Origin of the sequence: Myxococcus qinghaiensis, from assembly GCF_024198215.1 — a bacterium.
GTDB lineage: Bacteria > Myxococcota > Myxococcia > Myxococcales > Myxococcaceae > Myxococcus > Myxococcus qinghaiensis.
Genome location: NZ_JAKCFA010000017.1, coordinates 1 through 55,703, shown reverse-complemented (window position 1 = coordinate 55,703; position 55,703 = coordinate 1). Strand labels below are relative to the sequence as shown.

Annotated in this window: 53 protein-coding genes, 1 tRNA gene and 1 pseudogene (1 of these 55 running past the window's edge); 20 read left to right on the top strand and 35 right to left on the bottom strand. The window is 69.2% G+C overall.

The annotated features are described in order from the left end of the window. Positions 1-150: the end of a response regulator gene (locus LZ199_RS28705; protein WP_253996965.1), read on the top strand. Its footprint begins 1,974 nt before the window's first position; only the last 150 of its 2,124 coding nucleotides appear in the window; the start codon falls outside the window, past its left edge; the stop codon is at positions 148-150. 41 nt (positions 151-191) lie between these two features. Here the strand turns inward: LZ199_RS28705 and LZ199_RS28700 are convergent, their stop codons facing one another. Together LZ199_RS28700 and LZ199_RS28695 are read right to left on the bottom strand one after the other, a co-directional pair. Next, a complete protein-coding gene (locus LZ199_RS28700) occupies positions 192-1,808 on the bottom strand; it encodes a flavin monoamine oxidase family protein (RefSeq protein ID WP_253996964.1) in 1,617 nt (538 codons plus the stop codon). Between the two features lie 44 nt (positions 1,809-1,852). Beyond that, positions 1,853-3,790, bottom strand: a complete 1,938-nt coding sequence (locus LZ199_RS28695) for a thiamine pyrophosphate-binding protein (RefSeq protein ID WP_253996963.1) — start codon at positions 3,788-3,790, stop codon at positions 1,853-1,855. A 240-nt stretch (positions 3,791-4,030) separates the two neighbouring features. Here LZ199_RS28695 and LZ199_RS28690 point away from each other — a divergent pair, with 240 nt between their 5' ends. Together LZ199_RS28690 and LZ199_RS28685 are read left to right on the top strand one after the other, a co-directional pair. Next, complete coding sequence (locus LZ199_RS28690) at positions 4,031-5,305, top strand: tetratricopeptide repeat protein (RefSeq protein WP_253996962.1); 1,275 nt, start codon at positions 4,031-4,033, stop codon at positions 5,303-5,305. A 159-nt stretch (positions 5,306-5,464) separates the two neighbouring features. Then, a complete protein-coding gene (locus LZ199_RS28685; RefSeq protein ID WP_253996961.1) occupies positions 5,465-5,746 on the top strand; it encodes a hypothetical protein in 282 nt (93 codons plus the stop codon). A gap of 17 nt (positions 5,747-5,763) precedes the next feature. Here the strand turns inward: LZ199_RS28685 and LZ199_RS28680 are convergent, their stop codons facing one another. Further along, positions 5,764-6,378 carry a DUF4230 domain-containing protein gene (locus LZ199_RS28680; protein WP_253996960.1) on the bottom strand — a complete coding sequence of 205 codons (615 nt, stop codon included), beginning with the start codon at positions 6,376-6,378 and terminating at the stop codon, positions 5,764-5,766. An 84-nt stretch (positions 6,379-6,462) separates the two neighbouring features. Here LZ199_RS28680 and LZ199_RS28675 point away from each other — a divergent pair, with 84 nt between their 5' ends. Continuing rightward, positions 6,463-7,065 carry a 2OG-Fe(II) oxygenase gene (locus tag LZ199_RS28675; protein ID WP_253996959.1) on the top strand — a complete coding sequence of 201 codons (603 nt, stop codon included), beginning with the start codon at positions 6,463-6,465 and terminating at the stop codon, positions 7,063-7,065. A gap of 9 nt (positions 7,066-7,074) precedes the next feature. On the opposite strand, the gene LZ199_RS28670 is transcribed toward LZ199_RS28675, so the two are convergent. Further along, positions 7,075-7,632: a helix-turn-helix domain-containing protein gene (locus LZ199_RS28670; protein ID WP_163871007.1), complete on the bottom strand. Its 558-nt coding sequence runs from the start codon at positions 7,630-7,632 to the stop codon at positions 7,075-7,077. Between the two features lie 92 nt (positions 7,633-7,724). On the opposite strand from LZ199_RS28670, the gene LZ199_RS28665 reads away from it, so the two are divergent. Then, complete coding sequence (locus LZ199_RS28665; protein WP_253996958.1) at positions 7,725-8,453, top strand: SDR family NAD(P)-dependent oxidoreductase; 729 nt, start codon at positions 7,725-7,727, stop codon at positions 8,451-8,453. Next, positions 8,450-9,475 carry an S-adenosylmethionine:tRNA ribosyltransferase-isomerase gene (locus LZ199_RS28660; RefSeq protein ID WP_253996957.1) on the top strand — a complete coding sequence of 342 codons (1,026 nt, stop codon included), beginning with the start codon at positions 8,450-8,452 and terminating at the stop codon, positions 9,473-9,475. The genes LZ199_RS28665 and LZ199_RS28660 overlap by 4 nt, the downstream gene beginning before the upstream one ends. 4 nt (positions 9,476-9,479) lie before the next feature. Here the strand turns inward: LZ199_RS28660 and LZ199_RS28655 are convergent, their stop codons facing one another. From LZ199_RS28655 to LZ199_RS28640, 4 genes are all read right to left on the bottom strand, one after another. Beyond that, positions 9,480-10,700, bottom strand: a complete 1,221-nt coding sequence (locus LZ199_RS28655) for a zinc-dependent alcohol dehydrogenase (RefSeq protein ID WP_253996956.1) — start codon at positions 10,698-10,700, stop codon at positions 9,480-9,482. 160 nt (positions 10,701-10,860) lie between these two features. Then, entirely contained in the window at positions 10,861-12,387 is a 1,527-nt protein-coding gene (locus LZ199_RS28650) for a Ppx/GppA phosphatase family protein (protein ID WP_253996955.1), read from the bottom strand. A 113-nt stretch (positions 12,388-12,500) separates the two neighbouring features. Continuing rightward, positions 12,501-13,640 carry a phospholipase D-like domain-containing protein gene (locus LZ199_RS28645; protein ID WP_253996954.1) on the bottom strand — a complete coding sequence of 380 codons (1,140 nt, stop codon included), beginning with the start codon at positions 13,638-13,640 and terminating at the stop codon, positions 12,501-12,503. Between the two features lie 81 nt (positions 13,641-13,721). Further along, entirely contained in the window at positions 13,722-13,931 is a 210-nt protein-coding gene (locus tag LZ199_RS28640) for a hypothetical protein (protein WP_253996953.1), read from the bottom strand. A gap of 186 nt (positions 13,932-14,117) precedes the next feature. Here LZ199_RS28640 and LZ199_RS28635 point away from each other — a divergent pair, with 186 nt between their 5' ends. Together LZ199_RS28635 and LZ199_RS28630 are read left to right on the top strand one after the other, a co-directional pair. Next, positions 14,118-15,128, top strand: coding sequence for a serine/threonine-protein kinase (locus tag LZ199_RS28635; protein WP_253996952.1), 1,011 nt, complete (start codon positions 14,118-14,120; stop codon positions 15,126-15,128). Between the two features lie 18 nt (positions 15,129-15,146). Then, positions 15,147-15,341, top strand: a complete 195-nt coding sequence (locus LZ199_RS28630) for a hypothetical protein (protein ID WP_253996951.1) — start codon at positions 15,147-15,149, stop codon at positions 15,339-15,341. Between the two features lie 52 nt (positions 15,342-15,393). Here the strand turns inward: LZ199_RS28630 and queF are convergent, their stop codons facing one another. Continuing rightward, positions 15,394-15,750, bottom strand: a complete 357-nt coding sequence (gene queF, locus LZ199_RS28625) for a preQ(1) synthase (RefSeq protein WP_141646096.1) — start codon at positions 15,748-15,750, stop codon at positions 15,394-15,396. Positions 15,751-15,947: 197 nt separating this feature from the next. Here queF and LZ199_RS28620 point away from each other — a divergent pair, with 197 nt between their 5' ends. After that, complete coding sequence (locus LZ199_RS28620; RefSeq protein WP_253996950.1) at positions 15,948-17,858, top strand: hybrid sensor histidine kinase/response regulator; 1,911 nt, start codon at positions 15,948-15,950, stop codon at positions 17,856-17,858. 75 nt (positions 17,859-17,933) lie between these two features. On the opposite strand, the gene LZ199_RS28615 is transcribed toward LZ199_RS28620, so the two are convergent. The 3 genes from LZ199_RS28615 to LZ199_RS28605 are packed head-to-tail and all read right to left on the bottom strand — an operon-like array spanning position 17,934 to position 21,915. Then, entirely contained in the window at positions 17,934-18,683 is a 750-nt protein-coding gene (locus tag LZ199_RS28615; RefSeq protein ID WP_253996949.1) for a carbohydrate deacetylase, read from the bottom strand. A gap of 18 nt (positions 18,684-18,701) precedes the next feature. Next, positions 18,702-19,718: an extracellular catalytic domain type 1 short-chain-length polyhydroxyalkanoate depolymerase gene (locus tag LZ199_RS28610; protein ID WP_253996948.1), complete on the bottom strand. Its 1,017-nt coding sequence runs from the start codon at positions 19,716-19,718 to the stop codon at positions 18,702-18,704. 10 nt (positions 19,719-19,728) lie between these two features. After that, positions 19,729-21,915, bottom strand: a complete 2,187-nt coding sequence (locus LZ199_RS28605; protein ID WP_253997120.1) for a protein kinase domain-containing protein — start codon at positions 21,913-21,915, stop codon at positions 19,729-19,731. A 240-nt stretch (positions 21,916-22,155) separates the two neighbouring features. Here LZ199_RS28605 and LZ199_RS28600 point away from each other — a divergent pair, with 240 nt between their 5' ends. Genes LZ199_RS28600 through LZ199_RS28590 form a run of 3 tightly spaced genes read left to right on the top strand, consistent with a single transcriptional unit; the run spans position 22,156 to position 24,594 of the window. Beyond that, positions 22,156-22,617 (top strand): hypothetical protein, encoded by a 462-nt coding sequence (locus LZ199_RS28600; RefSeq protein ID WP_253996947.1) that lies wholly within the window; start codon positions 22,156-22,158, stop codon positions 22,615-22,617. A gap of 54 nt (positions 22,618-22,671) precedes the next feature. Next, complete coding sequence (locus LZ199_RS28595) at positions 22,672-23,955, top strand: amidohydrolase family protein (RefSeq protein ID WP_253997119.1); 1,284 nt, start codon at positions 22,672-22,674, stop codon at positions 23,953-23,955. A gap of 42 nt (positions 23,956-23,997) precedes the next feature. Then, entirely contained in the window at positions 23,998-24,594 is a 597-nt protein-coding gene (locus tag LZ199_RS28590) for a peroxiredoxin (RefSeq protein ID WP_253996946.1), read from the top strand. On the opposite strand, the gene LZ199_RS28585 is transcribed toward LZ199_RS28590, so the two are convergent. From LZ199_RS28585 to LZ199_RS28560, 6 genes are all read right to left on the bottom strand, one after another. Continuing rightward, positions 24,595-25,119, bottom strand: a complete 525-nt coding sequence (locus LZ199_RS28585) for a GNAT family N-acetyltransferase (protein WP_253996945.1) — start codon at positions 25,117-25,119, stop codon at positions 24,595-24,597. A gap of 94 nt (positions 25,120-25,213) precedes the next feature. After that, positions 25,214-27,322 (bottom strand): chloride channel protein, encoded by a 2,109-nt coding sequence (locus LZ199_RS28580; protein ID WP_253996944.1) that lies wholly within the window; start codon positions 27,320-27,322, stop codon positions 25,214-25,216. A 142-nt stretch (positions 27,323-27,464) separates the two neighbouring features. Beyond that, positions 27,465-28,277: a DUF1109 domain-containing protein gene (locus LZ199_RS28575; RefSeq protein WP_253996943.1), complete on the bottom strand. Its 813-nt coding sequence runs from the start codon at positions 28,275-28,277 to the stop codon at positions 27,465-27,467. Further along, positions 28,274-28,861: an RNA polymerase sigma factor gene (locus LZ199_RS28570; protein WP_253996942.1), complete on the bottom strand. Its 588-nt coding sequence runs from the start codon at positions 28,859-28,861 to the stop codon at positions 28,274-28,276. Before LZ199_RS28570 ends, LZ199_RS28575 begins: the two co-directional genes overlap by 4 nt. 110 nt (positions 28,862-28,971) lie before the next feature. Continuing rightward, entirely contained in the window at positions 28,972-30,000 is a 1,029-nt protein-coding gene (locus LZ199_RS28565) for an acyl-CoA desaturase (protein ID WP_253996941.1), read from the bottom strand. A gap of 84 nt (positions 30,001-30,084) precedes the next feature. Then, the gene (locus tag LZ199_RS28560) at positions 30,085-31,524 is read right to left on the bottom strand and encodes a site-2 protease family protein (protein WP_253996940.1); all 1,440 of its coding nucleotides are present in this window, start codon (positions 31,522-31,524) and stop codon (positions 30,085-30,087) included. A 95-nt stretch (positions 31,525-31,619) separates the two neighbouring features. Here LZ199_RS28560 and dusB point away from each other — a divergent pair, with 95 nt between their 5' ends. After that, the gene (dusB, locus tag LZ199_RS28555) at positions 31,620-32,636 is read left to right on the top strand and encodes a tRNA dihydrouridine synthase DusB (RefSeq protein WP_256569505.1); all 1,017 of its coding nucleotides are present in this window, start codon (positions 31,620-31,622) and stop codon (positions 32,634-32,636) included. A gap of 30 nt (positions 32,637-32,666) precedes the next feature. Here the strand turns inward: dusB and LZ199_RS28550 are convergent, their stop codons facing one another. Further along, complete coding sequence (locus LZ199_RS28550; protein ID WP_253996938.1) at positions 32,667-33,965, bottom strand: glycoside hydrolase family 1 protein; 1,299 nt, start codon at positions 33,963-33,965, stop codon at positions 32,667-32,669. Between the two features lie 363 nt (positions 33,966-34,328). Here LZ199_RS28550 and LZ199_RS28545 point away from each other — a divergent pair, with 363 nt between their 5' ends. From LZ199_RS28545 to pyk, 4 genes are all read left to right on the top strand, one after another. Beyond that, on the top strand, positions 34,329-34,538 hold the full coding sequence (locus tag LZ199_RS28545; protein ID WP_253996937.1) for a hypothetical protein: 210 nt from the start codon (positions 34,329-34,331) through the stop codon (positions 34,536-34,538). 99 nt (positions 34,539-34,637) lie between these two features. Next, entirely contained in the window at positions 34,638-36,095 is a 1,458-nt protein-coding gene (locus tag LZ199_RS28540; RefSeq protein ID WP_253996936.1) for an NFACT RNA binding domain-containing protein, read from the top strand. Between the two features lie 153 nt (positions 36,096-36,248). After that, positions 36,249-37,106, top strand: coding sequence for a hypothetical protein (locus LZ199_RS28535; RefSeq protein WP_323389904.1), 858 nt, complete (start codon positions 36,249-36,251; stop codon positions 37,104-37,106). 101 nt (positions 37,107-37,207) lie between these two features. Then, positions 37,208-38,638: a pyruvate kinase gene (gene pyk, locus LZ199_RS28530; protein WP_253996934.1), complete on the top strand. Its 1,431-nt coding sequence runs from the start codon at positions 37,208-37,210 to the stop codon at positions 38,636-38,638. 95 nt (positions 38,639-38,733) lie between these two features. Here pyk and LZ199_RS28525 read toward each other — a convergent pair whose 3' ends face one another. After that, on the bottom strand, positions 38,734-40,257 hold the full coding sequence (locus tag LZ199_RS28525; protein WP_253996933.1) for a GAF and HD-GYP domain-containing protein: 1,524 nt from the start codon (positions 40,255-40,257) through the stop codon (positions 38,734-38,736). 170 nt (positions 40,258-40,427) lie between these two features. On the opposite strand from LZ199_RS28525, the gene rpe reads away from it, so the two are divergent. After that, positions 40,428-41,084, top strand: coding sequence for a ribulose-phosphate 3-epimerase (gene rpe / locus LZ199_RS28520; RefSeq protein ID WP_253996932.1), 657 nt, complete (start codon positions 40,428-40,430; stop codon positions 41,082-41,084). 1 nt (position 41,085) lies between these two features. On the opposite strand, the gene LZ199_RS28515 is transcribed toward rpe, so the two are convergent. Beyond that, a complete protein-coding gene (locus LZ199_RS28515) occupies positions 41,086-41,466 on the bottom strand; it encodes a response regulator (RefSeq protein ID WP_253996931.1) in 381 nt (126 codons plus the stop codon). Between the two features lie 267 nt (positions 41,467-41,733). On the opposite strand from LZ199_RS28515, the gene LZ199_RS28510 reads away from it, so the two are divergent. Beyond that, positions 41,734-41,810 (top strand) — tRNA-Pro (locus LZ199_RS28510). Between the two features lie 464 nt (positions 41,811-42,274). Here LZ199_RS28510 and LZ199_RS28505 read toward each other — a convergent pair. Beyond that, positions 42,275-42,724 carry a hypothetical protein gene (locus tag LZ199_RS28505; protein ID WP_253996930.1) on the bottom strand — a complete coding sequence of 150 codons (450 nt, stop codon included), beginning with the start codon at positions 42,722-42,724 and terminating at the stop codon, positions 42,275-42,277. Positions 42,725-43,108: 384 nt separating this feature from the next. On the opposite strand from LZ199_RS28505, the gene LZ199_RS28500 reads away from it, so the two are divergent. Then, positions 43,109-43,381: a transposase gene (locus LZ199_RS28500; protein WP_456094066.1), complete on the top strand. Its 273-nt coding sequence runs from the start codon at positions 43,109-43,111 to the stop codon at positions 43,379-43,381. Between the two features lie 200 nt (positions 43,382-43,581). Here the strand turns inward: LZ199_RS28500 and LZ199_RS28495 are convergent, their stop codons facing one another. The 13 genes and pseudogenes from LZ199_RS28495 to LZ199_RS28435 all read right to left on the bottom strand — a co-directional run bounded on the left by LZ199_RS28495 (position 43,582) and on the right by LZ199_RS28435 (position 55,501). Beyond that, positions 43,582-44,880: a zinc metalloprotease gene (locus LZ199_RS28495; protein WP_253996929.1), complete on the bottom strand. Its 1,299-nt coding sequence runs from the start codon at positions 44,878-44,880 to the stop codon at positions 43,582-43,584. 8 nt (positions 44,881-44,888) lie between these two features. Continuing rightward, the gene (locus LZ199_RS28490; RefSeq protein ID WP_253996928.1) at positions 44,889-46,118 is read right to left on the bottom strand and encodes a glycosyltransferase; all 1,230 of its coding nucleotides are present in this window, start codon (positions 46,116-46,118) and stop codon (positions 44,889-44,891) included. Next, positions 46,115-48,010, bottom strand: a complete 1,896-nt coding sequence (locus LZ199_RS28485; RefSeq protein WP_253996927.1) for a class 1 isoprenoid biosynthesis enzyme — start codon at positions 48,008-48,010, stop codon at positions 46,115-46,117. The genes LZ199_RS28490 and LZ199_RS28485 overlap by 4 nt, the downstream gene beginning before the upstream one ends. A 1-nt stretch (position 48,011) precedes the next feature. Then, positions 48,012-48,185 (bottom strand): hypothetical protein, encoded by a 174-nt coding sequence (locus LZ199_RS28480; protein WP_253996926.1) that lies wholly within the window; start codon positions 48,183-48,185, stop codon positions 48,012-48,014. A gap of 172 nt (positions 48,186-48,357) precedes the next feature. Next, positions 48,358-48,627, bottom strand: coding sequence for a hypothetical protein (locus LZ199_RS28475; RefSeq protein ID WP_253996925.1), 270 nt, complete (start codon positions 48,625-48,627; stop codon positions 48,358-48,360). A 116-nt stretch (positions 48,628-48,743) separates the two neighbouring features. Then, positions 48,744-49,049: a hypothetical protein gene (locus LZ199_RS28470; protein WP_253996924.1), complete on the bottom strand. Its 306-nt coding sequence runs from the start codon at positions 49,047-49,049 to the stop codon at positions 48,744-48,746. Positions 49,050-49,106: 57 nt separating this feature from the next. After that, on the bottom strand, positions 49,107-50,552 hold the full coding sequence (locus LZ199_RS28465) for a radical SAM/SPASM domain-containing protein (RefSeq protein ID WP_253996923.1): 1,446 nt from the start codon (positions 50,550-50,552) through the stop codon (positions 49,107-49,109). Between the two features lie 331 nt (positions 50,553-50,883). Next, the gene (locus LZ199_RS28460; RefSeq protein ID WP_253996922.1) at positions 50,884-51,240 is read right to left on the bottom strand and encodes a glycoside hydrolase; all 357 of its coding nucleotides are present in this window, start codon (positions 51,238-51,240) and stop codon (positions 50,884-50,886) included. A gap of 226 nt (positions 51,241-51,466) precedes the next feature. Next, entirely contained in the window at positions 51,467-51,850 is a 384-nt protein-coding gene (locus LZ199_RS28455) for a hypothetical protein (protein WP_253996921.1), read from the bottom strand. Between the two features lie 116 nt (positions 51,851-51,966). Continuing rightward, on the bottom strand, positions 51,967-52,761 hold the full coding sequence (locus LZ199_RS28450) for a hypothetical protein (RefSeq protein ID WP_253996920.1): 795 nt from the start codon (positions 52,759-52,761) through the stop codon (positions 51,967-51,969). Between the two features lie 51 nt (positions 52,762-52,812). Continuing rightward, entirely contained in the window at positions 52,813-53,124 is a 312-nt protein-coding gene (locus tag LZ199_RS28445; protein WP_253996919.1) for a hypothetical protein, read from the bottom strand. 133 nt (positions 53,125-53,257) lie between these two features. Next, a pseudogene (locus LZ199_RS28440) lies at positions 53,258-54,148 on the bottom strand (IS30 family transposase); the annotation flags it as partial. Positions 54,149-54,305: 157 nt separating this feature from the next. After that, positions 54,306-55,501 (bottom strand): IS3 family transposase gene (locus tag LZ199_RS28435; RefSeq protein ID WP_253997118.1). Its coding sequence is split into 2 segments (ribosomal slippage): positions 54,306-55,219 and positions 55,219-55,501, totalling 1,197 coding nucleotides; the frame shifts between segments, so codons are not numbered across the junction. Positions 55,502-55,703: the final 202 nt, after the last annotated feature.

Here is a 55,703-nt window from a genome sequence, read left to right as displayed (position 1 = left end):
GCGGTGTTCCGCAAGCCCATCGACGTGGGCGCGCTGGATGACTTCCTCGCGCAGACGGAGGGCGGCTCGGGCGGCGAGGCCGCGCAAGCCGCCGGAGAGACGCCCGAGCCCGAGACCAGCGACAGTCCCGACACGTCGCCACGACACTGAAGGCCCCCGGGGCGCGGGCCCCGGAGCGCCAGGCTCAAGCGTCAGCGACCCGGCTTCAGGCCCGCGGTGACGAGCGGGGGGACGCCCATGCGGGTGAGCATCATGTCGGCCGTCTGGAGGGCGCCTTCCACCCAGCCCTGCGCGTCGGAGTACGCCTCGCCGCAGATGTAGACGGGGACGTTGGCCTGCGGCTGGACGATGCGCTCCTGCACCTCCCAGCTCTTCACGCCGATGTTCCAGCTGTTCCAGCCGCCGCCGTATGGGTCATCGCCCCAGTCCCGGAAGCTCGCCTCCAGCGCGGGCGGCACGTACATGAGGCCGTGCACCAGGCCGAGCTGCCGCTGCACCTCCGCCACCATGGCCTCGGGGGCCTCGTTGGCCAGCCACTCCGGGTCCATCTCCTTGCCCTGGCCGGCCTTCTCCCGCTCGCCGACGAAGCGCTTGGGCCGGGGCACGTTGCGCGCCTCCTTGCGCCAGCCCAGGCCGCGCTTGGGGCGGAAGCTGTCCCAGAAGCCCGCGTTGAGTCCGTCGTCGTAGCTGGCCATCAGCATCGCGGGCCCGCTCTTGGCCGGCGCGCCGTCGTGGGTGGGCCAGTAGTACGTCTGCCGCACCGGCAGGTCCGTGACGGTGCGCCCCTCCTCCACGCCCGCGGGTCTCCACCACGGGTCGCTGTAGGTGGTGAACAGCTTGAACAGGGGCTGCGGCGTGACGCTGCCCACCAGCCGCACCACCTCTTCGTCCTGGAGGAAGGGGCTGCCCGGGGTGATGAGCTCCAGGGCCCGGCGTGGCATCGCGAGGATGAGCGCCTTTGCCTGCACCGGCGCGCCGTCCTGGAAGTGCAGCTCCGCCAGGCCGTTCTTCCAGTCGAAGCCGGTGAGCTGGCTGTTGAGGTGGAGGGTGCCTCCTGCCTCCTGGAAGCGCTCCGCCAGGACGAGCGGCACCTGCTGGAAGCCGTTCCTGAAGCCGTAATAGGCGGAGTCGACGCCGAAGTCGGACAGGTACCAGGGGATGGCGTCCGCGGCGTTCCAGTTGTTGAGCGTGGACTCGTAGCCGCCGCCGTCGAGCGCGAGCTGGTAGCCCTCGCCGGAGATGACCCGGGCCAGCACCTGCCAGAAGCCCTGCTCGTGGAGCGGCTTGCCGGCGAAGCTCGCCGCGCGCGTCATCTCCCGGCGCTCGTACTCCGTGAGGTGCTTCGCGGTGATGCCCGGCACCAACTGCTCAATCGCATTGAGGACGATGCTGCCCGCCGTCTGGCCGTGCTCCAGGAAGTTGAGCCGGTAGGGCACCTTGTCCGGGTGCTCGGCGAAGTCCGCGAGCCGCAGGTGCACGCCGCGCAGGAAGGCGATGTTGGCGGGCTTGTCGACGGGGAAGGCGAACGTCTCGATTTGCTGCGCGGGAGGCGCGCCCTCGTTGAGCCGCTTCAGGAGCTCGCTGATGCGCGGCTGCACCTCCGGGAGGATGCGCATGCCGCCCAGCTCGGCCTTCATGTTGGGGATGCCCGGCGGGGACACGGAGAGCAGCCGCCCTCCGATTCTCCCGCTCGCCTCGAACACGGCGACGTTCCCCGCGCCGCTTCCGTGGGTCAGCAGCCTCCACCCCGAGTACACGCCGGACACACCCGCTCCGACGATGGCCACATCGAGAACCGTCTCCGCCATGTGCTGCCTCCACTTCACGTCCGGGTGATTGGGGCTGCTTCACTTCAGAAGACGACCTGCGCGCCTCTCGGCAGGGGGCTGTCGCCGTCGTCGACACGCTGGGGGTGCTGCTGGTGGAACCAGAAGTCCAAAGGTGGAGGGGCAACGGGGGCCGCCGTTGCCTGGAGACCCTTGCCGGCCGCCCCAGCAGGCGGTGGCGGCGTCACCTGAGCCGTGCGGATGTCCAGCACGTACGACTCATGGCGGGTCAGGACGTGCTCCACCGCGATTTTCAGCGCGGCCTTCACCTGGTCCGGACGGTGAATCACCTGGCCGTTCGGAACGCCGAAGGACTTCGCCACGTCCACGAAGCTGAACTCGGGGTTTCGCAGGGTGAGGTACTCGGGCGTCATCGTCACCGGCTTCCAGCCGAAGCCCGGTGCATCGCCGTAGGCCGTCACCACCTGCTGAAGCCCCGCTTGAAGCGTGTGGTACTCCCGGTTGTTCATGATGAGGTAGAGGATGGGCAGCTTGCGGTGCGCCGCCGTCCACCAGACCTGGGGATAGAAGAGGCAGGAGCCGTCCCCCACCGCATTGATGACCAGCTCCGGTTCGACTCCCTGCGTGCCCGGCCCCGCCAGCTTGATGCCGAGCGAGGCGGGCATGGACCACCCCAGCGAGCCGCCCTGGGTGCAGTAGTAGCTGGTGGGCGCTTCGCCCTCGCCCAGCGGAAGCATCATCTGGAACGAGGCGGCGTCGGACACCGCCTCGTGCACGTAGACGAAGCGCTTCTGGAGGTTCTTCGTCACCAGCAGCTCGCGCAGGCTGTCCGCCACCAGCACGCCCCAGATGTGCTCCGCCTGCTGGGCCTGGGCGGCGTACTGGCGCCACGCGGCCATCCGCGCCTCGGAGGCGGCCTGGAGCTGCTGGTTGCGCGCGTCCGCGCCCGGGGGCGGGTTCTGGGCGAGCAGCGCGTTCAGCCCGGGCAGCGTGGCCTTGATGTCGCCCAGGATGGCGGACTCCGCGAAGGCGTTCTTGCCCAAATCCCACGTGTTGTTGGCCAGGGCTATCTGCCGCACGGACGTGGGGATGAGGGGCCCGTCGGAGTACTTGTAGACGGCGAGCTGGGCCTGGGCGCCGAAGCCACAGAGGAACGCCACGTCATGGGGCAGCAGGCGCTGCTGTGTCTGTTGTTGGTCCCCGGGCAGCTCACCCTGCCAGTGGTAGTCATTGTTGGGGAAGTTGGCCAGGCTGCTGAAGCCCTCCAGGTAGACGGGGGCGCCCAGGCGCAGCGCCAGCTCCTGCACCTCCTTCCACGCGTCGGCGTAGCCCACGGCGTCGCCGGCGATGATGACGGGGTTCTTCGCGCCCGCGAGCAGCTGGGCCGCGTGGGCCACGGCGTCCGAATCCCCCGTGAAGCGCTGGGGGATGCGGGTGACGCCCCGGACGCGCTCGTCGGGGCCAATCTTCCGGATGGTGAAGTCCCAGGGCAGGGAGATGAAGACGGGGCCCATGGGGGGCGCCATCGCCTCCTTGAAGGCGCGCTGGAGGACCAGGGGAATCTCCTCCCAGGCGCGCAGCTCGTGGGACCACTTGGTGAACTGTTTGGCAATCTGCACGACGTCCGAGGCGAGCAGGGGCTCCTGCGTGACGAGCTCGTTCTGCTGCTGGCCGCACAGCACCACGAGCGGGACGTGGGACTTCCACGCGTTGGAGAGATTGCCGATGCAATGGCCGATGCCGGGGGTGACGTGGACCTCCACCACGCCGGGGCGGCCCGTCATCCGGGCGTAGCCCATGGCCGCGCCCAGGGCGATGTTCTCGTGCAGGCACTCGATGTAGCGGACCTTGCCCTTGTTCTCGGCGGTCTCCGTCCCGTCGATGATGGGAATCTCGTTCGTCCCCGGGACGCCGAAGATGTAGCCAATCTCCAGCATGCGCAGGATGTCGAAGAGATAGTCCCGGGTCCAACGCTGGGGCTGCGAGGCGGGCACGTCCGGCATGGGGGTCCCTCGATTTTCGAGAGGCATTGAGGAGGTTGTCTGGGAAGGAGGCGCATCCTGCCTGCCGGGTTTTGTGCAGGCCATCCACCTCCGGGGTATGTGAGTGTTGTCTATTGCTGTGTTTGTGTATGGGGTTCTCCCGGCGCGTCCGGGTGGGTTGGAATGCTTGTCTGGCAATGGAACGTGGGGCCGGTGCGGGGTGGATTCGTGAAATGGGGCGGGGCGTCTAGAGTCGCGGGGGTGAACGGCTTGCTGGAAGTGGAGCGCATCCGCCGCAAGGTGGAGGCGGGTGAGGTCCTGAGTGACACGGAGCTGGCGGTGCTCCGCGCCCAGGTGCAGGGCAGTGAGGGGCCGACGACGCGGCTGGCGGTGGCGCATGCGCTCATCAACGCGGGGGCGGACCGCGAGGCGCTGCCGTTGCTGGAGGCGCTGCGGCGCGACTTCCCTCGGGACGTGCCGGTGATGCTGGGGCTCGCCCGGGCGCTGCTCGGGCTGGAGCGCCACGGGGACGCGGAGGCGCTGCTGCGGCAGGCGCGCGCGCAGGAGCCCGGGGACCCGGAGGTCCTCAAGGTGCTCGCGGTGCTGGCGCTGCGCCGGGGCGAGGTGGAGAGGGCGCAGGTGTACGTCAAGGATGCGCTCGCCAGAGACCCGTTCGACGCGGAGACGCGGCTGTTGAAGGAGGAGCTGGAGGCGGCGGAGCTTCCGCCCCAGGCCGCGCCGGAGGAGCAGGTGCTCCGGCCGGAGTTCACCGCCGCGCTGGCGGGCGCGCTGGGACGGGCGCGAGTGGCCTTCCGGCGACAGGGGAAGGACCTGCTGGTGAAGCTGGCCTCGGGCGGGGTGGGGCGCGTGGACCTGGGCTCGCTCTATGCGGCCTATCGCGAGGCCCCTGGCTCAGCGGGGCTGTCGGCCTACGTGGAGGCCCTGGCCGCGCGCCTGGGTGGGTTGGACTCGGGGCTGGGCGCGGAGGGGGCATCGCTGGAGGCCCGGCTTCGGCCGGTGCTGCGTCCGGCGGACTTCGCGGCGAAGGCGGTGGGGGCGCTGCACCGGCCGGGGCCGGCGCGACTGGAGGTCTTCTACGTGCTGGAGGATGCGGAGTTCGTGCGCTACCTGCCCGAGTCCGCCCTGCGTTCCTCCGGATTGACGGAGGCGCAGGTGGACGCGGCGGCGTGGCGGAACCTGGAGGCGCATCCCGCGCCCGTGCGGCCCGTGGTCATCGACCAGGGCGAGGTCCGGCTCGCGGAGACCTTCTCGGGCCTGTGGGCGGTGGCCGGGGGAGATGGGCTCGACGGCGCGCGGCTGCTCACCGCGTCCCAGCGGCGACTGCTGGCGGAGCAGGCGGGAGACGAGCCCCTCTACGGCTCCCTGGTGCGACGTGAGCTGGCGCTCGTGGCCCGGGTGTCCGACGCAGCGGCCTGGGAAGTGCTGGCGGACCTGGAGCCGACTTCGGAGGGAATCGAAGGCCTGTACTTCCTGTCGGACGAAGGGCTTACCCGAGACCCGGCCGCCGAGGACTGATTCATGTCGAGTTGGAGGTGGCCATGACCGAGGCAACAGTCCTGTCATACGAGGAATGGGCGCTCGGACCCCTCGCCAGGGCGATACGGTCATCCTGCTCCATCATGGTGCGCCACCGGAGTGAATGCTCCAGCGGTGGGAAACGTAGGAGGCTTACCCGTGTCATCAGCCGAGTGGTCCGCCGCGGTCAAGGAGATGAGGCGGCTTTTTGACCGTGACCCCACGGACAAGAAGAGCCTCAAGGCGTGGGTGGACGCGTCCATCGCGCTGTGCCTGCGACTTCGCTCTGTTCCAGAGAGCGCCAATGTGGAGGAAATCGTCTGGCACTTCCTCTTCGACGCGGACATCCGGGTGAAGGCCCCTGACTACGCTCAGGCCCAGCGCGAGGCGTTCGAGAGCTGGCTCCAGGACGCTGAACGCGCCTTGCTCTCAGAGCAGTGAACGTCCGCGAGAGCGCCTCACCCCGCCGTGCCGGTGGGAAGCCGGTCCACGAACACCACCTCGCGATATCCCAGCGTGAGCAGCAGCGCGCGCAGGGACCGCTCCGCGGAGTCCCGGGCACGCTGCTGGAGCCGTGCATCGGCGCGCACGTCCTTCTCGAAGGCGAGTCGCGCCTTCTCCAACAGCTGCGCCGTCTGCGTGCTGTCCAGGTTGGAGTCGATGACCTCCGTCTCCCCGGGCCGCAGCGCCACGCGCACGTCCAGGGGCGGCAGCACGACGTGGACCTTCGTGCCAGCGACGTGGAGGCTCGACGGGCCCAGGCGCTGGAAGTCGAACCCCAGGTGCGCATCCGCGAAGACGATGGCGCGGCCGTGCGGATTCTGGAGCGTGTACGCCGCCCAGTTCACCACGTCCTTCCACAGTGCATCCGTGGCTCGCGGCTCGGGAGAGAAGGACACCTTCTTGTAGAGGGCGACCTCCAACGTCTCCAGCCGCGCCACCTCGCGCATCTGCTGCACCACGGACGCGGTGTCGGGCAGGGCGGGAGAGGTGGGCCGCAAGAGCAAGCCCGCGCCCAGGGCTCCGGCGGCGATACCCAGGAGGACCGTCAGGATTCGCGAGAGGTGCGCCATGGGCCCAGTGTATCCCCTTCCTCGCGGAGCGCGTCTGGGGCACGGTGCGCGCGTGTGGGCGGCACGTTGCTGGAAGGAGCACGTGTGGAGCTGACCGATGTGGAAGTGACGGAGCTGGGCGCGCGCGGTTATTTCACGCGCCCTGTCTTCCTCGGAGATGTGGCTGCCCTCGCCGCGCGGGCTGATGCGCTGGCGAGGGCTGAATCCGGAGTGCTTCATGCCGCGGGCATCCGCCGGGGCGCCGAGCGGGTCCTGGACTCCCGCGTGCGAGGCGACCTCATCGGCTGGATAGAGCCGGAGCCCGGGACAGGGCTCGGCGTCCTGTGGGAACACTTCTCCCAGCTGGGACGCGCGCTCTCGTCGGCCGCCTATCTCGGCCTGGGACGCTTCGACCTCCAGCTCGCCTGCTACCCCGGCGGAGGAGCTCGCTACGCGCGTCACTTCGACGCCTTCCCAGGTCAATCCAACCGCCGCGCCACCGCCATCTGGTACGCCAACCCGGGCTGGGTGCCCGAACACGGAGGCGTGCTGCGGCTGTATCCGGAGGACTCCGCGCCCGTGGACGTAGCCCCCGTGCTCGACACGCTCGTCGTCTTCCTGAGCGAGCGAATCGAGCACGAGGTGCTGCCCGCCCACGCCTCGCGCCTGGCCCTCACCGCCTGGTACTACGGCCGCGACGCGGGCTGAGCCGTCACCTCACAGCGGGGGCGCGAGCAGGACGACGGAGTAGCCCACCGCCGTGCGCGTCCCCGGGTTCTCGTACGAGTGCTTCTGGTCCCCCCGGAAGACGACGACGTCTCCGGGCTTGAGGACGAAGCGCTCACCGCTGGCGACCAGCGCCATCTCCCCGGACTCGCAGGCCAGGTACTCGCGAGTGCCGGGGGTGTGGGGCACGCCGGTGATGCGCACGCCGGAGGGCAGCTCCACGCGGTCGAACTCCATGCCCGGAAGCGGGTCAGGCAGCAGCTTGCGCAACTGCCCCGCCCCTCGGATGCGCGTCGTCAGGCTGTCGCGCGGGTAGTGCCGCGCACTGGCACGAGGCCGCGCCACCAGCTCCTCCAGCGACACCTGGAGCGCCGCCGCCACGCGGTGCAGCACCGACAACGTGGGGTTCGCGGTGCCCGACTCCAGATTCGCCCACGTCGCCCGGGGCACCCCCGCGAGCTTGGAGAGCTGGGCCTGCGTGGCGCCCCGCGTCTCCCGCAGGGTCCGGATGTTGCGCGCCAGTCTGCTCGGCAGGTCCTCTTCGTCGATGGCCATGGGTTGGCAATCTGCCAAAGGATTGGCCGCGACGCCATTCCATCAACGCGCCCGACGTATCCCTTCCAGCAAGGAGGACTTTCCACATGAAGCTGACCGGAAAAGCGGTCCTGGTGACGGGAGCGAGTCGGGGCCTGGGCCGCGCGCTCATGGCGCACTTCGCGCGAAGAGGTGCCCGGGTGGTGGGCGTGGCCCGCCATGCCCCGGAGATGGAGGCCGCCGCCGAGGCCCTGCGCACGGAAGGGCTGGAGGCGCACGGCGTGGCCTATGACGTGGGGGACAAGGAGTCCATCTACCGGCTGGTGGGCGTGGCCACGTCGCTGGTGGGCCCGCTGGACGTGCTGGTGCACAACGCCAGCATCCTGGGGCCCACGCCGCTGCCCTTGCTGCTCGACACCGCGTGCGAGGACCTCCAGCACGTGTTGGAGGTCAATCTGGTGGGGCCCTTCCGGCTCACCAAGGCGGTGGTGGGCAACATGGTGGTGCGAGGCGGCGGGCTGGTGCTGAACATCAGCTCGGACGCGGCCCTCTCCGCGTATCCGCGCTGGGGCTCCTACAGCGTGTCCAAGGGCGCGCTGGAGCACCTGGGCCGCCTCTGGGCCGCGGAGCTGGAGGGCACGGGCGTGCGCTTCCTGAATATCGACCCGGGGGAGATGGACACGCGCATGCACTCGGACGCCATGCCGGAGGCGGACCGCTCCACGCTCGAGCGGCCCGAGGACGTGGCGGCCCGCATCGTCGCGATGGTGGAGCGTCGCTCGGAGACGCTGCCGTCGGGTTCCCGCCTGGAAGCGGCGAGTCTGGAGGCCGCATGAAGCCCGCGCGCTGGCCGGTGGACCACCCCGAGGAGGGGCGGCTCCTGCACATCGAACCCCACGCACGTCGCTTCTCCGATGCCCGCGTGGCGGACCTTCCGTCACTCCTGCGGGATGGAGACCTGCTGGTGGTGAACGACGCCGCCACGTTCCCCGCCTCGCTCCTGGGGCGCACGGCGGCGGGAGAGCGAATCGAGCTGCGACTGCTGGCGCGCGAGCAGGACGGCACCTGGACCGCCGTCCTCTTCGGCGCGGGAGACTGGCGCAAGCGCACCGAGGACCGGCCGCTCCCGCCCGTGCTGCCGGTGGGCTCGCGCTTCACCGTCGTCGGCTTGCCCGTCCAAGTCGTGGAGGTGCTGCCGCCCTCGCCCCGCCTCGTGCGCGTGGCCTTCGACGAGGACGGCGCCGCGCTCTGGTCCGCGCTGTACCAGGGCGGCCGGCCCGTGCAGTACGCACACACCGTGGCCCCGCTGTCGCTGTGGCACGTGCAGACGGGGTATGGCGCGCGGCCCTGGGCCACCGAGGCGCCGTCGGCGGGGCTGCCCCTCACCTGGAACCTGCTGCTGGCGCTGCGCCGTCGGGGCGTGAAGCTGGCATCGCTCACCCACGCGGCGGGGCTGTCCTCCACGGGAGACGCGGTGCTGGACGCGGCGCTGCCGAGGCCCGAGCGCTCGGACATCCCCGCCTCCACGGTGGCTCAGGTGGAGGCCACTCGCGCGGCGGGAGGCCGGATTGTCGCAGTGGGCACCACGGTGGTGCGCGCGCTGGAGGGGCGGGCGGAGATGAATGGCGGGCGACTGGTGGCGGGCGAGGCGGTGACGGACCTGCTCCTGGGGCCCGGCTTCGTGCCTCGCGTGGTGCACGGGTTGCTCACGGGCATGCACGAGCCTGGAAGCAGCCACCACGCGCTGCTCCAGGCCTTCGCGCCGTCACCCCTCTTGAAGGAGGCGACCGCGCACGCGGAGGAGCGCGGCTACCTGGGGCACGAGTTCGGAGACTCGTGCCTGGTGCTGGACGCGTGAGGGCTCACTGGAGCTGGTTGGGCTCCAGCTCCACCTTCACCCAGCCCGGCTTGCGCAAATCGAAGTTGCGGTAGGCGTCCAGCGCGCCGCTCATGGGCTCCACGTGCGAGAGGATGGCGGTGGGGTCCACCTCGCCCGTGCGCACCAGCTCCAGCAGCCGGGGGATGTACTTGCGGTGGTTGCAGTTGCCCATCTTCAGCGTGAGGTTCTTGTTCATCGCCATGCCGATGGGGAACGTGCGCACCTGCTGCGGGTAGACGCCGATGATGGACAGCGTGCCCGCCTTGGCCAGGGCCTCCACCGCCCACGTCAGCACCTGCGTGGGCGCGTCGCCGGGCACCCAGTTGTCGCCGTCCGGGTTCGTCTTCGGCGCGGTCTCCTTCGTCTCTCGCTTGAGCTCCGCCTTCTGCGCGGTGGCCTGCTTCGCCGCGGGGCCCGCGTGCGCGTGCACGGCGTCCACGCCCACCGCGTCGATGGCCCGGTCCACGCCGATGCCGTTGGTGAGGCGCTGAATCGTCTTCACCGGGTCTTCCTGGTCGAAGTTGATGATTTCAGCGCCCTGGGTGCGCGCCAGCTCCAGCCGGTCCTCGTGGCAGTCGATGGCGAAGACGCGGCCGGCGCCGAGCAGCTTCGCGCTGACGATGGCGAACAGGCCCACCGGCCCGCAGCCGAACACCGCCACGGTGTCCCCGGGTTTGATTTCCGCCAGCTCCGCGCCGAAGTAGCCGGTGGGGAAGATGTCGGAGATGAGGATGGCCTGCTCGTCCGTCACGCCGTCCGGAATCTTCACCAGGCCCGCGTGGGCGAAGGGAACGCGCACCTTCTCCGCCTGCATGCCGTGGAAGGGCCCCGTCTGCGCCGGCCCGCCGAAGAAGGCCGTGCCCGCGGAAGGCCCGTTGGGGTTCGCGTCGTTGCACTGCGAATGGTAGCCGTCGCGGCAGTAGACACAGTTGCCGCAGGCGATGGTGGAGGGGATGACCACGCGGTCGCCCACGTTGAAGTTGCGCACGTCATCGCCGAGCGCCTCGATGTAGCCCACGCCCTCGTGCCCCAGAATCGTGCCCGGCTTCATCCCCGGCATCGTCCCGCGAATCATGTGGAGGTCCGTGCCACAGATGGCGCTCGCCGACAGCTTGACGATGGCGTCCGTCGGCTTCTCGATGCGCGGCTCCTCCACGTCGTCGAGCCGGATGTCCCCAATCCCATGGAATACGACGGCCTTCATCTCGCGCTCCTCTCACCCCCGAGGGGGCCCTGACGTTCAAAGTCGAGCAGGGCCCGTCTGGTGACGACGGACCCGTGCGACTTGGAGCGTGGGCATCCGCGCGAAGGCGGGCAGGGCGCGCGCGGCCCCTCTTCCGCCCAGCAGCCGGGGCGCCGTGCGGCTAGCGGCCCGTGGCGTGGTGGACGTGGAAGGAGAGCTTCTTGCCGAAGACTCGGCGGAAGAGCGCCACCTCGTGCTCCGCGTTCCACAATTCCAGGTCCACCGGCTGGCGCGCGTGCAGGTGCAGGGCGACACCGTCGCGGCCGTTGGTGGCCTTGAAGTCCTTGATGGGCTGGTGGTGGCTGTGGTCCAGCGAGTTGGCCACGCGCAGCAGGGTGGCGAGCTTGCGCACGGTGCGGGCCTCGGTGGGAGTCAGCCCCGCCATGCCCGAGTGGGCCAGCTCCGGCGGACTGCGCCGGTGGTAGCGGGCGACTCGCGCCACCAGTTCGCGCTCACGGTCCGCGAGGCCGGGGAGGTCCGCGTGCCGGATGAGGTAGTACGTGTGCTTGTGGTGGCGCTCGTAGTTCACCGCGTGGCCGATGTCGTGGAGCAGCGCGGCGACCTCCAGATAGGGGCGCACCGACAGCGGGAGCTGGTGCAGGGCGGCCAGGTCGTCGAAGAGCGTCAGCGCCATGCGGGACACCTGGCGCGCGTGCTTCTCGTCGAAGAAGAAGCGCTGCCCCATGACGATGGCGGCGTCCGCCAGGCTGTGGTCGTCGTCCTGGTGGTGGGCGTCCTGCCGGTAGAGCAGGTCCACGAGGATGCCGTCGCGCAGGCCCCGGTTGACGACGCTGACGGAGTCGATTCCCAGGTACTTCGCCACGCCCTCCAGGATGACGGCGCCGGAGACGATGATGTCGGCCCGCTTGGGGTCGAAGCGCTTGCGCCGCCGGTCCGCGGGCATCTGCGCCAGCGTCTCCACCGTCTGGGTGAGCTGGCGCACGGTGGCGTTGCCGCTGCTCTCGCTGGAGGCGAAGGACACCACGGCGTTGATGGTGCCCGACGAGCCGAGCGCCACCCGGGGCAACAGGGGCAGCTTCTCCGGCAGCGTCTTGCCCAACACCTCCTGGACGAAGCTGCGCATGATGCGCAGCTGCTTCGTCGTCACGGTGCGCGAGGCCTCGAAGACCTCGGTGAGGCGCACCGAGCCCAGCCCCAGGCTCCACAGGTTGTCGGGCTTCTCGCCCACGGCGGTGGCCACCTCGGTGCTGCCTCCGCCAATGTCGATGAGCAGCGAGCGCGTGCCCGGGGGCTTGCGGTGCAGCACGCCCAGGCAGATGAGGCGCGCCTCCTCCTTGCCGCTGACGACCTCGAGATTGAGGCCGGCCTCCTCGCGCACGCGTCGGACGATGTCCGGGCTGTTGCGGGCCTCGCGCAGGGCGCTGGTGGCCACCGCGCGCACCTGGGCCTTGTGCCGACGGCAGAGCGCGGAGTAGCGCCGCAGCGTGGACAGGAGCCGCTCGGCGGTGGCCTCCGGCATGGTGCCCGTGGCGAAGACCCCCTCACCCGGGCGGATGGGGTCTCTCTCCTGATGGAGCGTCTCGAGCGCCCCGTCGGCGTCCGGCCGGGCGAGCTCCAGTCGCACGGCGTTGGTCCCCACATCGATGGCTGCGAGTACGGGCGGGAGGGCGGGGCGGCGAATGGGCATGGTTGGACGTGCGACAGTGTAGAGCGCCCTGGTGGCCCGCGCAGCACGTCATGAGGGGGCTGCGGCCGGGCAGGGGCTTTTTCAGGCCCTCGCGTGACGCGAGCGTGACGCGCTCACCGCTTGCGCCGCCGGCCGATGAAGCTGGCGAAGCGCTCCGCGAAGCGCGCCACGGCCAGTCCCACGACGTCCAGCAGCCACCGCTGGAGGCCGGAGCGGCCGCACTGCTCGGGCAGCACGTGCCGCGACAGGGCCACGTGCTTGTCCAGCCACAGGGCCGCCTGCGCCGCCACGCCGGGCTCCTCCGCCTCCACCAGCGTCTCCAGATTCACGAGCGACAGCGGGTCCAGGTTGAAGCTGCCCACCAGCAGCGTCCTGCCATCCACCACCGCCGCCTTGGCGTGCAGCGTGGAGGCGGTCCACTCGTGGATGTTCACCCCGGCGCGCAGGAAGGTGGCGTACAGCCGCATCGTCGCCGCCCGGGCGAAGATGACGTCGCTGCGTCCAGCGAGCAGCAGCGACACCTTCACGCCCCGGCGCGCCGCGCGCGTCAGCGCCTTCACGAAGTGCGTGTCCGGGAGGAAGTACGCGTGCGCGAGGATGACCTCGTGCTTCGCCCCGTCGATGGCGGACAGGTAGCGCTTGCGCAGCCGGTGCCCGCCGCCGATGCCGGACAGGAACAGCCTCACCGCGCCCGCCGACAGCGCCGCCGCGCCCGCCGTCAGCTTCGCGCCCAACTGCCGGCAGATGTCGCCCCGCAGCTCCACCGCCAGGTCCGCCCAGCCGGGCACGTCGCCCCGGGCCGCGTAGGCATCGCCGATGTTGATGCCGCCCAGGAACGCCACCGTGTCGTCGACGAGGAGAATCTTGCGGTGGTTGCGCCACGAGCGGCCCAGGCACAGCGACGTGAGCGGGTTGTACACGCGCACCTTCGCGCCCGCGGCCAGCAGCGTCTGGGTGAGGTGCTTGCTGGCGCCGATGCTCCCCCAGCCGTCCACCACCACCTTCACCACCACGCCCCGCTTCGCCGCCGCCACCAGCGCGTCCAGGAAGAGCGCGCCCACGCCCTCGCGCTCGAAGGTGTAGACCTCCAGGTGGATGCGGTGCCGGGCGAAGGAGATGGCCTCCAGCATCCGGGGAAACGCCTCCGTCCCGCCATCCAGCAGCGTGCAGTGCTCGCTCGCGTGCTCCCGGCCCGGTGACGGCGGGGACTGCGGGAGCGCGGGCTGCGGGACGAGGGAGGCTTCGGTGCGCATGAGCGCACCCACCCTACAACTCTCCCGGGCGGAGCGGGACACGCCCCAGGTGAGTGCGGGCCCGGCTCACGTCCCAGGACTTCACCCGTCGTGCTTGCGAGCGCCCTTGCCCTTGCCCTTGTGACGGCATTCGTCGCCATCCCAGTACTGGCTCGGGTGACAATCCTTGCTGTTGCGCTTGGACTTCTTCGACTTGGGTGGATGCGAGCCGTGGCCGTGGACGTCGCGGTGGACGATGCACCCTCCGAGCAAGCAGAGGGCGAGGAGCGGGACGAAGAGACGGAAGTTCATGAGTGAGGGGGGCCGGAATCGGGGGGAGCCCAGGGTCCAGACCCGCCGGTACCGGGGATGGCCACGTGAGACATCGACGGTGCGCGTCCAGTTCTGTACCCTTCGCCCGTGCCTGCCGCTGAGAAAGCAGTCCGTCATCGCAAGATTGGCGCGTATCGAGTGCTCGGAGAGCTGGGCCGAGGTGGGATGGCCGTCGTGTATCGCGGCCTCCACGAGATGATTCAGCGCGAGGTCGCCATCAAGGAATTGCTGCCGGAGGGCAAGCGGGACAGGGAGACCTTGTCCCGGTTCCGCCGGGAGTCGCTCGCGCTGGCCGCCTTCCGCCACCAGAACATCGTCACGCTCTACGACCTGGTGGAGAAGAACGACAGCATGTTCATGGTGATGGAGCTGGTGGACGGCCCCACCCTCCACACGCTCATCAAGGAGGGGCCGCTGCCGCCGGACGTCACGGGCGTCATCGCCGCGCGCATCGCCAGCGCGCTGGACCACGCGCACTTCCGCCACATCATCCACCGTGACTTGAAGCCCGCCAACGTCATGCTCACCAAGTCCGGTGACGTGAAGCTGATGGACTTCGGCATCGCCAAGGACGTCGGGCTGGAGGCGCTCACGCAGGCGGGCATGGCGGTGGGCACGCCCTCGTACATGTCCCCGGAGCAGGTGACGGGCGCGCCGCTGGATGGCCGCACCGACATCTTCTCCCTCGGCGTGCTGCTCTACGAGGCCCTCTCCGGCGCCCGGCCCTTCCACGGCAAGACGGCGGGCGAGGTCTTCGCGAAGATTCGCGACGGCAAGTACACGCCGCTCAGCAAGGTGGCCCCCAACGTGCCCTCGCCCCTGGTGCGCATCATCCAGCGCGCCATGGAGGTGAAGCCCGAGGACCGCTTCCCGGACGCCGCCGCCATGCGCCGCGAACTGGACGTCTTCCTGGCCCAGGAAGTCCAGGTGTCGCATGCGGGCTTGCTGGTCGCCTTCCTGCGCCACCGCCAGAAGCTGACGGAGACGGAGGCGCAGCAGCTCCTACGGCCCCAGGAACTGGACGCGGCGGTGGAGGTCTTCGACACCTCGCGCTCGCGCTCCGGCGGTGGCCTCAAGTGGGCGCTCGTCGCGCTCGCCCTCGCGTCGCTGGCGGGGACGGGCCTCTACTTCACCCAGGCGCAGTGGGCGCCGCTCGTGCAACAGCTCACCCGCTGAGGCGGGAGGAGGCAGTCCATGGGACGCATGGTCACTTTCATCTTGGGCATCGTCGTGCTGGTCGTGGCGGCCCGGTACGTCCTCAACCGCCCGGCCAAGACGGACCCGGAGGCCGCCGCCGCCCGCAGGCTGCAGAACGTGCACAAGGCCGCCGACCGCATCGAGACGGACCTGAACAAGAACGCCGACGCCATCTTCAACAAGGCGGAGTGAGGCGCGAGCGCCCTCGAGACGGCGCTCGCGGCTTCCGGCTGTTGCTACACGGCTACTTCTTCTCGTGCGTGACGGTGACGATGGTGCCGATTCCGCCGCGCACGAACCAGTCACCCACCAGCGTCAGCTTGCGCGGCTGGATGGCCTTGATGATGTCGTCGGCGATGGTGTTGGTGACCTTCTCGTGGAAGGCCCCCTCGTTCCGGTAGGCCCACATGTAGAGCTTCAGGCTCTTCAGCTCGATGCAGAGCTGGTCCGGGACGTACGTAATCTTGAACCGGGCGAAGTCCGGCTGCCCGGTGAGCGGGCACAGACACGTGAACTCCGGGCAGTCGAACGCGATTTCGTAGTCGCGCTCAGGGGCCGGGTTGGGGAAGGTCTGGAGTTCCTTGGTCGGCTGCGAAGGCATGGCGGTGTCGTCTACCACACCATCGCTACGTGTCATCCACGACGTGGCGCCAAGCCTGCCTGGTTGCCCCTGGAGGGTTTTGTCACCCCCTCAACGCGGCGGTCGTCCACCAGCGGGGAATGCGGGGGGCAGGCGGGTTGCGCACTCGGGGCGGGGTTCATAATCCCGAGAAGGCCCCCCGCCACCTTCGCGAGCACATGACGCTTCCCCCTGACGTCGAAGAAGCCTTCTCGTGCCTCCCCCAGGCCCTGGTGCGCGTAGGACCCGACCTGTGCGTCCAGTGGTGTGAGGAAGGGTTCGCCCGCAAGACGGGCATGACGCTGCCGCTGGGCACCAGCCTGCTGGAGGCATTGGAGCGCGGGCGGAGCCTGGACGCGGTGGAGCTGGCCGTGCGCGAGGGCCGTCCACACACCGGCCACGTCATCACCCGCGAGCTGCACCAGGTGCGCGTGCAGGTGAAGCCGGGACGGGAGGAGGAGTCTCCCGGCTCCTGGCTGGTGGTGGAGCCCTCCGGCGTGGATGACGACGGCGCCTTCTCCATGGCGGTGCGCGAGATTGCCCGGGCCGTGGGCGAGACGCTGGAGGTGGACAGCGTGTGCGCCGCGGCGGTGGTGGCGCTGGTGCGCTGCGCGCAGGTGCGGCGCGCGGAGGTGTACCTCTGCGAGGAGGACGGCACGGAGCTGCGCCGCTCGGCGGTGTCGGACCTGGCCGGGAGCGAGTCTCCCGAGGACTCGTTCGACCCGGAGGAGGACCCGTTCCGGCAGGCGCTGGCCTTGCGGCAGGCGCAGCTCGGCATCCAACGGGGGTATGGGGATTCGATGGGCTCCATCTTCGCCGCGGTGCCGCTGTGCGCGCCGCGCCGGACGGTGGGGCTGCTGCTCCTCTACAAGGAACAGGGCACGTCCTTCTCCGCCCGGGAGCTGGAGCTGTGGACGGCGGCGGCCAATCAGCTCGCGGTGGCGGTGGAGAACGCGCGCCTCCTGCGCGAGGCGAAGGCGGCGCTCCAGGTGCGCGAGGAGTTCATGTCCATCGCGAGCCACGAGCTGAAGACGCCGCTCACCCCGCTGAAGCTGGGCCTGTTCACCATGGAGCGCCGGCTCACGGCGGGGCAACCGCTGGAGCTGGCCACGGTGCTGAAGTCCAAGCGGCAGGTGGACCGGCTGGCGGGGCTGGTGGATGACCTGCTGGACGCCTCGCGGCTGGATGCCGGGAAGCTGGCGCTGGATTTGTCGCCGCTGGAGGTGGGGCAGCTGGTGGCGGAGGTGGTGGACCACTTCCGCGCGGCCTTCGACAGGCCCTTCGCGGTGGACGTGCCGCGCGAGCGCGTGTGGGTGCGGGGAGACAGGGACCGGCTGGAGCAGGTGCTCGTGAACCTGCTGGAGAACGCGCACAAGTACAGCCCGCCGGGCGAGCCCATCACCGTGTGCGTGGAGCGGCTCGCGGGCGAGGCGCGCATCCACGTCCAGGACCATGGGATTGGAATCCCGGGCGCGGACCAGTCCCAGGTGTTCCAGCGCTTCTACAAGGCGCGCAACGTGTCGCACCGCAACTTCGGGGGACTGGGGCTGGGGCTGTTCATCAGCCACTCCATCGCGAGGCTGCACGGGGGCGCGCTGTCGCTGGCGAGCGCGGAGGGCCAGGGCAGCACCTTCACGGTGAGCCTGCCGCGCATGCCGTCGCACGAGGTGAAGCGGCTGCCCCGGCGGGTGCTGCTGCTCGACGAGGACTCCGCGCAGGAGGCCCTGGCGGAGCGCGTGTTGTGCGCCGAGGGGTTCGAGGTGTTCACCACGCGCAACGGAGCAGAGGCGCTGCGCCAGGCCACGCACCTGCCGGTGGACCTCATCGTGCTGTCCACCTCCGTCACGCATGGCAAGGCGGGGATGTTCCTGGAGACCTTCGCCACGCTGCCGCGCGCGCGGCCGGTGCCCATCCTCCTGGCCGGGGATGCGCGGCCGTGGTGGGCCCAGGAGGAGACGTCCCTGTGCACGCGGCCGTACGTCGCCGATGAGCTGGTGGCGCGCGTGCGCAACGTGCTCATGCAGGAGCGGCGGCGGCCCTCTGGAGTGGCGTCCGCGGTGGGTGACCTGCCCGCGGCCCCTCGACTCTGAGGGGCATGCGCGGAGCCCGGCTCGTCAGGGGCCACCCCCCTCGCAAGGCGGGGACCCCTGACGTGAGCCTGGGGATCAGCTCGCTTGCGTCAGGACCCGGTAGTCCACGGGGGTGATTCCCAGGCGCGACAGCGTCTCGCGGGCCTTCGGGTTCTGGAAGGTGGCCAGCTCCACCTCGCGCTGGGCGCCGTAGCTGCTCTTCACCGTCTCGGGGCGATAGCCCGGGTGGCACATCAGCTCGACGATGCCCTCGGAGGGCAGCGACACCAGCTCCGCCTCCAGCCGCTCCAGCGTCCAGTACGCGTCCGAGCCCGTGTCGCCCAGGAAGTGCGTGTTGGTGGGGATGCCCTGCGTCTTGAGCGCGTGGCGCATGATGGAGTCGATGGAGCGCACCGGCAGCTTGTGCTCCCGGGCGACGCGGGACAGGCCCTCCAGCACCAGGGGCTGCAGGTGCAGATGCATGTGCACGTCCACGTGCGTGGGCGCCCGCCCCGTCAGCGCGGTGAAGCGCTCCAGCTGCGCGCGCGTCTCCGCCTCCACCACCTCGGCGGTCATGCTCGAGGCGCGCGACTCCAGGAAGTTCCCGTTGGCGCCGAGCATCTCGCGCGGGAAGTCGCTCGACACCGGCGTGCCCCGGGCCAGGTTCAGGTGCAGCCCCAGCGACAGGCCCTGGGCCTCGTGGGCGGAGGCCTCGGCGAACGGGGTGTTCACCATGAGGGTGGCGGACGACACGATGCCGTCTCGCATGGACTGGAGGATGCCGCGGGTGACGGCGGGGTCATACCCCAGGTCGTCGGCGTTGATGATGAGGGCGCGTGTACTCACGAAGAACTCTCCTGCGCATCAGGGACGAGGCCGGGTTTGGAAGAAGCGCCAGGCCTCGAGCGTGGCGTTCAGGTCCTGCGTGGGGTTGCCCGCGCTGACCGGACTGCCAGGCCAGGTGTGTCCGCCGCCCTGCACGGTGCAGAGCGACGCGGTGGCGTTCTCGGGAGAACAGCCGGTGAAGGCGCTACAGGTACTGTCCCCCTGGCGGTACGTCTCCACCACCGGGCCGCCGCAACCATTGCGCTCGGCCTGGCTCCGGACGGAGTCCTCGGCGGAAGGGTAGGCGCGGCCGAAGGGGATGTTGTTGCCTCCCGCGTAGAGGATGACGGTGTCCGCGGTGCCATGGATGTGCAGCACCGGCACCGGACGGGACGGGTTGCACCCGCTCTGCGGCGACATGCCGGAGACGGGCGCCACGGCGGCGAAGCGTCCCGCGCGCTCACAGGCGAGCCGGTAGGAGAAGAAGCCGCCGTTGGAGAAGCCGGTGGCGAAGGTGCGGCGCGGGTCCACGCACACGCGGGTGTCCAGGTCCGTCAGCAGCGCGTCCACGAAGCCCACGTCGTCGCTGTTGGAGACCTGGGCCGACCCACAGCACGCCCCCGCGTTCCAGCCCCGGGTGTTGTCCCGGGGGTTGCTGGTCGTGCCACCGTTGAGCTCCTGGGCGCTCAGCCCGCGCGGGTAGACGACGAGGAAGCCCTCGGTGTCCGCGAGCGTCGACAGGCCCGTCTGGACTTCAAGCTGCTCGGGGTTCGAGCCGAAACCGTGGAACGCGAGCACCGTGGGCATGGGCTTCGTGGCGTCGTAGCCGGGAGGCACGTGGACGCGGTAGGTCCGCGCCCGCCCATCGTGCGTCACTGTCCATTCATGGGTGCCCGGGCCCTCGGACAGTCCGGTGCAGGACGTGCGCTCCGGCACGGAGGGCTCATCAGGGCCACCGGTGTCACCGGGGACTTCCGGGCGTGAGGCCGTCGAGGACGAACAGCCGAGTGCCCCCAGGACGAGGGCGAGGAGCACGAGATGGGGGCCGCGAGACATGGACGGGAAGCTAATTCCCCGTCTTGCACTCCGCCGCGAGGACGTTCGCCCGTTCGGGGAATCGTTCCTCCAGCGTACGCTTCACCTCGGCGACGGCCGTCGCATTGCCACCATGGGCATGGAGCTGGCATCGCGCGGCCAGGGCCCGAGGGTCCTCCGGGGCCAGCTTGTCCGCCTCCCGGTACGCGCGCTCGGCGCCCGTGCTGTCGCCCTGACGGAAGAGGACGGCCCCCAGGTAGTAGTGCGCCACGGCCAGCCGGGCATCCTTGCGCACCGCGCGCTTGAGCAGCGTGGCGGCCTCGTCCACGCGCTCCTGCCGGAAGCGCACGAAGCCCAGCTCCGCCAGGCTGGCCGCGTCGTCGTGCTCGCGCGTCCAGGCCGACAGCACCGTGGCGGCCTCGTCCAGCCGGCCGCTCTGCGACAGCATCCGCCCGTAGCGAGGCGCCACCCGCGCGGTGCCCGGCTTCTGGGCGTAGGCCTTCGCCAGCGCCGCCACCGCGCCGGACAGGTCTCCCTGGCGCTCGCGCAGGTCCGCCAGCATCAGCGAGGGGCGCAGGTCCTTCGGCGCCAGCGCGAGGGCCTCGTCCAGCGCGCGCTCCGCCCGCTTGCCCCGGTTCAGCTCCGTGGCCGCCTGGGCCGCGAGCAGGTGCGCCTCCACGTCCTTCGGAAAGCGCGCGACGTACGCCTCCGCCAGCTCCAGCGCCTGGGGGTGGGCGCGAGCCGTCAACAGCGTCGTCCCCGCCTGGGCCAGTTCCTCGGCGGTGGCGCGAGGGTCCGCGCCCAGGCCGGACAGCAGCGACACCTTCGCGGCGGGCGTGTCGGCGGCCTGGGCCTTCGCCAGTCGCTCCGTGGGCGACGACTCCGTGCGCGTCAGGTACCACGTCCCTCCGGCACCGAGCGCCGCGAGCCCGAGCACCCCTGCCAGGGCGAGGCCCCACCGTGAGCGACGTCGAGGACCGCCCTGGGTGATGCCGGAGTCGTTGCGCGTGGGAGGCGACGAGTCCGCCGGATTGCGCGTGGGCGGCGTCGAGTCCATCGCGGCGTCAGGTCGCGACGGCGGCGAGATGCCCGGAGAGCTGGCGCGGAAGCCCGCGACGGTGGCGGCCTCGGTGGAGCCCGGGAACGCGGGCGGGGGCGGGCGCACGGAGTCCGGAGGCTCGCCGTGGAGGGTGGCGCCCACGTCGGGCAGGAAGACCTGGGGCCACGCGCCCGGCATCGTCATGGCGTCGTGGGGCGCGGCGTTGGGGTCGAAGGCGCGCGGAATCGGCGGCGTGCCGCCGTGGGACGGGTCGGCCATCCGCGCGCGGCGCAGGGCCTGGCGCTTCGGGTCCCGGTCCGGTGGGAAGAGGGTGTCCACGTACGCGGCCACCTGCTCCCCGGTGGCGACCTCGGCCTGGCCGCCAATGGCCTCGATGGCGTCGATGAAGGACTCGAGGCTGTCGAAGCGCGCGGCCGGGTCTCTCTGGAGCGCGGTGAGGCACACCAGCTCCAGCGCGGCGGGGACGGACGGGTCGAACGCGGTGGGGGGACGCGCGCGCCCCTCCGCGATTCGGCCCAGCACCTCCTCGGCCGTCATGCCGGTGAAGGGCCTGCGGCCACAGAGCTGCTCGTACAACATGACGCCCGCGGCGAAGAGGTCCGCGCGGTGGTCCACGGGCTTGCCGGCGATCATCTCCGGCGACATGTAGAAGAACTTGCCCTTGAGGACGCCGGGCTCCGTGCCCGACCCGAGCGCGTCCGCCTTGGCGATGCCGAAGTCGATGACCTTCACCGCGCCATTCACGCCCACGTGGATGTTGTCGGGGGTGAAGTCGCGGTGGACGATGCGCAGCGGACGGCCCGCCTCGTCGACGGCGCGGTGGGCCGCGTCCAGGCCCCGGCACGCCTCCACCAGCACGCGCAGGGTGATGCCCAAGGGCACGCGCTGGCCCCGCTCGGCGGCCTCCTGCCGCAGCTCCGCGAAGGAGCGGCCCTCGAGCAGTTCCATCGCGATGAAGGGCTCGGTGCCCTCCATGCCCAGCTCCAGGATGGCGACGACGTTGGGGTGGCGCACCTGCGCGGTGATTCGCGCCTCGTTGAGGAACATCTGCACCACGCGCCGGTCCGAGGCCAGGTGCGGCATCAGCCGCTTCACCGCCACCGCGGGCCCGCGCGCGCCGTCATCCTCGAAGCGGCGCCCCAGGTACACCTCGGCCATGCCGCCCGTCGCGATGCGCGCGGACAGCCGATAGCGACCGACCCAATAGGTGTTCGGACCCGACTCCAAGATGGCGCCAGTCTATGTGGAGAGCCTCCCCGCGTCCCCCCTCAGAAGTTCGAGGGTGGACGCCTGCCCGTCTCCGTCCCGGCCCCGGCCGCCCGGCGCTTGCGCCCCCCTGCCGCGCGGGCCCAGGCTGGTCGTGGATTTCCACGTGCCTGAGAAAGGTCGGAGGCCCGCATGACGCAAGGCGCGCCGCTGCTGTGGCTCACGCACGCGGCGGCCACCCTCTACCTGGTGGGCGTCATCGCCGTCGTCCAGGGCGTGCACTACCCGCTGTTCGCCCGGGTGGGCGTGGAGGGCTTCGCCGCCTATGCCGCCGAGCACGGCCGCCGCATCACCCGCGTCGTCGCGGTGCCCATGCTGGTGGAGCTGGGGTGCGCGGTGGCGCTGGTGCTGACGCCGCTGCCTCCAGGGGTGCCCGCATGGATGGCGTGGGCGGGCCTCGCGGCGGTGGTGGGGGTGTGGTTGTCCACCTTCTTCTGGCAGGTGCCTCGGCATGAGGTGCTCCGAGGTGGGTATGACCTCGAGGCGCTCCGTGGCCTGCTGGCGACCAACCTGGTGCGCGGGGTGCTATGGGCCTTACGCGGGGTGTGGGCGCTCTATCTGCTGGCTCGCGCGATGGGTCCGGTGGAGTGCTAACCTCCCGGCGCGCTGACCCGCCACGCGCTTCGTTCTTCGTTCTTCGGAGGGATGTTGGGCACCGTCCTCAAGGGTGGTTACGTCGTCGAGCTGGAGCCCGCGGTGGTGGAACGCGTGGATTTGCGCGTCGAAGGGGAGCGAATCGTCGCGCGGGGGCCGGACCTGACGCCCCAGTCCGACGACGAGGTGGTGGCCCTCTCCGGCAAGCTCGTCTTCCCGGGCCTGGTCAGCGCGCACCACCGGCTGCACGCCGTCCTGGGTCGGGGCATGCCGAACACCGCGATGGAGACCTACCAGGACATCCTGGAGAAGGTGCTCTGGCCCTACGAGGACGCGCTGGATTTGGACGCGGTCCAGGTGGCGGGCTGCGCGGGCGGCCTGGAGGCGCTCCAGTGCGGCACGACGACGGTGTGCAACCTGCACTCGTCGCCCAAGGCGGTGTCGGGCTCGCTGGTGCGGCTGGCGCGCGGGCTCCATGAGGTGGGCGTGCGCGGCGTGCTCGCCTACGCGGTGTCGGACCGCGGCGGGGCGGTGGGGCGCGAGGAGGGGCTGGAGGAGACGGTGGGCTTCGCGCAGAAGGCGAAGGGGAGGTTCCGGGGCCAGGTGGGCGCGGCCCCCTGCTTCACGCTGGGGCCGGACGCGCTCCAGGGCCTCGCCGAGGCGCTCAAGGCGGCGAACACCGGCCTGCACATCCCGCTCGCGGAGGACCCGCTGGATGAGCGGCTGTCCAACGAGCGGCACGGCGCCTCGCAGGTGCCCCGGCTGTTGGACGCGGGGCTGTTGTCGCCTCGCAGCCAGCTGGCGCACGTGGGGCACCTGGCGTGGGCGGACCTGGCGCAGGTGATTGCGACGGGGGCGTGGATTGTCCACACGCCGCGCGCCAACCAGGGGCTGGAGGTGGGTTATGCGCCGGCGCTGAAGTTCGGCGCGCGCGCGACGCTGGGGGCGGACGGTGTGTCGGCGGACCTGTTCGCGGAGGCGCAGGCGGCGTACCTGCGCTCGCGCGAGGCGGGGCAGCCCATCGACGTGCTGCGCTACCTGGCCAACGGACACCGGCTGGTGTCGCAGCACTTCGGCGTGCCGGTGGGGCCGATGCGGGAGGGCGCGCTGGCGGACCTGCTGGTGCTCGACTACCTGCCGGCGACGCCGCTGACGGCGGAGAACCTGGCGTGGCACGTGGTGTTCGGCCTGGGCAGCCGGCACGTGGAGGCGGTGATGGTGGACGGGGTGTGGCGCATGTGGGCGCGCCGGCCGCTGTCCGTGAACCCCTCCGTGGTGGCCGAGCAGGCGCGCGAGGCCGCCGCCGCCGTGTGGGCGCGCATGGCCGAGGCGAAGTAGCGACGCCTGCGTCGCTTGCCTGGGAGGAGCGGGCCCGCTCAAATGGCCGGCATGCTCCTCGCTCCCGTGCTGCTCGCAGGCCTGCTGGTTGGCGCCGTTCCCAACGTGGGCGACACCGCCCCGGACTTCACCGTGAAGGACACCGACGGCAAGGTCTACATCCTGTCGGAGCTGGTGAAGCAGGGGCCCGTCATCGTCGCCTTCTTCCCCAAGGCCTTCACGGGCGGGTGCACCAAGGAGCTCAAGGCGTACACGGCCCGGCACTCGGATATCGAAAAGCTGCAGGGGCGCGTCCTGGCCTTCAGCACGGACGACGCGGCGACGCTCAAGCGCTTCAAGGACGAGCTGAAGGCGCCGTTCCCCTTCATCCCGGACCCCGAGGGCAAGGTCGTCGAGGCGTACGACGTGAAGATGCCGCTGGTGACGGTGTCCAAGCGCTACACCTTCGTCGTCGGCGAGGGGCGCAAGGTCCTCAAGGTGGACTCGGGCGGTGACGCCATCGACCCGTCGGGCGCCATCACCTCGTGCTCCCAGGGCAAGCCCGCCGCGGCTCCTGAACCCGGCGCGACGCCAGCTCCCGCCGCAGCGCCGGCGCCCGCCGCGAAACAGCCCGCTCCCGAGGCGAAGCCGAAGCCGTAGCTAGCGGTCCCTGGGCGGTTTGAGGCGCAGCGGCGGCAGTCCCCGGTTGTCGAAGAGCTGGGCCGGGGAGTCCTCCACGTAGCTGTCCTCGAACTGGCCGCCGGTGTACTCGCGGATGACCTTCCTCCAGAAGGAGGTCGCCGCGTGGTTGGCGGGGAGCTGGGACACCTCCCACAGCCCCCGGAAGCGGTCGAACACGGCCATGGCCGCGCGCCGGCCCAGGCCGTAGCCCCGCTCGCCTCGCAGGATGAAGAACTCGCTCATCCGGAAGTCGCGCCCGGGCGTCATGTACGGGAAGGGCGCCTGCGCCACGAAGGCGAAGCCCACCGTGCGGCCCTCCCAGCGCAGCAGCAACGGGTGGACCTCGTTGGAGTCCGCCAGCCACGTGGGCAGGAAGTTCGGCACCCACTGGCCCTGCGCGTCCAGGCGGTACTCCACGCCGAACTCGCTCAAGTCATGCAGGTAGAGCGGGTACAGGTTTCGCAGCAGCGGGTGCTCGGCTGGACTCGCACGGAGTAGCTCCACGGACGCCTCCGGGCGCCCAGCATGTCCCATCCTTCACGCCACGAACAGGACGAGCCTTCCTCGTAAAAGGGGGTTGGCCCGGACCCCAGGGGCGTCAGTGGGAGGTCTCCGTGGCGCTGACGGGGGTGTCGCCGCTCGCGTGTGCCCGGGCGTGCTGGGCGAAGAGGAAGCGCCTCACCGCGGCGCGAGTCAGCAGGCCCCGGGTGGCGATTCCCTCGGGCGCGGCGACGGGCAGGGCGTCCACGTCCTCCTGGTCCATGAGGAGCAGCGCGTGGGCCAGGTCGGTGTCGGGAGCCAGGGCGGGCAGCTTGCGCGCCAGGTCGCTCGCCACCAGCAGCGGGTACATGGCCTCGTCGCGCCACACCTCGCGCAGCTGCTCCACCTGGACGATGCCGTAGACCTCGCCGTGGTTGTCCAGCACCGGCAGCGCGCCCGTCTCGGAGGTGAGCAGCAGGTCCGCCAGGGGGCGCATGGGCAGGCCCGCGGGCACGGGCGCCATGTGCTCCATCAGCTCCTTCACGGGCGTGTGCTCCAGCAGGTCCGCGTCGCTGGGCGCCTTGGGCGCGTTGCGCTCGATGAGGTAGTGGCACAGCGCGGAGGCGATGGTGCACGTCACCATCAGCGGGAGGATGATGTCGTGGTTCCCGCTCAGCTCGTACATCATCATCATCCCGGTGAGCGGACCCCGGTTGAGCGCCGCCACCGCGCCGCCCATGCCCACCAGCGCGTACGCCCCGCTGGGGCCGGTGCTGGCCGGGAAGAAGTAGTGCACCAGCGTGCCGAACGCGCCGCCCGCCATGGCGCCGATGACGGCCGCGGGGAAGAACGTCCCGCCGGAGCCTCCCGAGCCGATGGTGATGGCCGTCGCCACCAGCTTCAGCACGCAGGCGGTGACGAGGAAGAGGAAGGACAGCTTTCCCACCGCCGCCAGGTTGATGAAGTCGTGTCCGCTGCCCCACACCGTGGGGCTGACGAAGGCCATGGTGCCCGCGCACAGCCCGCCCACGCCCGCGCGGAACGGCAGCGACTTGCGGCCCAGCCACGGCGACAGCGTGCCGCCCATGCGCCCCTGGAAGAAGTGCTCCACGCCGTGCAGCATCCGCACGAAGGTGAAGGCCAACAGGCCGCAGCCGATGCCCAGCACCGCGTAGGCCAGGACTTCCGAGCCGCTCACCAGCTCGTACGGCACGCTGCGCAGGATGGGCGCCTCGCCCAGCACGCCCTGGCTCACCAGGGTGCCCGCCACGCTGGCCAGGATGATGGGCGAGAAGACGCGCAGCTCGAACTCGCGGAGGATGATTTCCATCGCGAACACGGCGCCGGCGATGGGGGCGTTGAAGGACGCGGAGATGCCCGCGCCCGCGCCGCACGCCAGGAGGATGGACAGCTCCTTGCGGCTGAAGCCCAGCACCCGGCCCACGCTGGAGGCGAACGCCGCGCCGCCATAGACGATGGGGCCCTCGCGGCCCGCCGACCCACCGCTGCCGATGGTGATGGCGGACGCCACCAGCTTCAAGAGGCCCCGGTCCGCGGGCACCACGTTGGCGCCGCTCTTCACCGCGCGCACCACTTCCGGCACGCCGTGGCCATGCGTCTCCGGCCTGTCCCGCAGCAGCCGTCCCACCGCCACGCCGCCCAGCGTCGGCGCCAGCAGCATCAGCCACCAGGGCAGCTGGGGAATCGCCTCCGCCAGGAAGTGGGGGTGGCCGAAGACGCTGTTGAGCGCGGCCAGCGCCACCAGGGGGTAGTAGAGCGACAGCGCGCCCAGCGTCAGCAGCGCCAGGAGGCGCAGCCGTCGCTTCACCTCGTCCCGAGGGCCCCCGGGCTCGATGACCCGCGCCAGCATCAGCGCGCCCAACGCCAGCGGCGCCCCGACGATGGCGTACTCCAGATGCCACCGCGCCGAGCCGAACGCGTCCATCAACGTCAGCAGCTGGCTGCGGCGCAGCGTGTGCGCCAGCTCCGCCGCGCCGAACGTCAGGCCGCTGAAGAGGCCAATCAGGTTGGAGAAGATGCCCGCGACAAGTCCGCTGTAGAGCCCCACCACCGCGCCCGCCACCGGCAGCACCGACGGGCCGGGCAGTCGCAGGCGGTTGGAGGCTTGAAGCGCCGCGTGGGTGAAGCGGCTCAGCAGTTCTCGGGCTCGCACGAGCCACGCCGAGCGCTGGGTCACCACTCCAGGCGGAGGTTCATCGACATTCATTGGTCCTCCCACTAACCCATCCCGAACGTGGAAGCTGCAACGTTCTGGAGTGGCTTGTCGGGCCGGTGGCACTCCTCTCGGAGGCACGGCGCGAGAGGGCGAGGAGGAGGGAGCGAGGAGGAGGGCGGAGGGGCGCCTGTCCTCAGGGCGCGTGGCTGCTCGTGGGCATGCGCGAGCGCAGCAGCACGGCGATTCCCCCGAGCCCCAGCCAGGGAACGACATGGCCCCAGAGCAGGTGTGACGCCGTCCCGTCGGGACAGTGCAGGTGGAGGACGAGCAGGCTGGCCGCGCCCGCGGACAGTCCGGCGGCCAGGGCGCGCACGGGGTGGAAGGCGGAGCGGCTCAAGAGCACCAGCGTGACGGCGAGGGGCACCACCGTCACCGCCAGCTCGGTGCCCATGCAGCCGACGAGGCCCGCGAGGAAGGCCCGGCCCTGCTGGCCGGAGCCCGTGAGCACCACGGTGAGCCCCAGCGCTCCCGAGGTGGCGAGGACCGCCACCCAGGGCACGACGCGGCGGTGGGGTGACAGCGCGATATAGGTGCCGGCGCCCAGCAGCGCGAGGATGAGGATTGCCACGCCCACGACAATGCTGGAGTGGGCCGCGTTGCCCACCCAGAAGTCGCGGCTCAACAGCATGAGCCCCACGCCCACCGTCGCCGCGTGGACGCCCACCAGCAGCACCAGCCCATGCCACCAGGGGCGCGCCTTCGGCTGCTTCGCCAGGGTCTCCAGCGCGAAGCGCCGCGCGTCGAACTGCCCGGGAAGGGTGTCCTCGTCGTCCTCGTCGTCAGAGGAGGCGGACGCCGGCGCCGTGGGAGCGGGGCTCGGTCCGCTGATGAATTCGAAGCCTCCCGTCACCACCTGGCACTCCTGGCAGTTGGCCACGTGCGCGGCCAGGTCCGGGGGCAGGGCCTCGCCCAGGCGGTCCATCACCCGTGAACACTCGGGGGTCATTCCAGGGTCTCCGTTCGAAGCGTGGCGAGCAGCTCGCGCAAGCGCGTATAGCCGCGATGGGCCCGGACCTTCACCGCGCTCTCGGTGAGGCCCAGGGTGTCGGCGATTTCGGCGAACCCCATGCCCTCGAAGCGGTGCAGGAGGATGGGGATGCGCTGGCCCTCGGGCAGCGCGTCGAGCGCCTGGCGCACGGCGCGCTCCAGCCCCACGTCGCGGGGGCCAGGGCCCTCGTCGGCGACGCCCGTGGGCAGCTCTCCCTCGGGGGTCAGCTCCTCGGGGCGGCGGCCCCGGCGCTGGAAGTCCCGCGCCGCGTTGGTGGCGATGGCGTACAGCCAGGGCTTGAAGCGGGAGCCCGCCAGGAAGCGCCCGCGCGAGCGGACCAGGGACATGAAGGTGAGCTGCACCAGGTCCTCGGCCGTGGACGCGCTGCCCGTCAGCCGGGTGAGGTAGCCGCGCACCTGGCGGGAGTGGCGCTGGAAGAGCGCGTCGAACGCCAGAGCCTGCCCCTCACAGAACCGCGCCATCAGCACCTCGTCGGACTCGGGGGCGACGGAGGCGCGCCCCGAGTCGTCTCCGGTACGCACGGGCGCGGAGGCGGGTTTCATCGGCGGAGGCGAAGTCACTCGCGAGCCACTCTAGCCGGTTGGCCGGGACTCGGGTGGGTGCGCCTCCGCCTCGCCCTGACTTGCGACGGCTACTGCTTGAGCATCGGCTGCGGTGTGGGTGCCGAGGAGGGCAGGTGGTCCGCGGCGACGGCCAGCGCCTCGCGAACCTTGCCCTCGGCGGCCGCCTTCGCGGCGACCAATTGCGCGCGCGTGCCTCCCGCGCCGAAGAAGCGGGCGGGCACGGCCAGCGCGGCGCGGTCCTCCGCCGAGTACTTCTTGTACGCGTACCTCACCGAGTCGGAGGGCAGCCGCAGCCCCTCCACCACCTTGAACCAGGAGAGCACCTTCAGCGAGTAGAAGCTGAAGTCCACCTCCCACCAGAACCAGCCCTGGTTGGCGGTGTTCTGGTGGTAGTGGTGGTTGTTGTGCCAGCCCTCGCCCAGGGTGATGAGCGCCAGCAGCCAGTTGTTCCGGCTGGTGTCCGTCGTCTTGTAGCGGCGCTTTCCGAAGATGTGGCTCAGGGAGTTGATGGTGAACGTCCCGTGCCACAGGAGGGTGGTGCTCACGAAGAAGCCCCACACCAGCATGGAGAAGCCGCCGATGAAGTAGAGCGCCACCGCCAGCAGGACGGGCGGCACCAGGTGGAAGCGGTTGAGCCACACCAGCTCCGGGAAGCGCGCGAAGTCCTTGATGCCCTCCATGCGCGTGGCCCCGTACTTGTCACACAGAATCCAGCCCACGTGGCTGAACCAGAAGCCCTTCTGCACCGGCGAGTGGATGTCGTCCGCCTGGTCCGATGTCCGGTGGTGGTGGCGATGGTTGGCCGCCCACCACAGCACGCCCTTCTGCGTGGACAGGGTGCCCACCAGCGCGAGGATGAACTGGAAGACACGGCCCGTCTTGAAGGCCCGGTGGGAGAAGTAGCGGTGGAAGCCCACCGTGATTCCCCACATGCGCAGGATGTACAGCCCCACACAGACCGCCACGTCCACTGGCTTCGCCCCGACAGAGAGGACGAAGAGGCACATGATGTGGACGGCGAAGAAGGGGATGGACGACAGCCAGTTCAGGCGCTCGTTGTCCGAGGGCAGGGCGGGAGCAGGAGAGGAAGTCTGCAAGGGAGCCTCTTGAGCTGGAGCAGGAGCGCACCCGAAAGTGCGCAGCCTCGCCCCGCATCAACACCCCCTCCTGTCATCGCTCTGTCAGGAGGCGGCGGATTGCCGCAGCTCCGTCAACCACTCCTCGAAAGCGGGGTGGCCATGCAGCGGCGCCAGGTCCGCGTCCGAGGCGGCATAGGCCCCGTCCTTGAACCCCAGCTCACTCGCCTTGCGCAGCAGGCGCACCGCGTCGGGCACGTTGCGCGCCTTGGCATGAGCGCACGCCGCGTCATAGGCGATGCTGGCGCTCGGCACGTACTCGAGCGCGGCCTCGCCCATGGCGGCGGCCTCTGAATAGACGCCCCGGATGAAGAGCACCCGCTCCGCGCAGCTGAAGGCCGCGGCGGGCTCCACGCCGGGCAGCTTCAGGGCCTCCGGCGCGCGGCCCAGGCGGATCAACGTGCCGGCGTACTCGTGCATCACCGTGCGGTCCGAGGACGCCTGCCAGGCCTGCTTCCACCAATCCAGCGCGCGCGCGTCATCGCCCACGAGGGAGAAGGACGCGGCCACCGCGTGGGGCTCCACCTTCTGTCCCTGCACCTGGGAGAAGTGGTCCAGCGCCTGACGGCCCTGGCCTTCCTTCAGCGCCACCCAGCCGAGCAGGTGGTGGGCGTGGCTGGCCAGCTCGGCGGTGAGGCCATCGCCGCCCTCCAGCACCGAGCCCGCCAGGCGCCGCGCGTCGTCCATCCGCCCCGCGTCCAGGGAGGTTTTCGCCTCGCGCAGCTTCGCCGCCAGCGGGTGGTCCATCGAGCCGGCGCTGATGCCGGAGGCGCCGCCGCCGGAGCTCATCAGCTCCGCCAGGGAACGGAACGCCTGGAAGCCGTACATGGCGAAGAAGATGGCGGGGAACAGCCACCCGATGTTCACGCTGTAGACGACCACGGCCACGCACACCAACAGCGCCAGGCCCTGGGAGGCGAGCATCCCCCGCCTGGGACCGAGCACCCGGGTGGCCAGCGTGGAGACCAGGCGCCCGCCGTCCAGCGGCATCACCGGCAGCAGGTTGAAGATGGCCCAGATGAAGTTGGCCCCGGCGAAGGTGCGCAGGAAGAAGTCCAGCGCGGGGGAGTGCCCGTTGAAGACGAGGTAGCCCACCAGGCTCACCACGCCGAGCAGCAACCCGAAGAGGGGGCCCGCCGCGGTGATGACCAAATCCCGCTTCCAGGGAAGGGGGCCGGGCATGTCGGTGGGCAGGGTGTGCCCGCCCAGCCAGACGAGGGCGATGCTGGGGTGGTAGCCGAAGAGGCGGCTGGCCAGCGCGTGGCCCAGCTCGTGGACCAGCACGGACACGAAGACGATGAGCATCCACGACAGGACGAACACCACCATGGCGCTGGCCTGGCCCAGGGCGGGCGCCTCGGACACCTGGCGGAAGGGCCAGCCGTCCTGCGCGGCGCGGACCGAGCTGTAGGCAAGCACGGCGGAGACCAGCAGGTGGCTGGGGTGGACGTCGACGGGAATGCTCCCGAGTCGAAAGCGGAACATGGGCACGGACCTTAACCGTTGAGGCGCGGATGCGCAGTGCGTAGCGCACATCCCGCAACCGCTTCCTCTTCATTTCGGTAGGTTCTCCGCGCCCCATGCTGCGACTCGGTCCTTATTCCCTCCCGAATCCTTTTGTCCTCGCCCCCATGGCCGGGGTGTCGGAGATGCCCTTCCGGGTGCTCGCCTTCCGCATGGGCGCCGCCCTGTGCCCCACCGAGCTCGTCAGCTCCCAGGGGTTGATGCGGGCCAACCAGCGCACCCTCATGTACCTGCGCTTCGACGCGGAGGTGGAGAGGCCCTACTCGCTCCAGCTCTATGGAGGAGACCCGGAGGCCATGGGCCTCGCGGCCGCGGTCGGCAAGTCCCATGGCGCCCAGCTCCTGGACATCAACATGGGCTGCCCCGTGAAGAAGGTGACGAAGAACGGGGCGGGCAGCGCTCTCTTGAGCGACCCGGAGCGCGCCGCCGCCATCGTCCGGGCGATGCGCGAGGCCTCGGGCCTGCCCGTCACCTGCAAGATTCGCTCGGGCTGGGACGCCAAGAGCCGCAACTACCTCCAGATGGCCGCAGCCCTCCAGGAGGCGGGCTGCGCGGGGCTCGCCATCCACCCGCGCACCCGGGAGCAGGGCTACTCGGGGCAGGCGGACTGGAGCGTCATCACCGACTTGAAGCGCCACTTCCCGGAGCTGCCCCTGTTCGGCAACGGGGACGTGCGCACCCCCGAGGACGCGCGGCGGATGCTGGAGACCACCGGCTGCGACTACGTGATGATTGGCCGCGCGGCCCTGGGCAACCCGTGGATTTTTCGCGAGCTGGCCGGCGGGGACGCGCCTTTCCCCGAGGAGCGGTGCGCCCTGGTGCTGGAGCACTTCCACGCGCACCTGGCCTTCGTGGGGGAGCCGCTCAACGCGGTGCGCTCCTTCCGCCGGCACCTGGGCTGGTACGCCCACGGCCTCGCGGGCGCCTCCGCCTTCCGTGCGCGCGCCAACACCCTGGATGCCCCGGAGGCGGTGGCGGACGCGGTGCGCGCCTTCTTCTCCGCCGCGGACGCGGACCGCTCCGGTGCCTCCTCGGAGGAGCAGGACGTCGACTACCGCGCCGCGCTCGGCTGAGCCACCGAGCCTGACGCGGCGCGGAAGTTCTTACAGGGACGAGGCGCCCGGCGGCACGAGCACGCGGCCGGTGGCGACCGCGCGGAAGTAGTCGCAGGCGGGCGTCGAGCGGCGCTCCAGCGTGTCGAAGTCGACGTGGTAGAGGCCGAAGCGCGGCCCCCAGCCCTCCAGCCACTCGAAGTTGTCGAGCAGGCTCCAATAGAGGTACCCGCGCACGTCCACGCCCTGGGCCCGGGCGGCCAGCACCTGCGAGAGGTGGGAGTGCAGGTAGTGGGGCCTCCGGGCGCCCGCGCGGTCATCGATGCCGTTCTCCGTAATCCACACCGGCTTGCCGTAGCGCTTCACGTCGCGCAGCGTCTGGAGGAAGCCCTCGGGCCAGTCCTCCCAGCCGATGTCGGTGAGGCCCCGGCCCCGGGTGTCGCGGTACTTGAACTCGATGAAGGGCGGGCGCGGCACGAAGCGCAGGTGCGCGCGGCTGTAGTAGTTCACCCCGATGAACTCCACCGAGTCCCGGGCCTCGGGGATGTCGGCGCGGGTGGTGGCCACCCCAGGCATGTTGACCCGGAGCTTCCCGGTGGAGAGCGCCTCGTGGAAGGCGTGGTTGTAGGCGGGTGAGGCCAGCCGCACGAGCGCGCGGTCCAGCGGGTTCCACCAGCGGTCCGGCGCGAAGGCCAGCATGTTCTGGGAGATGCCCAGCTCCACCCGGCCCAGGTGCTCCAGGAGCTCCCGCCGCGCCGCCGCGTGGGCGCGGACCATGTTCTCCAGCGCCCTCATGGTGAGCGCCCCGTCCGCGATTCCCGGGGGGATGGCGCCCTGGAGGTAGCCGCCCAAGAGCAGCACCATCGGCTCGTTGAAGGAGATGACGAGCGCGTCCAGGCCCTCCAGCAGAGAGGCGCACCGGCGGGAATAACGGCGGAAGACCTCCACGCTGTCGGCCGAGTGCCACGGCGTCTCCCGGTGGAACCACGTCGGGTGGGTGAAGTGGTGGAGCGTCACCACCGGCCGCAGGCCCTGGGCCTTCATCTTCAGGAGCCGCTCCCGGTACGCCTCCAGCGCGGCCTCGTCGAAGCGCCCTCGCACAGGCTCGATTCGCGCCCACTCGAGGGAGATTCGGAAGGCGGTGGCGCCCACGGCGCGGGCCAGCGCGTAGTCCTCCTCGTAGCGGTGCCAGTGGTCCACGGCCCGCCCGCAGCGGGCGTGGGGCTCCTTCAATTTTCCGGCGCGCTCCCACTCGGCCCAGTCGTTCTCGATGCCGCCCTCCACCTGGTACGCGGAGGTCGCGACGCCGAAGGTGAAGTCCGCGGGGAAGGTCATCTCGGAGGTCCTCATCGTGGCCGCGCACCGTAGACGCGGCCCTCCCTCGCGAAAAGTTCGGAGTGCCGCGAAGGCCAGTGCGCGGCACCCGACAGTGCGCCTCCGAGGCGCGAGGCGCGAAGGGCTCCGTCGCGTCCGGAGCCTAGAATTCGGCCTCGCGCGCGTTTTCGCGCATCGCTTCGGAAGTGTCCGCGAAGCGCCTTTCGCGACCTCCGGCGCCGCCCGATGCCGAAAAATCGGCCTCGCCGCGCGATGCAATACATCACCATGCGTTGACACACTGGTGTGTCGCCCGTACCATTCACTTCAAGCACTCACTCCATCAAAAGAAGAGTGCAGGCCCTCGGTTCACTGGGGCCAATTACATGGAGGGTTCTGATGGCCGCTAAGAAGAAGACCGCCGCGAAGAGCGCGAAGAAGAAGACCGCCGCGAAGAAGACGACCACCCGCAAGACGGCTGGCAAGACCGCGAAGAAGGCGGCGGCGAAGAAGACGACCGCTCGTAAGGCCACCAAGAAGGCCCCTGCCCGCAAGCGCGCGAGCAGCAAGGCGAAGACGGTGGCGGCCCCGGCGACCCCGGAGTCCTGAGCAGCACGTCGTCATTCGCGGACGGTATTTGACGTCCGGTGAACGGCTCGGCGAAACACGCCGGGCCGTTTTTCTTTTGTCCGGACAGGAGTTTGGCCCATGTCACTGCGTCCTTCGGAGCTGGAGCAGGTGGTGGCGGAGGTGGGTGCGAAGCTGACGGGAGCGGTGGCCCAGAAGGCCTGGTGCCCGCTGCCGAGGCTGGCCTACCTGGAGCTGCGAGTCCCCGGGCGCTCCTTCCTCTTGTGCCTGTGCGCCGAGGGAGACCTCTCCCGGGTGGCCGTCGCCGAGACGCGCTTCCCCACTCCCGGAGAGCCCGCGCCCTTTCAACGGTGGCTGCGGCACGAGCTGACCGGCGCGAAGCTGGTGGCGGCGCGCTTTCGCGACGCGGAGCGGGTGGTGGAGCTGGACTTCGAGCGCGAGGAGGTGCGCCGTCGTCTGGTGATGGAGCTGGGCTCTCCGGGTGGACTGCTCCTCTTGAGTGAGCAGGGCCGGGTGCTGATGCTGTCCGGCGAGGGCTTCGGTCCCCGGCGCAACCTCTACCCGGGCGCGGCGTGGACGCCTCCGGAGCCGCTGCCCCCGGACGCACTGGCCAAGGCGCGCCTCGCGCCCTCGCGACTGGTGCCCGCCGAGGGGGACACGCTCCCTTACTCCCACGCGGCGGAGGGGCTGCTCGGCGCCAAGGACCAGGCGAGCCGCGCGGAGTCCATCCGCCGCCGACTCGCGCAGCCGTACCGCGCCCGCCTCAAGCGCTCCTCGCGCACCTTGGAGAAGGTGAGGGCGGAGGCCGCGCGCGGGCCGGACGCGGAGAAGCACCGTCGGACGGGGGAGCTGCTCGCGCAGAACCTCTTCCGCCTCAAGCGGGGCGCCACCGAGGTCACCCTCACCGAGTACACCGAGTCAGGCGCCGAGGAGGTCCAGGTGAAGCTGGACCCGAAGCGCACGCCCAAGGAGGAGGCGGACTGGAACTTCCACCAGTACCGCCGGCTCTTGAGGGGCGTGGAGCAGGCGCGTCACCGCGAGGCGGAGCTGGCGCGCGAGGTCGCCCACGCGCAGCTGTCGCTGGAGCAGGTGGAGCGGATGGACGAGGCGATGCTGCTCGCGCAGGCGCAGGTGCTCCATGTGCCGGTGGGAGGCGAGGCCACGCCGGAGGGCAAGCCCTTCAAGGAGTACGTGGGCCACGCGGGCGCTCGCATCTGGGTGGGGCGGGGCTCGGAGGACAACGACACGCTCACCTTCAAGGTGGCCCGGCCCTGGTACCTGTGGTTCCACGCGCGCGGCGTGCCGGGCAGTCACGTGGTGCTTCCCCTAGAGAAGGGACAGGAGCCCACGCAGGAGGTGCTCTTGGACGCGGCGCACCTGGCGCTGCACCACTCCGGGGCGAAGGGCGAGCCGCGCGGCGAGGTGAGCTACGTGCAGGTGAAGTTCGTGCGCAAGGTGAAGGGAGGGGCGCAGGGGCAGGTGACGTACACGCGCGAGAAGACCTTCGTGGTGCGCATGGAGGCGGAGCGGCTGGAGCGACTGCTCAAGTCCCGTCATACCGAGGTGCCCGCTCCGTGACGAATTCTTCCCGTGGAGTGTGAACCCCCGCGCGAAGGGGTGGGGCGCGGTTGACGGGCTGACGGAGAGCAGGCGGGCAAAGGCCGGCGGCCTTGAGTCCGGGAGGTTGCCGGGTACGATGCGCCCCGAGTGACCTCCGAGTTTTTCCGTCAGATGTCCCTGTTTCCACGCGGCCTCTCCGCGGCCAGTCGGGCCACGGCGGCGGTCGCGGAGCCTCGTGCCCTGGAAGCGGAGGTTGTTCCGCGACTCGAGCCCGTGCCGCGCCCGCCTCCGCCCCGGCATCGGGTGCCCGAGGAAGCGCCTCGCATGCTCACCGTCCCCTCTCCCCGCGAGGAGATGTGGACCCGCGCGGAGTCGTTGGCCTGGAGGCTGAGCGCGGAATTGGGGATGCCGGTGAAGCTGGCGGTGACGGACAACCGCTCCACCATGGTGTCCTTCCGTCGAGGGGGCAACGCGCTGCAGCTGCGGCTGCACCACATGTTCCTGGACGCGCCCGAGTCCATCGTCCGCGCGGTGGCGGACTACGCGGGCCGAGGCCACCGCACGGCGGGCGTGCTGCTGGACGAGTACATCCGGGGACAGCAGCCGCGAATCCGCCAGGTGCGGCGCGAATCGGACGCGGACCTGAACCCGTTGGGGCGCTGTTTCGACCTGACGGCGCTTTACAACAGCGTCAACGCCACTTTTTTCGAGAACGTCATCCAGGCGCGAATCGGCTGGGGGCGGATGCCTCCGAGGCGCCGGCGCAAGTCCATCCGCCTGGGCGTGTACGACCACCAGACGCGGGAGATTCGCATCCATCCCGCGCTGGACAGGCCCGAGGTGCCGGCCTTCTTCGTGGAGTTCATCGTCTACCACGAGATGCTGCATCAGCTCTTCCCGAGCACGGGGCGAGGCGGCCGTCGCGTCCACCACCCGAGGGCCTTCCGGGAGCGTGAGCGCACGTACCCGCACTACGCGGCGGCGCTGCGGTGGGAGCGAGAGAACCTGGGTGTGCTGTTGCGCGGTTGATGGCTCCGTTGCTCGCTGGCTCATTTACCGTTTTACCGAGCGAAGCGACGCGTGGTGCGTGCTTGACGCGTTCGTGAGGGCCACCCATCCTCCCGAGCCATATGCGACGAGCGAAGATTGTCTGCACCCTCGGGCCCGCGAGTCAGAGCCAGGAGATGTTGGAGGCGCTGCTGGAGAACGGCATGGACGTCGCGAGATTGAACTTCTCGCACGGCAGCCATGAGAATCACGCGGAGAACATCGCCAAGCTGCGCGCGGCCTCGCTGAAGGTGCGCAAGGCGGTGGGCATCCTGGGTGACTTGCAGGGCCCGAAGATTCGCACGGGCCGCTTCACCAAGGGCAGCACGGAGCTGAAGGAAGGCGGCACGTTCCACATCACCACGGACGAGACGGTGCCGGGCACGGACGAAATCGTGTCCACCACGTACCCGTTCCTGGCGGCGGACGTGAATCCGGGCGACCGCATCCTGTTGGACGACGGCTTGCTTGAGCTGAAGGTCCTCCACACGGACAAGCAGAAGCTCATCAAGACGCAGGTCATCCACGGCGGTGTGCTGAAGAACAACAAGGGCATCAACCTGCCGGGTGTCGCGGTGCGCGCGGATGCGCTGACGCCGAAGGACCGGGAGGACCTCGTCTTCGGAATCAAGGCGGGCGTGGACTTCATCGCGTTGTCCTTCGTGCGGCAGCCGTCGGACCTGGACGCGGCGAGGCAGGCGATGGCGGAGGTGGGCCGGACGGTGCCCATCATCGCGAAGCTGGAGAAGCCGGAGGCGATTGCCCGGCTGGACGCCATCCTGGACAAGACGGACGGTGTCATGGTGGCGCGTGGTGACTTGGGCGTGGAGATTCCGCCCGAGGAGGTCCCGGCGGTCCAGAAGGACATCATCCGGCGTTCGAACCTGCGCGGCCTGCCGGTCATCGTGGCGACGCAGATGTTGAACTCGATGATTGATAATCCTCGGCCCACGCGCGCCGAGGCGAGCGACGTGGCCAATGCCGTGTTCGACGGCGCGGACGCGGTGATGCTCTCGGGCGAGACGGCGAGCGGCAAGTTCCCCATCGAGTCCGTGCAGATGATGGAGCGCATCATCCTGGCGGCGGAGTCATCGCAGCGGGTGCAGCCGGTGTTGCGCACCATTGACGCGCCGTTGGGATTGCCCGCGCACTTCCCGGATGTGATTGCGCGCGTGGCGTGCGAGGCGGCGAAGGCGAGTGGCGCGACGTTGATTGCGGCCTTCACGCTGTCGGGCGTGACGGCGCGGCTGTTGTCGCACTACCGGCCGTCGGTGCCGATTGTGGCCTTCAGCCCGAACCAGGAGGTCCGTCGTCGGCTGGCGCTCCTGTGGGGCGTGGTGCCGCGAGTGCTGGAGCCCATCCAGGACACCGAGGCGATGGTGCGCCGCGTGGGTGAGGAGCTGGTGGCGCGGGGCCTGGGTCGCAAGGGCGACCGCATCGTCATCGTGTACGGCGCGCCGGTGGGACAGCCCGGGAAGATCAACAGCCTGCGGCTGCACACCATCGAAGGCTGAGCCGGAGTCGAATCGAAGGCAGGGCCTGAGTTGAACCGAAGCACCGTGAGGGGAGGCCCGTGGTCGGGGCTTCCCCTTCGTGCGTCATGGGGCCGCTACTTCGGCGGATGAGCCAGCGCGCGGCGGGGAATCTGCGCGTCGACGAAGATGTGGAACAGCTCCTTGTCGAGCTGCCCGTTGTCGGCCTCGCGCTTGAGGATGTCGAGCGCGAGGGTGTGGGGCACGGCCTTCTTGTAGGGCCGGTCGCTGGCGGTGAGCGCGTCGTAGATGTCGGAGATGGACATCATCCGCGACTGGACGGGGATGGTGCGGTCGGGGATGGCGCGGGGGTAGCCGGTGCCGTCGAGCTTCTCGTGGTGCGCGTAGGCGATTTCGGGCACGCGGCGCAGGGCGCGCGTCCACGGAATCTGGGTGAGGAATCGGTAGGTGTGCTCGACGTGGCTCTCGATTTCGCGGCGCTCCTCGGAGGAGAGGGTGCCGCGGGTGATGGAGAGCGACTGGATTTCGCGAGGCAGGAGCAGCGGCTGCGAGGCCCCGTCGGCGTCCTGGAACTGGAGGTGTCCCAGTTCGTGCAGGCGCTCGAAGCCGCCCTGGGCGAGCACCGTGGGCCGGTTGCAGGTGATGACGAAGTCGAACACCTCGTGCAGGTGCTTGAGCTCGGTGCCGAGCCGCTCGGTCTCCTCGGCCTCGATTTCCGCCAGGTGCTTGTCGCCCCGGTGCTTCACGGCCTCGAAGCGGCGGCGGTAGCTCTGGAGCTGGAGGTCCTTGCGAGCGAGCTGGAAGCGGGCGCGAAGTCCCTCGAGCTCATGCGGGTAGAGCTTCTCCGCCTTGACGAGGACGTTCTCGCGCACGCCCACCTTGCCGAAGTCATGGAGCAGCGAGGCGTAGCGAATCTCCTGAATCTCCGTGGAGGAGAAGTGCGTCCGGGCATAGGGGCCGGTGGACAGGTGCTCCAGGGCCTGGGCCAGGGACACGGTGAGGTCCGCGACTCGGCCCGAGTGTCCGGCCGTCGTGGGGTCGCGAGCTTCGATGGCGACGACGGAGGCGGAGACGAAGCCCTCGAAGAGGCGGTTGATCTCCTCGTGGAGCAGGGCGTTCTCAATCGCGCCGGCGGCCTGGGCCCCCAGGGCGAGCAGCAACTCCTCGTCCTCGGAGTTGAACCCCTGGCCGTCGAGCTTGTTGAGGGCCTGGATGACGCCCGTCACTTCGCCATTCGCGTCACGCATGGGGACGCAGAGGATGGTCTTCGTCTGGTAACCGCTGGAGATGTCGAACGAGCGGTTGAAGCGGGTGTCCGCGTAGGCGTCTGGGATGTTGATGATGGTGCCGGTGTGGGCCACCTGACCGGCGATGCCGCTGCCCGCGGGGAGGCGGATTTCGCTCTTCGAGCCCTGGGCCACCTTGCTCCACAGCTCGTTCGTCTCCCGGTCCAGGATGAAGAGCGAGCAGCGGTCTGCCTCCACCACCTTGGTGGCCTCGAAGAGGATGAGCGGGAGCAGCAGGTCCAGGTCGCGCTCGGCGCTCATGGCCTTGGCGACGTCCAGGATGGACGTGAGCTTCGCCAGTCGGCGATTGAGGTCGGGGAGTGGCTGCGGAACGGCGGGAGAACGTGAGAGCACCGGGCGGCTCCGGGCGACGTGGCCTGCGGCTGTGCAGGACGTCGAGGTTGTAACATGCCCAGCCAGGTGACTGCCTTCAGCCCCGACCTGCTCGGTTTCCTGCTTTCGAGTGGACGTCCGGGAATTCAGCCCGTGCCGGAGAGGGTGGGAAGCGGGTAAGTAGCGCCCCCATGAGCCGCCGCCCTGTTCGGATTTCCCCCTCGCTGCTGTCCTCTGACTTCGGTCGTCTGGCCGAGGAGGTCCGCGACATCGAAGCCGCGGGAGCGGACTGGATTCACGTGGATGTGATGGACGGGCGGTTCGTGCCGAACATCACGATAGGGCCGGTGGTGGTGGAGGCCATCAAGCGAGCGGCCACGAAGCCGTTGGACGTGCACCTGATGATTGTGGAGCCGGAGAAGTACGTGGAGGCCTTCGTGAAGGCGGGGGCGGACGTGCTGACGGTGCACGTGGAGGCCAGCCCCCACCTGCACCGGACCCTGCAACAGATTCGTCACGCGGGGGCGAAGGCGTCGGTGGTGTTGAACCCGAGCACGCCGCTGTCCTCGATTGAAGAGGTGCTGGGGGACGTGGACATGGTGTTGCTGATGAGCGTGAACCCGGGGTTTGGCGGGCAGGGCTTCATCGAGGCGACGGTGGACAAGGTGCGCCGGCTGCGAGCGATGTTCGACGCGCGCGGGCTGGACACGGACATCGAGGTGGACGGGGGCATCAACGCCGACACGGCGAAGCGCGTCGTGGCGGCGGGGGCGACGGTGCTGGTGGCGGGCAGCTACGTCTTCGGGGCGAAGGACCGGGCGGCGGCCATCCGTTCGCTGCGGCCGTGACTCAGGCGCGGGTGCGAGCGACGGTGGTGGCGAGCCGGGCGACGCGGGTCATGAAGGTGGGGTCGAAGGGCTTCACCTCGTAGTCGTCGGCGCCGAGCTCGAAGCAGACGTGGCGGGTGAACTGGTCCTCGACGCCGCTGAGGATGATGACCTTGCAGTCGCGGGTGGACGGGTCCTGCTTGAGCTGGGCGAGCAAGTCCCGTCCGTCCTGGTGCTGGTTGATGTCCAGGATGATGACGGCGGGGCGGTGGAGGCGGGCCAACTCCAGGACGCGCTCCGACGTCGTGTCCGAGATGCACGTCAAGCCGGACCGCTTCGCCTCCCGGGCGAGGGCCGACACGATGAGCGGTTCATCATCGGAGATGAGGACGACGGGGGGCATTTTCGTTTCGACCTGCACGGCCCACTGCCTTTTTCGGCCCAGAGGAATCACTGAATATATCCGGAAGTACCGGAATGTCGGGGAGTTTTAAAGGGGGGGGGGTGCGGGAAGGGGTGGGGAAGGGTGTGAAGGGGGGCGTGGAAGGGCAGGCGAGCGGGCGAGGAACGAAAAGGTGATCCGAGGACGTTGACTCAGCCGAGGGGCACGGGTATTACCGCCCGCACTTTTCGCCGGTCCCGAAGAAGACCCACCGGCGGACGGACATATCGGGGAGTGGCTCAGCCTGGTAGAGCACTTGGTTCGGGACCAAGGGGTCGCAGGTTCAAATCCTGTCTCCCCGACCATTGTTGAATGACGGGCTGGAGATCTTCGCGGATCTCCAGCCCGTTTCCGTTTTTGGGGCTCCTGCTTCGGTCCACCTCAGCCGGCTCGCCGCCGACCTGGCCGCTGGACTCAGCGCCCAGCGGAATCGCTCGGCGCCTCATCCGCCTCCTCCGCGTGCACTCCAGCCACAGGCCGCCACCGACACGCAAAACCCCAACGGAGGAGTACGGCGCGCGGGTCCCCGTGCGACTGTGCGAGGTGGGATGGAGCCGAGTCGGAATTGCTGACACAGGCTCCGGCCGTGGCGCGAAGAATCCCGTGCTCCGCTTCGAGGACGACACGAAGCAGGAAGCCGAAGCTGTCAGCGAGACATCGCGCGGCTGGCCGAGAAGTGGATGCACCCCGTGTACGAAGCACTGGAGGCAGCGTTGATGCGCTCCGTCAGTACAGGGCGACCATGCTCGCTGCATCCGCCCGGGCGGGACTAGCAGAAGATGATGATGACGCCAGAGCCATCGTCGAAGATGATGATGACGACATCGCAGTACACGGCGGACGCCGTCACGTCGGTCCGGAGGCTGTCACGAACCCTGGACTCGTATTCAGGGAACAACTGTGCGGCTTTCTCGTGAGAGTTCGTCACCACCCAGCGCGTGACTTTGCCGATGTCCAGGTCCTTGGCGTTGCTGCTCTTGGCAACCAGCTCGTCCAGCCGGGCGAGCGGTCCGGCCTGAGTGCGCACCGAGACCTGGCTCAAGTCCTGACCAGGAGCCAACTTGTATGCGGCGGGTCCTTGGCCAAGGTCTGTGATGACCTGCCCGGGATTGAGCTGTTCCGTCGCCTCGGCGCCCTCTGCGCCGCCGCACCCGAGCGTTCCCAGGCCCAGGGTGACAACCAAGGCCAGCATCCCCCGCAGCACGTTGTTCTTCCGCATTGGATTGACATCCCTCAAGGGCTCAAGCCCTTACGTGTGGATTGAACGCACGAGTCCACTGTCGCGTTCTGGCTCCAGCCTCGTGCAAGTCAAATGAGAGCATTTGGGAGGAAAGGAATGCAAGACGCAGGGCGACATGGCTTGGATTTTAAGCCTTGAGGTGAGTGCGGCGCGGTCTTTCGAGACATCCGAGGCGTCGCGCCCGACCCCACCTCTCAAGAGCGTCATCAGGACCAGACGGGGCTGTTTATGGGCGTTTCCGGGTTCCGTGGCTCTCCCGCACTCCAGGGTGTATTCGCTCCGCTGGCGGCTTGTCGTGTCTGCCTATTCCCCAGAGGGGAACCACACGAAGTGCGGGAGAGCCACTGAAGCGGATCACGCCCAATCACGCCCATTTCACAACGAGCAAGGCCGACGCGGTCCTGTAGACGCTTCGAAGCGTGGTTGAGCGAGGCGCGTGCGTGCGGGGTCCGCGCGGTGGAAACCTTTGCGGAGGGCCTCGAACAGGACGGCGATGCCGTCCGGGCAGCGCTGACCACTCCCTGGAGCAACGCCCAGGCCGAGGGCCAAATCACGAAGCTCAAGCTTCTCAAGCGTCAGATGTATGGCCGCGCCAACTTCGACCTGCTCCGTCGTCGAGTGCTGCTCACCGTCTGAACCTACGGTCCACACGAAGTGCGGGAGAGCCACCGAACCGGATCATGCCCACAGCTCCTCCGCGCCCCGTAGCGACCAGTCGGCCCCGCTCTCCCGACCCGCCTCCTCGGTCGGGGGCGCGGCCGAACTGCTTGTGCGATGACCAGACTTCCGCGCTCCGCGATGACCGCCAACACAGGGGCTCGCAGCCAGCGCCTGCGCTACAGAGGATGTTGCACAGCGGCTGACGGCCCTCGTGGCTCTTGCGTCATTTCTGCTTGTCCATTCACCGAAGCAACAGCGTCCGGAGCGCGCTCAGGGGAGTTCGTCCTTCCCCGTGCCAGTTGCACGAGCTTCAGGAACGCTGGATGCCCCCACCGCCATAGCATCAAGGCGGTCAGCAGGAGCATGTACGAAGACGCGAGAAAGTGGCCAACGAGATTGCCAACGGGCGCGGTCGCTCTGTCCCGCAGCCCTGTTGCCAGTTGTGTGACCAGGACCGGGTAGTGCTGGGCGTAGCGCCATGCGACAGGCAGCATGGCCGAGACGAAATACACCCAGAAGATGACGCTCACCACCGAGTAGACAGCGAGCAGCGCCAGGATGTGCGAGGGCCATGGCAGGGGCTGGACCGGCTGGCCCCGCAGGCGCTGAAACATGCGTCTTGCGAGTCTGCGTGGCTGCTGCGCGAGATTCGTGACACCCAGGGCATCGGCCACAACCCAGTAGCCGTCGAACTTGAGGATGGGGTTGAGCGAGAACAGGCAGCTTCCCCAGATGAGCAGGAGCGCCACCTGGAGCGGGTCCCAGGGGTGAAACAGATAGGCGATGGCGTAGACCGAGCCGACGAGCAGCTGAAAATACACACCACCTAAATCTACGAGCACCCGCTGCCAGCGCTTGAGCCGCCAGGCGGAGCTCACGTCGCTGTAGAAGGCCGGGTAGATGGCGTACACGGTGAAACCAATGTCACTCGGGCGGGTACCAAACCAGGCGCAGGCGCTGGAGTGCCCCAGCTCATGCAGGAGTAAGGATCCGAGGAACAGCAGATAGCCCATCCAGAAGGCTTCGGGTGCCACGTGGAAGGCCACCCGGGGAACGACGAGCACCTTCACCACGAGCATTCCCATGAGCAAGGCCGCTGCGGCCGCCGGATGGAAGGCCGGGGAAAGCCATGAGGCCAGTCTGGCCACCAGTGGGGCGGGAAGCAGGCTCAACCGGATCCAGTGCCCCGAGACGGGCTTGTCCGCCTCCCGGTCAATCTTCTCGATGCTCTCGGCGACCCGGCGGTATGCGGCCTCCACTTCTCCTGCGGTGATGGGCTGGTTCGTCTTCTGACGGATAGCATTGGCCAGTTGCTCGAAGGTTGCTCCACGGGCGAGCTGCCGGAGCAACTGGTAGGTGGATTCCGAGAGCCGCAGGTAGCGTCCCTTGCGGCTCACCATCAGGTAAACGGGGTGGGCTTCCGAGGTGTCGACCACGAGCCGTTGCTCGATCCCCTCCAGCAGGTCCGCGTCCATGGGCCCGGTCATCCTACGGCGAGGGAGACATTTCGGGGTGGGGTCGGCTGCACGTCGCCACGGAGGCGCGGTTGGCGTGTCTGCCCCAATTGCACCAGGATCTCGATGGCACGCTGCGGCGAGCCCATCCGTGCGAACGCCTGTTGAAGCGTCTGGGCATTCTTTCGATAGGACTGGGAACCGAGCAGCTCTTCGACGGCCTTCCTCAGCGTCTCGGCGGTGGCCTTGGCCGGAGGCATGCATATCGCCGCACCCGCGCTGGCGACCTGCTCCGCGACATCCGGCTGCTCGCTCCCCCCAGGCAGTAACAGGCTGGGCAGTCCGTGGGTGAGAGCCCCCAGCACCGTCGTAGTGGTTGCACTGGAGACGACGGCCCGCGCATGGGCCAGCACCTGGGCCTGGGGGATGAACTCGCGGGCGTAGAAGTGGGCTGGGAGCTGCTGTGGCCTGTGGTCCATGCGGCTCGTGGCGGCCACTACGCCCACGTGCTGGTCCCCCAGCGCCTCCTGCAGGTGGGTCCAGAACGAGGGGCCGGTGAAGGAGCGGCCATGCTGCACATAGAGGATGGGCCTGTCCTCCTCTCGGGCGCACTCCAACCACGCCGCCAACTCGGGGTCGGCCTCGGGTGGCTCCCAGAGGCAATCGCCCACGAGGTGGACCTGCCCTGGGAAGGCTTCCTCCGGCCCCGCCAGCTCTGGCACCGAGCGCAGCAGCAGGACATCCCCCAAGAGGGGGGATTCCCTCGGGTTTGGATGGACGGGCGCCATCCGGAAGAGCTCACGCACGTTGTTGTAGTGACGCAGCATGTCCGCATGCCGCCACCACCATCGCCGCTCTGCCTCCGTCAGTTCGGCCGGACATACTTCCGAGCTCGGCCATAGGTGGGTCAGCAGCCCCAAGCTGGCCAGTGGCACGCCCATCCTCTCCCGTACCAGCACCGCCCCCAGCGAAAGCGGCTGCCCTACCAGCACGTCCGCAGGGAACCGCTTCAGGGCGTACTCAATGTGCTTGTACTGTATGGCGACTTCGAGAGGCTGGAACCACTTCTCCACGGAGAAGCTGGCTCCATCCTTCTCGCCGCGTGGAATGCGCTCCAGCCCGAGCCGCTCCAAGAGGGGGCTGAGGGAGCGCCCCGTGGCGAAGGCGACCTGGTGCCCGAGCTGGCGCAAGGCCAGGGCCTGGCCGATGGCGGGATGCACGAAGCCATGGGTATCCAGGGGGCAGAAGAGGAATCTCATGATGTGGAAGGCTCCAGGTCTGCGCTATCCGCAGTGAGGGCGGCACGCCGGTGCCACTCCAGCGTCGCGGTGAGTACGAGGGCACTGGTCAAGGTCCGGCTGCCCAGGTATCGCTCGGTCCCCGGGGCCGCGCGAAGCAGCGGTTGGGCACGCCACGCTCCATCGGGCTCGTGCGCCGTCTTCAGATAGGCGCGCGCGCGCGCGGCCCTGTCCAGGTCTTCCGCTTCGCCGCCCTGCTCTCGGGCCGTGGCGAGGCAGAGGAGAGCCAATGCGGTGCTGAGCGGATCGCTGGCATGGGCGCCCACGCCCCAGCCTCCATCAGCCTGCTGGTGACGGCGCACGAAACCCAGCGCGCGCCGGATGGCGGGAGACCCCGGGCGCGTCCTGGTGAGCAGCCGCAGGCACGCATGGATGCAGGCGTAGGGCCCGAGGTTCCAACGGCCTTCCCAGGCTCCATCGGCAAGCTGCCGCGCCTCCAACCAGTCGGCGCCGCCCTGGAGGGATTCCGTGCATCGCGCAGGGGCCTTGAGCCACTGCGTGTACAGCAGCTCCGCCAGCACCTCGTCATCGCGTTCCCCGGTGGGGCGTGTTTCGTCCCGGGTGGGGCCATGCGTCTCGACCCATGCGCCATCGCCGGCCCTCGTCAGAGCACGCCTCAGCCGTGCCCGGCTCAACGGGTCCGGTAGCAAGCCCAGTTGGTCGCGAAGCAGGAGCGCTTCTCGCGCCAGGAGACCCTGGAGGGCTCCACCCAGGTGCGCATCCGCCTCGCACAGAGCCTCAAGCACCAGGGCCCTGGTGCTCGTATCCATGGAGGCGTCGCCGCCGCTCTGCCCCTGGACACTGGCACGGAGCTCGCCGAAGCCGAGCTGCCACTGACGTAGAAGGAAGCGCAGGACGTCCCAGGCCAGGCCTTGCCAGGGACCATCGGGCTCGGGCAGTTCCAGCGTCAGCTCTGGCTGCTCGAGGGAACGCCGGACATTGGCGTCGGTGATGCGCTGGATGTCTTGCTGAAGCTTCAGGCACTGCCGGCGCAATGCATCAGTCAGTGCGTACCAGGGAAGCTGGACGTCCGGTACATGCTCCCGGAACCGGTCCGCCACCTCGAGTGCTTCGAGCGCCGTCCTGATGACGTAGGAGGCATGCCCCCGGTAGTAGAGTTCTCTGGCCACGCGTTGCAGCTGCCGCTCCAACTCAGCCGGTTCGGCGGGCCGTGGCCTCTCGTGGACGACGCGGCAGAGAAAGAGGGACGGGATTCCTCGGCGCAGGTCCTCTCTCCAGTCCATCAGGTCGTCGCACATCTGGGAGGCCACATTGAAGGCGTCGATGGTCTTCTCTAGGGGATCCAGCAGGTGCTCGTCTCCCGCCAGCGCCACGAGTCCCGCGGCGACGACACGGGCCATGCCGTTCTTGCCCCGTACGATGGCGAGCGCCACGTCCTCGGTGTACTCACTCCAGGGCCGCTCTCTGGTGCTGAACCGCTGCTCATCCAGGCTTGCTGTCGCGTGCTCCACCAAGTAGCCCCTGAGTCGTCCCCAGAAGGGCGCGGCGGCGGGGATGTGGTGCTGCAGCAAATGGAAGGCCTCGAACTGGAGCGCCATGAGCCGGAGGGTCCTCTGCCCCACCAGGGACTGGGGGACATCCCCGTCCGCCAACTCGTCGTGCAGGAAGATGGCGCTGGCCATCAGCCGCACGAACGCCCCCATCGCCCGGAGGGGCTCGGGTTCCAACGTCCGGAAGGCGGGCTGGAAGAGATAGGGCAGGTCGAAGTAGCTCGAGCGTCGGCCCGACCCCATACCGAGCGCCTCCGGCCAGCACTCGCCCAGCTCCGCGACCGTGGCGGCGGCGGCTTCCGTCTGCTGCAGCAAGAAGGGCGGCAGGATGGTCGCCGTCATATCAGTAGAGGACCCGTCTCAAGGGCTGCGCGGTTCCCCCATGGATGTAGCAGTCTGAGAACAGAGTGACGAGCGGTGCCATCTCCAGGCGGCGCTTCCGTTCCTCGATATCGAGGTCATTGATATTGCGGCCCTGAATGCCCGCCCGGTAGGCAAAGCGCTTCGTCGTGCTCATGGCAGAGGTCTCCTGACAGCCCGGAAGTCCGTCGGGATGGTGGACGGTACCTTTCCGGCGGAAGAGAGCGGTCCCGTCTTCCGGCGGGAAGCTCACAGCTCGGGCTGCGCCAGCGTCAACGCTGGTAGCTCGGGAGCGTGGGAGCCGGAACAGGTCTTCCGCTGCTCCTGTTTCAGCAGTTGGTCGAGTACGTATGGCAGGGGTTGACCGGTACGGTGTTGGAGGGGCAGCAGTAGGTCGTGCAGTTGGTGCCCGCTTCACCGCCGGAGTCGTAGACTAGGCCCTGCTGCTCCGCGGTCCCCGTGTTGACGTAGCAGTCAGAGAACAGGGCGAGAAGCGAGGCCATCTCAAGGCGGCGCTCCAGCTCTTCGATATCGAGGTCATCGATGTTGAGGCTTTGAATGTCCGCCTGAGAGGCGGAAGGGCGCTTCGTCGTACTCATAGCGGGGTCTCCTGACAGCCTGGATGCCGCCGAGACGGTGGATGGATCCGTCCCGGCGGAAGAGACGGCTTCCCGCCTTCAGGCAGGAAGCTCACACAGCGGGTTGTGAGCCTGCATCAGGAGTACGTGCCGCAGCTGCCTCCGTAGGTACCGCAGCCGCTGAAGGTCCCGCAGCTGCTGCCATAGGTGCCGCAGCCGAACCCACCATCGCCATCACCAGTCGTATCCTGGCTGACCAGGCTGGAACTCTGCGCCGAGCCGCCGAAGAGGCTGGAGTTCACATAGCAATCCGCGGCGAACGGCAGCGTTCCCGCTAGCTCGATGCGGCGCTCAAGTTCCTCGATGTCGAGGTTGTCGACGTTGAGGCTCTCGATCTCCTCGGCCTGCAGGACGGCTACGTCGGGCTTCTCTTTCACGCTCATGTTGGGGTCGTTTTCCTTGCGTTGTGGGGTACTGCTCCTTACGCGCGACAGGACTTCTCAGAGGTCGCAGACGCGATCTGAGTTGCCCACGGACTCTGCGCCCGAAGCATGAGCGGCATAGGCCTCGGCGGCACTCGCGCGAAATCGTTTGGAGAATCCATCACAGTGGTTCGAGTGGAGTTCGCCGTTCTGTGCCTCGGCGAGGATGGCGCAACCTCCTCCGCAGTAGAAAGCGAAGCGGCACTGGCGGCAGACGGGGTTGGACGTGACGGTGCGGGTCCGCCACAGGTCCGTCTGTGTCTTGCTCGTCAAGACGTTCCCGTCCTCCTGGATGTTGCCGATGCGGATCTTCGGGTCGCCCGTGCGCTCCCAGCAGGCGTACATGTCCCCGAAGGCATCGAAGATGTACATGCGGTTGTGCGCGCCGCAGAATTCGGTCCGGAAGCTGGGGAGAGGGTTCTCGTGCCGCTCGAAGATGCGCCGCACTTTCTCCCTGAGGCCATCGTCCGGGCCTCCGAACCGGTTCATGCGCGGGTTCTGATCACGCATCTCTCCCAGCGTCTTGGTAAGCAACCAGGAACCCAGGATGGAATTCTCGTCCGTTTTGCCATTGCTGGCGTTGATGGGGGCTGCGTACGCGGAGAAGCCTGGATGCCCTTCCCAGCCCCGCCGGTGGAACTCCTCGGCGAGCTCCGGCAGTTGGTGGACGTTGTTCTTGTCCACGTTCACGCGGACACCGATCTTCGTGCCCCGCTCCAGGGCCAGGGTAATGTTGCGGGCGATGCGCTCAAAGGAGCCCGAGCCATCTGGGTAGATGCGCCGTTGATCATGCTCGCGCTGTGGGCCGTCGAGGGTGATCTGGATATGAGAGATGTGTTCGGGCCCCAGCAGGTCCGTGTAAGCATCCAGCTCGGTGGCATTGGAGATGGCGGAGAAGTTGGCCCTTCCCAGCTCCCGGGCCTTGCGCATCACATACTCGATGAGGGGACGGCTCTCGGACAGCAGCGGCTCTCCACCGAAGAAGGTGATGTTGCGCGCCTGCTGCGAGCCTGGCTGGATGCCATGACCGGCCTCGATTCGAGGCAGCGCGGCGAAGATCCGATCCACCATCTCCGGCTGCATGATGCGCAGCAGATGGCGAAAGGCGGGGTTCGTCCGCATGTGGTCCTGGAAGCAGTAGGGGCAGCGCAGGTTGCACTGGTACGTCGGCATGAAGATGTAGCTGGGCATCGTGTTGACCGACATCTGGTGCAGCTTGCCGGCCACCTTGGAAAAGAAGGCTTCCTCCTCTGCATGCGTCATCTGCGTGAGATAGCCTCGACGCTTGAGCACCTCGATGACCTGTTCGGAAGGTTTGACCACCTGGGCCTCGGCGGGCGGCTGCTCCTCCTTCCACTCACCGAAGAGGGGTTTGGGCACGGCGCCAGATCGGGAGCGCAGGTAGTCCGCGACCCGACGGGTCACCTTGTCATAGGCGCCCGAGTAGCCGTGGACCAGGAGCATCTCGTCCTTGTTCCCTGGTAGGTCCACGTAAATGATATAGCTACTGGTCCGAACCGGTGCGTCCGGACGCTTGGCATTACGCAAGGCCTCCGAACTTGCGCTTTCTCGGGGGACCACATCACCTGGGTTGGCCGTTTGATCTGGCATGACTTGGTGCCCGACTTTTTCCGGAATGGGTATGGGCTTAGTGGATGGCATTTATTGCGCCCAGTCAATGCTGGTTCGGACCAGGAGCGTATTCGCGTTGATGGCGCAACGCAGCGAATTGCCTTAAGGTGTTGCGCGCGGTGCAATTGCATGGGGTTGCGATGACCCTCCCTCCGTCGATGCTCTACCAGGAGCGGAGGAGGGAGCGCTCCAGGTTGGCCGCGGCGTTCGTCGCCCATGCGCCGCCGGTGCACTCGGTGAAGTGGACCTCCTTGGACGGGTAGGCGTCGCGGAAGGCGGACTGCACCGTGTAGCTGCCCTCGGGGCTCTCGTAGCAGTGGTAGGCCACCCCGGCCACGGACGATTGAGCCTGACCGTTATTGTAGGCCATGACCTCATGCGGAATGCCCGCGGGGCCCGCGCCGTAGTGCCAGTTGTGGTCCCACACGAGCCGCTTCACCCCATTGAAACCCGCCGCGTTGAGGGCCGGGCGCAGGTGCTGCGAGGCGAACACCGTCTGGTCATTCGACTCCATCTGCATGGTGGCGTAGCTGCCGTTCGCGACGCATAGGACGAATGGGAGGGTTGTTGAGGGTGAGTGCTGATGAAGAGGGGTCGAGGAGGGCCGCTGACGGGTGCCGCCGAGCTGTGCGCCAAGCCGAGGAAGAGGCGGTGCGGCCTGCTTTGGGCACACGCCAAGCCAGACGCCCCTCCAGCAAGGGGGCAGCAGGGGCGTGAGCATCTGGAGCAGGGCGACTGCTGGAGCTTCACAACCCCGCCAACCGCGGTGGGTGCTGTGCTGGGGCCAGCTTCGCAGGCTCAGAGGGCTGTCCCAGGTGCGCCAGAATGGCGCTCACCCCACAGGGGGCTGTCAGGTACGCCAGCACCGGAGGCCTGCCGCCACACCTCACGCAGGCCCACACGTCCAGCGCGAACGTCCTGCGTAGCAGCCCCGCCCAGTCCAATCGTGGCGTGCACTCCTTCTTCGGCTCCTCCAACGTCGCGGCAAACGACGGGCTCTTCTCCTCCGGCTCCGCCTTCTCTTGGGTGAGCCCCGGCGCGGAGTTCGTCGACTCCGCCGCCGTCGTCGACGGACACAGGGTCTCCGCCCGCGCCTGGCCCGACCATCCGGCCTGGATGCGCGAGTTCATGAAGCTCCTCCGCGCCAAGGCCCCCGCGACCTGAGCCCCTGAAACACCCGGGACGCCGAGGCGCTCACCCGAGCACCCGGCGTCCCCTGTACTTCACCGCGCACCCGCGAGCAGGCTCAGTCGCACTCCGCCCGCTGCTTGTTCCGGCGCTTGGTGACGCTGGTCAGCGTGTCGCCCTTCACCGTCACCGTGGTGACGTCATCGCCGCTCGCCACGGAGCCACACTCCGCCGCGCCCGCGCTGCAGCTCCGCGTCAGCACCAGCGAGCTCGCTCCAGAGCGCGTCACTCCCTCCAGCGTGCAGCGATACCCCGACGGCCCCTGGCGCACGTCCCCGGTGAAGTCCTCCTCGCCCACCGCGTCCGCCGAGCCCAGCAGCTGGCCCTTCTTCCCCATCAGCAGGAAGAAGTAGCGGGTCTGCGTGAAGGTGTCCCCGAACTCCTCGTCCGGAGCGGGCGCGCCGCTCTCGTCCTGGGTGAAGACGCGCAGCTTCAACCCCTTCGGCAGCGCCAGCTTCTCGTCGCGCGCCACCAGCGGCTCACCCTCGGTGCTGGGGCACTGGCGGTCCACCGCCTCCACCTCCACCTCGCGGGAGTACGCATCCGGCGCCAGCGCCTTGAGGTGCTCCAGCACCTTCGCCGCGTCTGCGGCCTCACAGACGCCCACCAGCCAGACCCAGAAGCCCGGCTTCAGCCCCGCGAGCGTGTCGCTGCGCACCAGCTTCGGATACCCCTGGGGCAGCTCCAGCTTCGTCTTCTCCAGCACCGCCTCGATACCACTCCACGCCGAGCGCTGCGCCTCCGCGTCCGCCTGCGTCTTCGCCCCCTTCCAGATGAGCGCGACACTCTTCGCCTCCGCCCGGGAGCTCCCCAGCACGACCAGCAGACACAGGCCCATGAACCACGCACGCATGACAGCTCCCCCCTCTTCTCGAGAAGCCGCCAATGCTAGCGCACCCCCCGACTACCGCGACTGTGCGTCGTGCTTCTGCCGGGCGATGCGGCGGTCGAGCCGGTTCTGCTCGCGGTTGATTCGCACCCGCTCCCTCGCGTCCAGGCGACCGTCGTCGCGTCGCGCCCGACGCAGCTCCCGCTGGAGGGCGTGGTGCTGACGCTCCAGCCGCACCGCCTCGCGCCCCGTGAGCTCCCCACTCTTCACGCCGTCGATGATGCGCGCCTGCTGGGTCGCCTGCCGGCGCTCCGCCTTCGCCGCGCTCGCCGGCAGCGCCACCATCAGCCCGAAACCCATCACCACCGCCAGGATGTGCTTCTTCATGTGTCCACTCCGGTTCGTGCCGGCTGTCTGCGTCTGGAGTCATGAACCCGGCCCGCGCCCAAAAGTTACGGTCCCGTGTTCTCGCGGGGTTACGACGCATAGGACGAATGGGAGGGTTGTTGAGGGGGCGCTCTCAATCGGTCGTCGCAACAGCTGATGCGAATACTTCGGCAGGCGTTCGCCATGCAAGTGTTTGACGCGGGCGCCCGTTGAGTTCATGCGCGATGGCGTCGAGTTGCTTGCCAGAGAGGGCGCTCAGGTCCACGCCCTTTGGGAAGTATTGGCGAAGGAGACCGTTGGTGTTTTCGTTGCTGCCGCGCTGCCAGGGGCTGTGCGGGTCGCAGAAGTAGACTTGGACCTGCGTGTCGATGGTGAAGCGTGCGTGCTCGGCCATCTCCTTGCCCTGGTCCCACGTCAGCGAGCGGCGCAGGTGTTCGGGCAGCCGCTGAATCTGCGCTGTCAGCGCCTCGCGGACGCGCTCTGCCGTCCGGCCGTGCGGCAGCTCGAGCAACATCACATAGCGGCTGTGGCGCTCCACGAGGGTGCCGACAGCGGACTTGCCTGCCTTGCCGATGACGAGGTCGCCCTCCCAGTGGCCCGCGACGGCGCGGTCCTCAGCTTCCGGTGGCCTCTGGCTGAGCATCACCATGTCGCGCAGCTGGCCGCCCATGTCGTTGCGCTTGCTGGGCCGGCGCTGGGTCCGGCCTGTACGCAGGCAGGCGGCGAGCTCTTTGCGGAGCGCGCCTCGTGCCTGCACGAAGAGCGAGCGGTAAATGGTTTCGTGAGACACGCGCATGTGGGGCTGCTCGGGGAAGTCCGAGCGCAGTCTGGCGGCAATCTGCTGGGGGCTCCAGCGCCGGGCCAGGCACTGCTCCACCTCGTCCCTCAGCGGGCTGCTTTCGGCGAGTTTGCGGTGCTTGGGACGACGCGCCCTGCGCTCAGCGCCTTCCTCGGCACGCCACGCTCGGTACTTCCTCCTGCCACCCGTCGCGGCCACGTCGCGCGACACGGTGGACGCGGAGCGTGTTGATGGTCTCCAAGAAGCGCGGGAATCCGGTCATGGATGGACCTGCGCTCCTACGTTCTCGTTGAAGCGCGGGAATCCGGTCATGAGTGGACCTGCGCTCCTACGTTCTCGTTGAAGTTGCCCCGGTTCTGCGGAGCGTTCCGCGCTTTCTCCCTCAAGCGGCAGCGCGGTGCTTCTTTTCGTAACCAGCGGGTGATTCGTAGTCGAGCGCGGAGTGCCGCCGGAGCGGATTGTACCAGCCCTCGATGAAGCGGAAGACGGCCATCCTCGCCTCGGCGTGAGACGTGAAGCGACGGCGTGCGAGCAGTTCGCACTCGAGCGTGGCGAAGAAGCTCTCACACATCGCGTTGTCGTACGCGTCGCCGACGCTGCCCATGGAGGGGCGCACGCCGGCTTCCTTGCACCGCAGCCCGAAGCCAATCGAGGTGTACTGCGTCCCTTGGTCGCTGTGGTGCACGACGCTCTGGGGCTGACGCTGCCCCACAGCCATGTCGAGTGCCTGCACGACGAGCTGCGTCTTGAGGTGGCCAGCCATGGCCCAGCCGACGATTTTGCGGCTCCATGCGTCGAGCACGACGGCGAGGTAGAGGAAACCGGCGTGCGTCGGGATGTACGTGATGTCAGCAACCCAGAGCTGGTCGGGTCCAGGGGCCACGAATTTGCGGTCGACCAGGTCGGGCGCAGGGCGTGCGCGCTCGTCGCGCGTCGTGGTGACACACCACCTGCGGCGACTGACTCCCTCGATGCGCGCTGCCCGCATGAGACGGGCGACACGCTTGCGGCCGATGTGCACGCCCTCCGCCGCGAGCTCGGCGTGGATGCGCGGCACGCCGTAGGTGCCGTCGCTCATCGCGTGGATGGCGCGAATGCGCTCGCTGAGGCCCTCGTCTGCGACCGCGCGCTTCGAGGGCAGGCGCGTCCGCCACGCGTGATAGCCGCTCTCGGACACCTCCAGGACACGGCAGAGCGTCGTGATGTCGTGGACGGCCTGGTTCGCCTTCACGAGTCGGTACGCCGCTTGGGCGTCGCCACGGACTCCTGCGCGAACCAGGCCGCAGCTTTTTTTAGGATGTCACGCTCCTCACGCAGCACCCGAACCTCGCGCCGCAGCCGCTCGAGCTCGGCGCGCTCATCCGAGGCGGCACTGCTCGCCCTGGGAGCTGGCCTGCTCTCGCCGTTGCTGCTGGGGGCGCCACTGCCGCTCCCCTCTAACTGCTTCTTCCAGTTGCGGATGCTCTGCTCGGTGCAGCCGAACTCTCTTGCGAGACTCTTGCCGGACCGGCCGGCCTTCATCAGCTCGACGACTCGCTCTCGGAACTCCGGCGGGTATGGGGGGCGTGACTTCGGCATCGTGGGACCCTTTTCGCACAGCAGGTGGGACTCCACGAAACCGGGGCAACTTCACGTTCTCGTCGGCCAGGTCGACACTGCGCCAGAGCTTGAGCCGAGGACGTGGGGCTTGCCGTGAGTTGGAGAGGAGTCGAGGCAGACCGAAAACTTGCGGGCTGCCGGTGGAGCCAGTGAGGTCCGCTCCCGCGCGCGTCTCCCAGAA

Coding starts and splice junctions, on each gene's coding strand:
- LZ199_RS28700 (WP_253996964.1), bottom strand. CDS start 1,808: ATGGCGGAGACGGTTCTCGATGTGGCCATCGTCGGAGCGGGTGTGTCC.
- LZ199_RS28695 (WP_253996963.1), bottom strand. CDS start 3,790: ATGCCGGACGTGCCCGCCTCGCAGCCCCAGCGTTGGACCCGGGACTAT.
- LZ199_RS28680 (WP_253996960.1), bottom strand. CDS start 6,378: ATGGCGCACCTCTCGCGAATCCTGACGGTCCTCCTGGGTATCGCCGCC.
- LZ199_RS28665 (WP_253996958.1), top strand. CDS start 7,725: ATGAAGCTGACCGGAAAAGCGGTCCTGGTGACGGGAGCGAGTCGGGGC.
- LZ199_RS28660 (WP_253996957.1), top strand. CDS start 8,450: ATGAAGCCCGCGCGCTGGCCGGTGGACCACCCCGAGGAGGGGCGGCTC.
- LZ199_RS28655 (WP_253996956.1), bottom strand. CDS start 10,700: ATGAAGGCCGTCGTATTCCATGGGATTGGGGACATCCGGCTCGACGAC.
- LZ199_RS28650 (WP_253996955.1), bottom strand. CDS start 12,387: ATGCCCATTCGCCGCCCCGCCCTCCCGCCCGTACTCGCAGCCATCGAT.
- LZ199_RS28645 (WP_253996954.1), bottom strand. CDS start 13,640: ATGCGCACCGAAGCCTCCCTCGTCCCGCAGCCCGCGCTCCCGCAGTCC.
- LZ199_RS28640 (WP_253996953.1), bottom strand. CDS start 13,931: ATGAACTTCCGTCTCTTCGTCCCGCTCCTCGCCCTCTGCTTGCTCGGA.
- LZ199_RS28635 (WP_253996952.1), top strand. CDS start 14,118: ATGGCCGTCGTGTATCGCGGCCTCCACGAGATGATTCAGCGCGAGGTC.
- LZ199_RS28630 (WP_253996951.1), top strand. CDS start 15,147: ATGGGACGCATGGTCACTTTCATCTTGGGCATCGTCGTGCTGGTCGTG.
- queF (WP_141646096.1), bottom strand. CDS start 15,750: ATGCCTTCGCAGCCGACCAAGGAACTCCAGACCTTCCCCAACCCGGCC.
- LZ199_RS28620 (WP_253996950.1), top strand. CDS start 15,948: ATGACGCTTCCCCCTGACGTCGAAGAAGCCTTCTCGTGCCTCCCCCAG.
- LZ199_RS28610 (WP_253996948.1), bottom strand. CDS start 19,718: ATGTCTCGCGGCCCCCATCTCGTGCTCCTCGCCCTCGTCCTGGGGGCA.
- LZ199_RS28605 (WP_253997120.1), bottom strand. CDS start 21,915: ATGGCCGAGGTGTACCTGGGGCGCCGCTTCGAGGATGACGGCGCGCGC.
- LZ199_RS28600 (WP_253996947.1), top strand. CDS start 22,156: ATGACGCAAGGCGCGCCGCTGCTGTGGCTCACGCACGCGGCGGCCACC.
- LZ199_RS28590 (WP_253996946.1), top strand. CDS start 23,998: ATGGCCGGCATGCTCCTCGCTCCCGTGCTGCTCGCAGGCCTGCTGGTT.
- LZ199_RS28580 (WP_253996944.1), bottom strand. CDS start 27,322: ATGAATGTCGATGAACCTCCGCCTGGAGTGGTGACCCAGCGCTCGGCG.
- LZ199_RS28575 (WP_253996943.1), bottom strand. CDS start 28,277: ATGACCCCCGAGTGTTCACGGGTGATGGACCGCCTGGGCGAGGCCCTG.
- LZ199_RS28560 (WP_253996940.1), bottom strand. CDS start 31,524: ATGTTCCGCTTTCGACTCGGGAGCATTCCCGTCGACGTCCACCCCAGC.
- dusB (WP_256569505.1), top strand. CDS start 31,620: ATGCTGCGACTCGGTCCTTATTCCCTCCCGAATCCTTTTGTCCTCGCC.
- LZ199_RS28550 (WP_253996938.1), bottom strand. CDS start 33,965: ATGAGGACCTCCGAGATGACCTTCCCCGCGGACTTCACCTTCGGCGTC.
- LZ199_RS28545 (WP_253996937.1), top strand. CDS start 34,329: ATGGCCGCTAAGAAGAAGACCGCCGCGAAGAGCGCGAAGAAGAAGACC.
- LZ199_RS28540 (WP_253996936.1), top strand. CDS start 34,638: ATGTCACTGCGTCCTTCGGAGCTGGAGCAGGTGGTGGCGGAGGTGGGT.
- LZ199_RS28535 (WP_323389904.1), top strand. CDS start 36,249: ATGTCCCTGTTTCCACGCGGCCTCTCCGCGGCCAGTCGGGCCACGGCG.
- pyk (WP_253996934.1), top strand. CDS start 37,208: ATGCGACGAGCGAAGATTGTCTGCACCCTCGGGCCCGCGAGTCAGAGC.
- rpe (WP_253996932.1), top strand. CDS start 40,428: ATGAGCCGCCGCCCTGTTCGGATTTCCCCCTCGCTGCTGTCCTCTGAC.
- LZ199_RS28515 (WP_253996931.1), bottom strand. CDS start 41,466: ATGCCCCCCGTCGTCCTCATCTCCGATGATGAACCGCTCATCGTGTCG.
- LZ199_RS28505 (WP_253996930.1), bottom strand. CDS start 42,724: ATGCGGAAGAACAACGTGCTGCGGGGGATGCTGGCCTTGGTTGTCACC.
- LZ199_RS28495 (WP_253996929.1), bottom strand. CDS start 44,880: ATGGACGCGGACCTGCTGGAGGGGATCGAGCAACGGCTCGTGGTCGAC.
- LZ199_RS28490 (WP_253996928.1), bottom strand. CDS start 46,118: ATGAGATTCCTCTTCTGCCCCCTGGATACCCATGGCTTCGTGCATCCC.
- LZ199_RS28485 (WP_253996927.1), bottom strand. CDS start 48,010: ATGACGGCGACCATCCTGCCGCCCTTCTTGCTGCAGCAGACGGAAGCC.
- LZ199_RS28480 (WP_253996926.1), bottom strand. CDS start 48,185: ATGAGCACGACGAAGCGCTTTGCCTACCGGGCGGGCATTCAGGGCCGC.
- LZ199_RS28475 (WP_253996925.1), bottom strand. CDS start 48,627: ATGAGTACGACGAAGCGCCCTTCCGCCTCTCAGGCGGACATTCAAAGC.
- LZ199_RS28470 (WP_253996924.1), bottom strand. CDS start 49,049: ATGAGCGTGAAAGAGAAGCCCGACGTAGCCGTCCTGCAGGCCGAGGAG.
- LZ199_RS28465 (WP_253996923.1), bottom strand. CDS start 50,552: ATGCTCCTGGTCCACGGCTACTCGGGCGCCTATGACAAGGTGACCCGT.
- LZ199_RS28460 (WP_253996922.1), bottom strand. CDS start 51,240: ATGCAGATGGAGTCGAATGACCAGACGGTGTTCGCCTCGCAGCACCTG.
- LZ199_RS28455 (WP_253996921.1), bottom strand. CDS start 51,850: ATGAACTCGCGCATCCAGGCCGGATGGTCGGGCCAGGCGCGGGCGGAG.
- LZ199_RS28450 (WP_253996920.1), bottom strand. CDS start 52,761: ATGCGTGCGTGGTTCATGGGCCTGTGTCTGCTGGTCGTGCTGGGGAGC.
- LZ199_RS28445 (WP_253996919.1), bottom strand. CDS start 53,124: ATGAAGAAGCACATCCTGGCGGTGGTGATGGGTTTCGGGCTGATGGTG.